This is a genomic window from Pseudarthrobacter sp. CC4, from assembly GCF_048957775.1.
GTDB lineage: Bacteria > Actinomycetota > Actinomycetes > Actinomycetales > Micrococcaceae > Arthrobacter.
Map to the genome: position 1 here is coordinate 57672 of NZ_JARCCZ010000019.1, position 57671 is coordinate 115342.

Below are 57671 nucleotides of genomic sequence, written 5' to 3' on the forward strand. Positions count from 1 at the left end.
TCCGGCCCCTCAGTTGGTACATGGACGATCGGGTTTCATGGTCTTCTGAATTGTCCGCTGCTGCGCGTTGGACGGGGAGTTCTTGTTTCACGTGTGTTCTCCTCGGAGGAGTGGAGTCGTCGTTGACTCGCACTGTGTCGGGTGAAAGGCCAGCCGGCTGGTCCTGCTGTTGTGAACTGGCGGGTGGCGTCAAGCGGGTTCCCCGTCAGTTCCTAGATTCTGATCGACGAACTCCACCTGAACTGTGTCAGGATGATGCATCCTGGGCAGACAAAACCTCAGCCGAGCGCCAGATCGAACCCTTTGGCTTCGTATGCTTCGATCTTGCGGTAAAGCGTGGATCTGCCGATCCCCAGCAGCACAGCGGCCCGCACCCGGTTACCGGAAGCCTCAGCGAGTGCGGCCCTGATCTGCTGGAGTTCCGCCTCTTCCAAGCGGGTGAGCGGCACGGTGCCCAGTCCGCGCAGCTGAACCGCGTTGAGATCCGACAGGTGCAGTTCGCCGCGCAGGGAACGCGTGGCAGCAGATTCAACCAGATCGCGGAGCTGCCGCACGTTGCCCGGCCAGTCCGCGGCTACCAGCGCATCCCGCAGCTTCGGTGACATCCGGACTTCCCTTCCCAGTGCCTTCCTGAGCAAGTGCGACGCCAGACCTACGACGTCCTCGCGCCTGTCACGAAGAGGTGGCATACCTACCTCAATGCCCCTAAGCGCAGAAAGTAACGGCAAGAGATCATCGCTGACGGCGCCGGCGGTCAAGATAAGTTGAGGTTGCTCCAGGACCTTGAGCAAGGCGGCCACGTCCTCCAGAACATGCAAGGGACACTTGTCCACGCGGTGGAGGATGACCGCCGCCCCCTGTTCCAAGGCCGAATCGACGTCGTCAATGGTGACCGCCCCGCGCTGCCGCTGAGCGAAGTCGAATAGGCGGGTCTCCCGTGACAGGCGCTTGGCCATGGCTTCCGCCAACGTGCGCTTGCCGCTGCCTTGCTCGCCGATTATGTAGGCAGGCATCCGCCGGCTCACGGCTGCGGCCGCGGCGCCAAGGGACCTCTTGAATGCACGGCTGGTTCCAATCATCCCGTCAAACTGTGCTTGGGGTTCACGTACAGCTGACGCCGCCCGCGTACTCGGGTTGGCGGAGGGCAGCTGGACACGCACTACGGACGCTCCGCCGGAACCTGGCTCGCGGAATTCCATGGGACGGATGTGAAGCTGCACCTCGCTGCCAGTGCTGACATTCAAGCGATGCTGTGATAGGCCGTTCCGCTGCTCTGCTTCCCGTGCCAGGGACGCGAGTACAGCGAAATCGCTTGGGTCCAGCATGCTTAGGGCACTCCTACTGGCGATCGTGGTGCGCTCGTCCATGGCTACCACCGCATCGGCCCCTCGCTTCCGGATCTCCTTGAGGTATTCGGACATCAGCGCCTGCTCCCGTGCCGCCAGCCTTTCTGCCAACCTCCTGGTGATGTCTGCGGCCGCTCCGTGGACGGTCAACAGAACGGAACCGGGATCCGTGCTGCGGGCCAGATTCTCGGGCAACATCAGGCCCAGGACACCCCGAACGGATCGACGTATCGGGTCACGGATTGGAGCGGACGTGCAGTAACTGTTCTGGAGCGCCTCATGGAAGTGTTCGGCGCCCCAGACCTGTACTGCTTCGCCCTCCTCAAGAGCAGTTCCGTCGGAGTTGGTTCCAACCAGGTCCTCCGCCATCCGCGCTCCCAGGCTCGGGAACAACCGCTCCGCTTTCCGACGTTCGGTGGCATCGCCGCGGAAGACAGCCAATGTGCCTTCGGCGTCAGTGAGCACTACCAGTCCCCCGGAGTCGCTGCACAGACGTTCGAGTTCGGTCAAGACGGGTTCCGCGGCAGCGAGCAGCTGCTCGTCAGCCTGGTGGGTCGCCGTCTGCAGAAAGGGTGAGGCGGCGGTCACATTGCAGGCCAGGCTCCGCTGCCATGATCGGGCAATAACGGGTCGCAGACTGCTCAGGTCCGTAGCCTCGGGCGCGGCCAGGAAGCGATCCCTGAGCGACTGGATCTCCGCATTGGAGCTCCCGCCCACGCGCAATGAAGAAGTCGCATGGAGCCATGAAACGTCTTTCGAAGCCATGCCAGTGCCTGCTTTCTCAATGGTGTACTGGACTGATGTCAGTGCTGCAGTAGGTGCTCCAGGTGCGCCGGAAGTTTCCGCGCTTGCTGGCGTCCGAACAGCTGGAAGTACCACTTCCCGAGGGTTTGTTTACCGGTCGTACCGCTCGCCTTCCATCCGCCAAAGGTCTGTGGTCCCGGCCACCACCCGGTGGTGGCGTGGCCAGGGACGTTCACGTCCACGCAGCCAGCCTCGATACGGTCAAGAAACTCCCTTGCTTCGCTCTCGTCCCCGGTATAGAGCCCGGCGGTCAGACCCATCTCTGTGTCATTAGCGGCAGTCAGGGCCGCTTCGAAAGTTGGCAGCTTGCTGATGGTCAGGAAGGGCAGAAAATGCTCCACAGTGGCTAACCGGTGTGTGGCCGGCACTCCGGAGACCACGGTGGCCGGAACAAAGTAGCCGCCGTCGTGGGCCTTGCCGGTTTCTATATGGAACTCCTCTCTGCGGGCGGATGTCAGCAGTTGGTCATACCGTTCCACTGCTTCGGCAGAAACAACGGGACCCGCGAATACATCTGCGTCAATGGGGTCCCCGGCCTTCAGGTCCCTGACCCTCTCCGCGACGAGTTTCGCCAGCCTGTCGTGGGCGGCGGGCGTAACCAACACCCGGGACAATGCGCTGCACTTTTGTCCACTGAGGTCAAAGGCCGAGAAGACAATGCCGTCGGCTGCCTGTTCGAGATCAGCCGTATCAGTGACGATCACCGGATTCTTGCCGCCCATTTCAGCGATTACCGGGCGGGGATACGGCCCGGAAGCGAAATCGCCCAGGATGGACCTGCCCACAGCGACGGAACCAGTGAAGCAGATGCCATCGATGTCCGAGGCGACCAAAACCCGGCCTGGACCGTCGCCTCCGTGGACCACGTTCACCAGTCCCTCCGGAAGCCCCATTGCCTCGCAGAGTTCATAAACGGCATGCCCGGACCATGGACCATCATGCGATGTCTTGACGACCACTCCGTTGCCCGCGATGAGTGCGGCGATGGCAGGACCTGCGGCCTGGACAATCGGGTAGTTGAACGGTGTGATCACGCCGAAAACACCGTAGGGCCGAAGCACGGAATCATTCGATAGACCCCTCGGGTCGTCCGTTCGTTGATCCTCAAAAGCTCCTGGAGCCGACGCGTATTCGGTGTACTGGCGGACAATTTCAAGAACTTCCGCCCCTTCAGCCCGGGCACCGGCATAGGGTTTGCCTATCTCGAGGGCCACACGGACCGCCCACTCCTCGAGACGCTCCTCAATGAAGGGAATTGCCCGGCGCACCCGTTCAATGCGCTCCGAAGGTGGAACCCGGGACCAGTCACGCTGGGCCGCACGGCTCGCCTGGACGGCCCGCTCCACGAGTTCAGCGGGCGCGTCGTGACAGGCACTGACCACCGCACTGGGATTGCTGGGGTCTTCCCGTTGCAGGAGCGCGCCTTCGAAATATTCCTGGCCCGCGATGACGTGGGGAACAGTTGTATGGCGGGTGCGCCGTTGTTCCGCCACCCGGGCTGCGAAGGCCTGCTGTTCGTCAATGGTCATCGCCAAGTAACTCCTCTGTGAATTGTTTGCGCCGGAGGTGGCGCGATGGTTCTGTCGAGATTACGCAGCAGGGAAGGGGACTACTGTCCCAAGGTGGGACATCTGTTCAAACCGCCGTGTATCCCGCATCGACCATTACGGCGGAACCGGTCACCTTTCGTGATTCGTCCGAAACCAGGAACACCGCAACGTCAGCTACTTCCTCCGGGCTGATCAGGCCGAGCGGCTGGTATGCCCGCTGGGCTTGTTCATCCGTGAGAAACCCCTCATCGAAAAAGCCGGCCACCATCGGCGTAAGGACACCGCCTGGGCACAGGCAGTTGGCCCTGTTATTGTCCTTGGCATATTCGACGGCCACGGATTTGGTGAGCATCAGGACCGCTCCTTTTGAGGCGGAATAAGCCGCGATATCCGGTTCAGCCACCAACGAGTTGACCGAGCCCCAATTGACGATTGATCCGCCGCCGGCCCGCTGCAGGGCGGGGATGGCATATTTGCAGCCGTAAAACACGCCCTTCAGGTTGATATCGATGATCCGGTCGAGCACATCGTCATCGGTCTCAAGCACGGATGCCGCTCGCAAATATCCGGCGCAGTTCAGCAGGGCATGGAGGGCCCCGTAGGTCTGTTCGGCCGTGGCAACCAGCCGTTCCACCTCTGCTGCCTTGCTCACGTCACAGCGTCGTATCGTAATCTGCCCGCTCTCGGTTGAGAGCCGCTCCAGCGCGGCTTCATCAATGTCCGCCGCGATGACACTGGCCCCTTCCCCTACCAGCGCCCGTACGGTCGCTAAACCCTGCCCAGAAGCTGCACCGGTCACAACTGCCGTCTTGCCTTCGAGTCGCACACCCACTGTTGACCCCTAATCCGGCGTGGCAGGTGCCGCGCTCCTGACTAATGTTTGCCCCGACCATGAGTCGAAAAATGTCTCTTTCTGACACAAATCCCGTCAAGAGGCGGCAGTAGCGTCTTCCACAGCGTGAAGCACTTCACCCCATCCATCACGAAGGAGACACTCATGGGCCGTGTTCAAGGCAAAGTAACCATCATCACCGGCGGCGCTAGAGGGCAGGGCGAATCCCACGCGCGCCTTTTCGCGCAAGAGGGTGCATCGGTGCTTGTCACCGACATGTTGGATGAAACCGGCGAGGCAGTTGCCAGCGAACTCAGGGATTCCGGGCACGATGTGCACTACATGCATCTGAACGTTGCCTCCGAAGACGAATGGAAAACCGTCATCGCAGCGGCAGAAGAACGCTGGGGGCGCATCGACATCCTAGTCAACAACGCGGGAATCGTCGGCACAATGAAGCCCGTTGAAGAAGAGGGCCTTGAGGGTTGGTCCCTCACCACCGCCATCAACCAGCAAGGCGTCTTTCTTGGCCTCAAGCATGGTGCACCCGCGATCGAGCGAAGCGGCGGCGGCGCAATCGTCAACACGTGCTCCATCAACGGCACCGTCGGCAACCCCGGCGGCTTCTCCTACCAGGCTTCGAAAGGGGCCGTAAAGATGATGACGCGCGCCGCGGCGATGGAATATGCAGACCGTAGCGTGAGGGTCAACTCCGTTTCGCCGGGATTGGTCATGACTCCGATGGCAGTGGAAGAGGGCGAAAAGTCCAACCGCGAGTTCAGCAATGCAACGCCCATGAAACGCGCGGCCCAGCCCATCGAAGTGAGCTACGGCGTCCTGTACCTGGCCAGTGACGAAGCTAGCTACGTCACCGGCGCGGACCTCCTGATCGACGGCGGATACACCGCGCAATAAGGGTGGACAGCCAGCCGACTCAAGAACGAAGGAAACCACACACATGACACACACAAAGGAACCGGTGCACATGACTGATGTAGCCGTACCCCCGGCAGTGAAGCCGGATTCGATCGACACGTACGGATTGGTCGTGCATGAGTGGGCACGACGGTTGGCCAGGGCCCTGGCCTCCACGGACGCGGTCGCCGCTGCTGGCCTTTTCCGACCGGATGGCGTTGTCCGCGACCTTCTGGCGCTGTCTTGGGATTTCCGCAACGCGATCGGATACGAGGAGATCTTCGAGCTGTTCGCGATTCCGCCGGCGCACCGGCTCATGTCGATCGATGTAAAGCCCGGCAGTCAGTCCATCATCGTCGAAGACGGAACTCCCGGTACCGTCTCCGCTTTCCTTCAGTTCAGGAACAGCACGGGAAGGGGTCTTGGCCACGTCCGCTTAGTGCAGGAAGGCGACGGAACCTGGCTGGCAGAGAGCCTGGTCCTGGCCCTCGACGCCGTGGACAGCCACCCAGAGCGCCATCTCGACGGCCGCCCGAGTGGAAAGACCCACGGCCCGGTGCGGAACCGTCTTGGTTGGCAAGAGGGACTCGATCCCGAGTTCACGCAGCAGGAGCCGGACGTTGTCATCCTCGGTGCCGGACACAACGGACTCATGCTCGCTGCCCGCCTTCGTGCCCTGGGCATTCCTGCCCTTGTCCTAGAACGCAACGAGCGCGTTGGCGATAACTGGCGCAAGCGGTACAGTTCGCTGGCACTCCACACCCCACTTGCGTCCGATCACTTGCCTTATCTTCCGTTCCCATCAACGTGGCCTCGTTTCACTCCCAAGGACAAGTTGGGCGATTTCCTCGAGAGCTACGCGACACTCCTGGATCTGGCCGTATGGACCGGAACGACAGTAATTGCCGCGGACTTCGACCAACCGTCCCGACGGTGGACCGTCGATGTCAGCCGGCAGGGACAACATCGCAGGATCAACCCGAAACATCTGATCTTTGCCACCGGAATGAACGCTGCACCGAACATCCCGGATGTACCCGGACGGTCGGTCTTCCCAGGAACCGTCATGCATGCCGTGGATTACAAGGGCCACGCAGAATGGCGTGGTAAGCGTGCGGTGGTTGTGGGCTCCGGCGTCAGTGGGCACGACATTGCGCAGGACCTGGCCGAGCATGGCGTCGACGTCACGATGATCCAGCGGTCCGGAACGTTTGTCATGAACACCTCCACCTTCCATAAAGTGATGCACGCCAACCACGTCAGCGGGAGATACAGCATCGAGGAAGCCGACCTGGTCAACGCTTCAACTCCCTTTGGTGCACTTCCTGCCCACGGCCCGAAACATGTGGAGTTGGTCAAGGCGATGGACCGGGAACTGTTGGAAGGTTTGGTCGAGGCAGGTTTCGAGCTGAGCGACGGCCCGGATGGCCAAGGCGTTCTCGGGCTGATTTTTGGCCTCAACGGGACCGGCTATTACTACAATGCTGGTGCTTCCGAACTAATTATCGATGGAACCATCAAGCTGCTCCATGGCAGTGTGGAGGGCCTCAGCCCCAGCGGAGTCATGCTGGATGGGGCCCGCTCCCTGAATGCTGACCTCGTTGTATTCGCCACTGGCTACCAGGGTGCGCCGTCGGTGGTCCGTGAGGTCCTCGGTGATGACATCGCAGATCGAGTGGGTGAATTCGCCATGGTGGGGCCAGACCGTGAATACGGCCGCCTGTGGCGACGCACCGGAGTGGACCAGCTGTGGTTCATGGTTTCACTCGGCATCGGTGATGGCAGGTTTTACTCAAAACTGCTCGCGCTGCAGCTGGCCGCCATGGAGGCCGGCATAATGCCGGTCGCCGAGCCGAATGGCTGAGCCTGTCTCGTAGAAAACATAGGCAAAGGTAGGCCGGATCGCCCGGACCGGCCTACCTTCACAGCCATCGGCCTTCCATGGCAGGGCCGCCTCAGCGAGGCCCCTGTTGCAGGAGGTCGAACCACTCGGCGGCAGTTCCCACATCCTTGTCGCCCCTGCCGGACAGGTTTGCTATCACCACTTTGTCGGCGGCATCACTCGTGGCGCCGGTTCCGGCGGACAGCCGATGGCCCACTTTTATGGCACCGGCAAGTGCATGTGCCGACTCGATAGCAGGAATAATGCCCTCAGTGCGGCATAGCAGCCGAAAGGCTTCCATGGCCTCGGTGTCGGTGATCGCTTCGTAGCTGACCCGCCCGATGTCAGCGAGGTGCGAGTGCTCCGGCCCGACACTGGGGTAATCCAGCCCTGCGGAAATTGAATGCGATTCGATGGTCTGTCCGTCGTCGTCCTGCATCAGGTAGGACCGGGCACCGTGCAGTACGCCCGGCAGGCCGAGCGTGATCGGCGCCGCGTGGCGCCCGCTCTCTATGCCGGCTCCGCCGGCCTCAAATCCGTAAATCTTCACGGAAGGGTCGTCCAGGAAGGCATGGAAGAGGCCGATGGCGTTTGACCCGCCGCCAATGCAGGCGCAAACCGCGTCGGGCAGGCGGCCGGTCCGCTCCAATATCTGTCTGCGGGCTTCGTCACCGATAACCTCGTGAAAATACCGGACCATAGCCGGAAACGGGTGGGCACCCGCTGCCGTGCCCAACACGTAATGAGTGTTATCTGTGTTGGCCACCCAATCCCGGAGGGCTTCGTTGATGGCGTCTTTAAGCGTCTGGGAACCCGTTGCGACCGGGACGACAGTCGCTCCCAGGAGTTCCATCCTGGCCACATTCAACGCCTGACGGCGGCAGTCCTCGGCACCCATATAGACGACGCATTCGAGGCCTAGCAGGGCCGCCGCCGTTGCACTCGCCACACCGTGTTGCCCTGCGCCAGTCTCAGCGATAACACGTGTCTTGCCCATGCGTTTGGCAAGAAGCGCCTGGCCCAGCACGTTATTGATCTTATGCGAGCCGGTGTGGTTGAGGTCCTCGCGTTTGAGGAACACCCGCACGCCCCCGGCGTGTACAGAAAACCGCTTGGCTTCGGTCAGCAGCGAGGGCCGGCCTGAATAGTTCTTGTTCAGGTTATCTATCTGGGCGCGGAACTCAGGATCGGCCTTGGCCTTTTCGAAGGTCGCCTCCAGCTCGTCAAGGGCGGGGATCAGCGCCTCAGGCATCCAGCGGCCACCGTAGGTGCCGAAGTAGGGTCCCGGGGCGTAGCGGAGCGAGCCTCCTTCATCCACCGAACCCTCGCCGGAGCCGGCTGCTGGTTCAGTCATAAGTCCTACCATCCTGATCCTTCCAGTTGATATCTGGCACGATCTGTCCGTGCGGCATCCGGCCATTCTGTGCCTAGCAAAAGGTCAAGGGGAGGTCCGTCCGACGGGACCTCCCCTTGCATAATGCGCGGGTGCGCTACTTTGCGAAGCGGAATAGCTTCTTGTTCGCAAACTCCAGCATTCCAACTTTGCCAAGTTCGCGTCCGTAGCCTGATTTCTTGACGCCGCCGAAGGGAACATCGGCACCGCTGAGGTCATAGGCGCCTATGAAGACCATGCCGACGTCGAGCTGGTTGCCGATGCGCTCAGCCCGCTCAAGGTCGTCGCAAATTACCACGGAACCAAGGCCGTAAGGCGAGGAGTTCGCAAGCTTGATTGCTTCTTCGTCGCTGCTGACCTTGTAAAGCTGCGCCACGGGGCCGAAGAGTTCCTCCCTGTAGACGTCCATGGAGGGAGAGATGTTTGTAATTACCGTTGGTGTGAACACGTTGCCCTGAGGCTGGTTGTTGCCCACCAGGATTTCGGCGCCCTGATCGAGGGCGCCCTGCACCTGCTCCTTCAGGAACTTGGTTGCGGAGGCTGAGGAGAGTGGACCGAAATCGCCCCTCTCGTAAGACTGCCCGGCAATGGCAGCTTTGAACTTCTTCGAAAACTCGTCGAAGTACTTGTCCAGCACGACGATCCTCTTGGAGCCGTTGCAGGACTGGCCGGTGTTGCCCATACGGCCCATCACAGCCTTCTTCACTGCGAGGTCAACGTCGTCGGTGTCGAGCACAATGAAGACATCGGCGCCGCCGAGTTCCAGCACACACTTCTTCAGGGCACGCCCGGCCTGCTCTGCCACAATCGCACCTACCTGCTCCGAACCTGTGAGTGATACTCCCTGAAGGCGGTCGTCGGCGATGATGTCCGAGATCTGCTGGTGCGTGGCAAAGAGGTTGACGTAGGCACCCTCGGGGAAACCGGCGTCGCGGAAGAGTTCCTCAAGGGCCAGGGCCGACTCAGGGCACTGGCTCGCATGGCGGACAATCACGGTGTTGCCCAGGATGATGTTGGGAATCGCGAAGCGTGCCACCTGGTAGTAGGGGTAGTTCCACGGCATGATGCCGAGGACCACGCCCAGGCCTTGGTAGCGGAAGAAGGTCCGCAAGCCGTCGGCAACGTCAAGTTCTTCATCGGCGAGCCACTCTTCCGCGTGTTCGGCAAATGCTGCGGCGATGGCGCCGGAGAACTCTGCTTCCCCCACCGCCTGCGGAAGGGGCTTGCCCATCTCCCGGTTGATGATGGCCGCGAGCTTGTCCTTGCGTTCTACGAACAGGTCGGCCAGCCGCTTTGCCAACGCTGCCCGCTCAGCCACGGTAGTGGTGCGTGACCAGTCCTGGTAGGTGCTCTGCGCTGCGCTGAGGCCTGCCTCGACCTCTGCGTCGGTAGCCGCAGGGTATTGCGCGTGGGTGGTTCCTGTGGCCGGATCTACAACAGCGAATGCACTCATGGTGGATGCTCCTTTGTCAGAAAATTGAAAGAACGGGGTTGCCCCGTAAAACGCCGGGCGGGACCGCGCTGCAGCGCGGTCCCGCCCGGCGCGTTTAACGGGCGTCAGGTGCGGTGGTGGCTGCGTAGAAGCGCTGGCGGGCACGGCCCTCCAAGTGCTTCGCAGTCCCTTCCTGGCTGCCCGGGCGCTCCGACGTCATGGGAACTCCGACATCCCAGAAAGCACCGTTGCCGGACAGGTAGCGCGCGCGCTCCACACGGGCCACAATCACTGCGGGGCCGTTCACTTCCCTGGCCTCGGTGAGCGCCGCCTCGAATTCCTCGATGGTGGTCGTGGACCAGGCTGCACAGCCCATGCTGGCAGCGTTGGCCGCAATGTCGAAGTCCAGGATTGCTCCGTCGAGGCGACCGGACTCATTGCTGCGTTCCCGGTACTGGGTACCAAACTCGCGGCCAGGGCCGCCCTTCGACACCTGAAGCGGCCAGATGCACTGGTGCCCGCGGTTGTCGATCACGATGGTGATGATCTTCTTGTGTTCCTGCACCGCAGTGACCAGCTCGGTGGGCTGCATGAAGTAGGTGCCGTCACCGATCAGCACGTACACCTCGCCGGGGGCGTCCCCGCGGGCGATCCGATAGCCCAGGCCTGCCGGGATTTCATGGCCCATGCAGGAGTTGGCGTACTCGAAGTGGATCTCGGTGCCGTTGGACGGATCCCAGGCCTTGTGGATGCCTTCAACCACCCCGCCGGATCCCAGGATCAGGGCGTCCTGGCTGGTGGCCGTGCGATTCAGCACGTCAATTACCTGGGCCTGGCTCATGTTCTCACCGGGGAATGCCTGGAGGTCGTGCTTGCGTACCTCGAAGGTGGCCTTCCGGGCGTCCGCGATGTCGCTGCGGAAGTCCTCGGATGTGCCGTACTGACGGGCTCCGAGGCGTTCACGCAGCGCGGCAAGGGACAGTTTGGCATCGCCAATGACGGGGAATGAGCCCATCTTGTGGGCGTCGAATGAGCCAACGTTGAGGTTCACGAACTTCACGTTGGGGTTCTGGAACAGTGAGTGTGATGCAGTGATGAAGTCCTGGAGGCGTGAGCCTACAGTAATGACAACATCCGCGGCGTCGGCGATTTCGTTTGCCCCCACAGTGCCGGTCACGCCGAGGGCGCCCAGATTAAGTTCACTGATGGGGCCGCTTCCCTTGCCGGCATACGTCTCGGCCACCGGAATGCCGAACTCGGCGCTGAAGCGTGCCAGTTCCTCCTGTGCCTTCGAGTAACGGACGCCACCACCTGCAATCAGCAGGGGGCGTTCGGCGTTCGCAATGATTGCAGCAGCATCGCGATACTCGTCCTCCACAGCAGGACGACGACGGATGTGCCACACACGCGGTGTGAAGAAGGATTCCGGGAAGTCGAATTCCGCGCCCTGAATGTCCTGGGGAAGGCAAACTACTACGGCGCCGGTTTCGACGGGATCGGTGAGGACCCGCATCGCTTCAGGGAGTGTGGACAGCAGCTGGGCCGGGTGGGTGATCCGGTCGAAGTAGCGGCTGACAGGGCGGAAGCAGTCGTTGGCGGATACATCCCGTTCTACCGGGTGCTCGATCTGCTGCAGCACGGGGTCACCAAAACGGTTATTGATGATGTCCGCGGGAAACAGAAGCACCGGAAGGCGGTTGGTAGTTGCCGTGGCGGCACCTGAGACCATGTTCGTCGATCCCGGGCCGGCGGAGGCGGTACAGGCGAGGGTCGCGGCGCGGTTTGAGGCTTTCGCGAAGCCAATGGCGGCGTGGACCATCGATTGCTCGTTCTTGCCCTGGTAGTGCGGGAAGTCCACGCCATACTCGTCGATTCCCTGCGCCAGTCCAACGGAGTTGCCGTGTCCGAAGATGCCGTACATTCCGGCAACCAAGCGCCTCCGTTCACCGTCTAATTCGCTGTACTGGACCTGAAGGTATTCAACGATTGCTTGTGCGACAGTGCGGCGACGGACGGCCTTGACGTCGACCTCTGTGCCGATGTCAGCAGCGGCTGTGCTAGTCATGCGATCTCCTAAATTCGTAGGTGCGTCGGCATTTGCAACCGATTCGCCCGAACTTCAGGTTTTCACTGTGGGGAAGCAATGTTGTGTCCCAGTTTGATACGCACGCTTGCTATGGGGTACGAAAAACAGCAGCCGACGGCGGCACGCAAGTACCGCCGTCGGCTGCTGTTGTTGCCTACGTTCCCCTAGTCGAAACGGTAGGGCTCCTGCGGTCCCACCGAAGGCAGCGGTCGAGGCCGCTCGCAGGTGCTTTCAATCTCGATGTGACGGCCCTGCTCCGAGGATGCTTCAAAGGCGAGGAGGACCTCCAACACGTGGTAGGCAAAGTCGCCGCCGGTGCGGGGCTCCAGGCCCTTGCGGATGGCGAAGCCGAACTCGGCCAGGCCGATGCCCCGGTAGGCATCGTCGCGGTGTGTGATTGGAGTTTCCCGCCAGTCACCACCGCCTGGAGGGGTCATATCCAGCGCCAGGTCACCGGGCTCGCCTCGGCGCAGCACAGGTGCCCCGGAGAAGTGGTCAGGGTTTGGCGCCGCCAGCGAGCCACCTGTTCCGTAGATCTCCAAATGCGGCAGGTTGTGGTTCCAAATGTCCCAGCTGACGATCACCGTTGCGGACGCACCCGACTCGAAATCAATGGTGCCCGTGACGTGCGTCGGGGTCTTGATCTGAATGACTCCGCCCTCCTTGCCGGGACGGGGCCGGGTCTCCGATGAGCGTGGTGTTGTTGCAGAGACCCGCTTGACCGGGCCGAAGAAGTTCACAAGGTTGGTGATCAGGTACGGCCCGATGTCCAGCATGGGACCGGCTCCCGGACTGTAGAAGGGGTCGACGTTCGGGTGCCAGTGCTCATAGCCGCGGCAAGCGAAGGACGCGAAGGCGGCCACGGGTTCCCCGATCCAACCGTCATCGATGAGCTTTCGGCTGGTTTGCATGCCGGAGCCGAGGAAGGTGGTGGGTGCTGAGCCCACTTTCACCCCAGCCTCGCGGGCGGCGTCCAGGATCTGGCGTGCTTCATCCAGGGAAGTGGCAAACGGCTTTTCCGAAAGGACGTGCTTACCTGCGGCGATGGCTTGGAGGGTCACCGGCGCATGGAGCTTTGGCGGGGTGAGGTTGAGAACCAGCTCTACCTCGTTATCGGCCAGCAGCTCGTCCGGTGTGAGTGCTTTAGGGACCGAGTACTCCGCGGCCCGCGCTTTCACCGCTTCAGGGTTAACGTCGGCGAGCGCCACGATCTCTACATCCGGGTGGACGCCGATCTTGTCCAGGTATTGGTTGAGAACGTTTCCGACGCCGATGATGCCGACTCGAATGGGTTCCATGTGAATCTCCGTCATTAGTTGGTGAAACCTTCCGGGGCGAGGAAATATACCCCGCCCCGGAAGCAGTTGCGATAGCTGGCGCTAAATGGCCAGGCGGTCGTGGCGAGCCTTGGCCGTAGCCTGCTCGTCTACGGTGCCGTCGGCGATGATCACGCCATAGTGGGCAGCCGCCGCTTCCAGCGTGACCCGGGACTCGCGGTAGTCGTCGAGCACGGCAAGCACGTCGCGTTCCAGTGGATCGCCGTATCCGCCTCCTCCCGGGGTGATGGACACGACTTTCTCGCCCGCCTGCAGGTCGTATCGGCCCACCACGGGGATTTCGCGGCGTTCACCGGTGGTGAGGTCTTCTACCCAGGTGGAAGGCTCGGCGCCATCGTGACCGCCCCGGACACCCTTCGGCGGGTTGATCTTGCCCTCGATACCGTAGGTGAGGGTGACGCTCTCTGCCCGGGGTTCCATGGTGACGCGTGTGGCGAGTCCGCCGCGTTGGCGGCCTGCTCCGCCGGAGTCGGCGACCAGGGTACGTTCGTGGACCAGGATGGGATAGCGCTGCTCGTCCACTTCCACGCTGTCGTGGTAGAGGAGGGCGCCGCACACCGGACGCTGATAGGTGGGCCACCCATCAACATACGGGGTGGCAGGACCGCCGACGCCGCCCACCAGGATTTGGTTCACGTAGGCGTTGCCGTTGCGTTCGTCGATGCCGGAGATAACCGACTTGGCGGGCGCCTGCCCGGCTGCACCCTCAGCGGTTCCGTATCCGTCATCGATCTGCGAGAAAGCCGCCTGGACGATGTTCACCACGCGGTCGGCAAGGTTGGTGGTTCCCGACGAGCAGGAGTAAGGATGCTTCGGGACGCCAACAGCACAGCCGTCACGCAGCAGCACCTCCACCCTGCGGAAGGTTCCGGCGTTACTTGGCAGGTTCTCAGGGATACCGGAGAGGATGCCTGCCAGCGCGGCACCGGTGGCCGTGGCCTTCGTTAGGTTCAGGCCGTTGGGAAGGTTGTCCGGGTTGTCGCGCAGATCGATGACGATCTTGCCCTGCTTGGGCCTTACCTCGAGGGTTGCCTGCAGGTGCACTCCGTCCGGGCCCGTGCCGGGAAAAGGATCGTGGGTCGATGTGCCGAGGAGGACGTACTCCGGCAGCGTTTCAATGGCGCTGGCGGTAAGGCGCTCCGAGTAGTCGAACCAGGCGTCCACGAAGTCCACCAAGTCATCGACGCCGAATTTTTCAGCGAGTTCGTGGATGCGGCGTTCGGCGATGCGTGATGCACCGACGGATGCCAGGTAATCGCCGTACCACTGGTCAGGAACGCGGATGCGTGACCGGCACATGCGGATGATGTCGTCGATGTCCTTGTGGTCGCGCTGGACGCGGACACAAGGGAAGATCAGGGCGCCTTCCTCGTAAACGTCCCGCGCGGTAGCGAAGAATGTGGTCGGGAGCGAGTTGCCGCAGTCGGCCTGATGGGCCTTGGTGACCGCTGTGAAGAGGTGGCGGCCCTGGATGAAGATTGGCACCAGGATGACGTGGTCGGCTGCGTGGGAGTTACCCATGTAGGGGTCATTATGCAGGAACGCGTCGCCTTCACGGATGTCGTCGTGCAACTCCACCATGTCCTCGCCGAGCGGTCCTGCACCGAAGACGTGCACCGGGACACCTTCGGCTGCGGCGAGCAGTTGGTTGTCTGCCGTCAGTACCGCGCAGGAGAAGTCGCGGGCCGTATTGATGACGGATGAGCGTGCCGAGCGGAGCAGGCCGCTGGTCATTTCACGGACGATGCCGTCGAATGCATTGGCAAGCACCGAGAGCTTTACAGGATCGAATTCGCGCGTCACGGTCAGGCCTCCTTACGGGTGAGGTAGATGTTGAATCGTTCGTCGAGCGTGGCGTTCCATTCCGGCGGCACGACGATGGTGGTTGTGGGCTGGTCGATGACCGCGGGTCCCAGGATCTTGTCCCGGGGTGCAAGGGTGACACCGCGGTACCGCTGGGTGCTGAACCTTTCACCGCCGAAGATGATGTCATCGGTGCGGTGGACTTCGCTGATGCGGGTGATGTCGGACTCGTCCTTCGCATGCTCGGGCCGCGGGATTTCCACGCGGACACCCCAGGTGATGATCTCCACCCGGCTGTCCGGATCGTGTGTGCCGTTGCGGCGGTCGTGCTCTTCGTGAAAGGCCCGCTCAATGACTCCTGCGGCATCGCCGGCCGTGTCCGGCGCAGCTTCCAAATAAACACGCAGGTCCCACGCCTGGCCCGGGTAGCGGGCATCGACGAAGTAGGTGACGTTGGGCGAATCACCTACACCGTGGAAGCGCTCGGCGAAGGCGTTGGCCTTGGCCTTAAGGTCTTCCACCGCGCGGGTGGCGGACACAGAATTGAAGCTGCGGGTGTCGTTGTGCAGCGGAGAGAGGAATTCGGTGGCGATCGGAGCGCGATGTGCTCCGTAGGCGGCAAGGACGCCGGCGGTAGCGGGAATCAGGACGGTATCAGTCTCAAGGAGGACACCGATCGCGGCGGCCACCATGGCACCGGCTCCACCGCCGGCAACAATCAGTGCACCTCGGGGATCCACGCCCTGTTCCAGCGAAGCCTGGCGGATGGCCGTGGCCATGTGGTTGGCGGAGACGTCGAGGATGGCCTGTGCAGCCTGCCGGGTGTCCATGTTCAGTGGTCCAGCGATTCGGGTATCGATGGCCCGCACCGCGGCCTCGCGGTCCAGGGTGAATCCACCTTCGAAGCCATCAGCGTCAAGGTAGCCGAGCGCTACACAGGCGTCCGTAACAGTAGGTTCTTCGCCGCCGCGTCCGTAGGCAGCGGGGCCGGGTGTGCTGCGGGCACTTTGCGGACCAACGCGGAGCAAACCGCCGCCGTCGATCCAGGCGATGCTGCCGCCGCCAGCGCCAATGCTGGAGACTGCCACGGAGGACAGACCGGTAAGGTGCCCCACGAAGGGCTCACCCAGCCAGGCCTCCCTGGTGTGGCGGACAACGCCCTCTTCAACGAGGGACACGTCGAAAGTGGTGCCACCCATGTCGCAGACCACCACTGTGTCCCGCTCCGGCGCGGCCGCCGCGCCGACCAGCGGCGCCATGGACGGGCCCGAGTTGAGCAGCAGAACCGGGCGGTCCAGGACATCCACGACGTCGAGGACTGCACCTTCGGAGGTGACGACCAGCAAGTCACCGGCGAAGCCGTACTCCTGGAGGTCAGTGCGCAGCTTGCCCAGGTGATCAGCCATCAACGGCTTCAGGGATGCATCGATCGAGGCCGCGGAGGACCGGCGATATTCGCGGATGGTTGGATTGGCCTCGTTGGAGAGCGTGTAGGGAGTACCCGGCAGGATTTCCTGGATAAGTTCCGCGACGCGCTTCTCGTGAATGTCGTTGATAATCGACCAGAGGAAGGAGACAGCTACCGCTTCAATTCCCTGTTCCTTGAAAGAACGCAGGACTTTACGCACTTGCTCTTCGTCGAGCGGTACAAGGATGTCGCCTTCAGCGGAAATGCGTTCATTGATCTCGTAGGTCAGGTGGCGGGGGATGTAGGGCGGCGGGTACGCGGCTTTAGAGTCGAACGCGTCGCGGCGGCCTCCTTCCCGGAGCAGCAGGGTGTCGGCGAAGCCGTCAGTGGTCAGCAAGGCGGTCTTGGCCACCTTGCCCGTCAGTACCGCGTTGGTGGCGTGAGTGGTGCCGTAGACAATGACGTCCGCGTTGCGCAGGACGTCGTCGCCGCTCCACCCCACTGACTCGGCGGCACGGCGTACAGAGGCTTCGAAGCCTGTGAAGACGCGGTCATAGGTGGTCAGGGCTTTGCCCACTGCCATGTCACCGTTGCTGGAATCGACGACGACATCGGTGAACGTGCCGCCAGTGTCGACGGCGATGCGGAACCTAGCCTCACTTGATGGTGCTACTTTTTCACTCATAGTCTTCTTACTTTCGTAGAGCTTGCAGGGGTTAAAGCTGAGGCTTGCCAACGCGGTTGCGGAGCAGCCCTACTTTGTCGATTTCGATTTCCACCGTGTCGCCCGGCTCGAGCCAGACGGGGGGATTCCGCTTGGCACCGATGCCGTGCGGGGTACCCGTGGCTATGAGGTCCCCGGGTTCGAGCGTCAGGAAGCTCGACAGGTAGGAGACGATGCGGGCGATGGAGAAGATCTGATGCCGCGTGTTGGAACGCTGCACTTCGATGCCATTCACCCGGGTTACCAGGTCAAGCGTCTGCGGGTCTCCCACCTCATCGAGGGTGACCAGTGCCGGGCCCCATGGGGTTGAACCGTCAACGGCTTTACCGGCCAGCCACTGGGTACCGCGGTACTGGAGATCGCGTGCTGTGACATCGTTCAGTGCGGCAAGAGCCGCGACGTAGTTCAGCGCGTCCTCCTCGGAGACCTCGCTCGCCCGGCGGCCAATGACCACGGCAACTTCCCCCTCGAAATCGAGGTTATCGCTGACCCGGGCACCGCCGATTTCGTCCTCCGGGCCAACCATGGTGGACGCGAATTTTGCGAACACGTCCGGATATTCGGGAAAGGCCCGGCCGGTTTCCGCCACGTGGTCCTTGTAATTGAGACCGATGCAGAGCACCTTGGCCGGATCCGTGACCGGTGTGGTCAACCGAACCTCAGTCAATGCCCCGACCCGGGCCACCGGGTCCTGGGCGGCAAGGCTGGTCACCCCGGCCGAGATTGCAGGGATCCGGTCGCCGTAGAGCTTCAGGAACTCACGGACAGAGGTGGTTGCGCCATGAACGGCATCTGTGGAGCCTTGGAGGAGCAGTTCGAGATCATAGACCGCATCGTCAATCAGCACCCCGCCGCGGACGCCGGATTCGTGGTGGTAGGAAACAATCTTCATGGCTACTTTCCGTCTTCCGTTTTCGGGGTCCGGCCTGCAATTGCGAGCACGGCATCAGCCAGTCGTTCGGCGATGTCCCCCGCGACCTTCTCATCCATTGGGGTGGACAGGGACAGCAGGTTGGCGGGCGAACCGAGCAATCCCCGCTCGTAGGAGGCCCACCAGAGCCGGTGCTGGGTCTGTTCGTCGACCTTCTCTGCGCCGGCAGGAACCGCGCGGAGCAGAGAACCCCGGCCGCGCACCTCCCATCCGGCGTCGGCGATCCTTAGGTTCACTGCGTCACGCGTGGTGTCACCGAGGTGGTTCAGTCTCTTTACTTCCTCTTCGGTGAAGAGGCGCAAGGCGACTGCTCCGGCAGCCATGCTGACCGGATTCCCGGAGAAGGTGCCGCCGTGTGGCAGGCTGCCCGGATGGGTCGGATCCACTTCTGCCATCAGTTCAGCCCGGCCGGCCACGGCGCCGACGGGGAAGCCGCCGCCGATCAATTTTCCAGTGGTGAGCAAGTCAGGGGAGACGCCGTACTCGCCACTGAAGCCATTGAATCCGAGGCGCAGACTGATGACCTCGTCAATGATCAGGACAATCCCGTACCGCGTTGCGAGCTCACGGGCAGCGTGTACGAAATCCTCGGAAATACGGAGAAGACCGGCCCTGTTGGGCAGCAGGTCCAAGATGATTGCGGCGTATGAGTCCGGTGCGGCTTCAACTTCCTGACGCAGGACGTCGACGTCATTGAGCGGCACCGCGGTGACGTCGTTGATTACCCCACGGGTCACTCCGCGCTGGTATGCCGGTCCGCCAGGAACCAGAGCCACATCGGACGTTCCGTGGTAACCGCCCTTTGTCACGATGACGCGTTCGCGCCCAGTGCTTGCGCGGGCGATGCGGATTGCGGACATCACTGCTTCGGTGCCCGAGTTAGCAAATCGTACTTGGTCAAGATCAGGCAGGCGGGACAGCAGGAGGTCTGCCAGTTCCCACTCATAGAGGTTCGGGATTCCCCAGCTGGCGCCGGCACTGAGTGCCTTCGTAGCGGCCTCGGTGATCTCGGGGTGTGCGTTGCCATGGATCAGCGAGGTGAAGTTGTTGTTTGCATCGATCAGTTCATGGCCACGGTCATCCCAGACGCGGTAGCCCTCGCCTCGGATGGCATACGGGCTTGGGGCTCCGGTGTAATACGTTGATCGGCCGTAGCCGCCCGGCAGCAAGGGGAAGCCGCGGGGGCCCCTGCGCAGGTGTGGATCTTCCGCGGGGTGACCCTCCGCGACCTTTTCCAGGTGGTTTTTGGTTCCCAATTGGTTTTTCTCCAGTCTTTCAGTTCACAAGGTCGATGAGCGGTTGCCCGGTCAGGGCCAGCCGGACCCGTTCCACGGCTCCGTCCTGCAGTGCGCCCGTCGAGCGGTTGGAACGCCATGCGATGTGGGGAGTCAGGATGGTGTTGGGTGCTGAGCGGAGCGGGTGCCCGTCACGCAGCGGCTCTTCAGCAAAGGTGTCGATACCGGCACCGGCAATGTGTCCCGAGGTCAGCGCTTCGGCGAGTGCTGCTTCATCGATGAGGCCGCCGCGAGAGACGTTGACTACTACCGCGCCCTTGCGCATCCGTGCCAGGACATCCTCGGAAAGGAGGTTTCCCGTCTCCGCGGTCAGCGGGAGGTGCAACGAGACGACGTCGGAGTTCTCCAGGATGTCATCCAGCCCGGTCAGCTCCACGAAGCTGTCCGTCACGAACGGATCGTAGGCCCGTACACGGGCGCCCACGGCCTGGTACATCCGGGCAACATGCTGGCCGATACGCCCCATTCCAAGCACACCGACCTCGAGGTCGGACAGAACCGGCGTGTCGTATCCGATGGTCCCGGCCCAGCCGAGATCTCGGATCGACGCATCGCCTGCAGGCAGCCTGCGTGCCAAGGCCAGGCCCATTGCGAAAGCGTGTGAAGCCACTTCCTCCGAAGCTGTCCCCGGGACGATCGAAACCGGAATGCCGGCCTCGGTGGCAGCAGCAACATCGATGTTGTCGTAGCCGATTCCGTACCTGATGACTGCCCGGCATTTGGACATCACAGGGAAGTCCGCAGCAGTGAGCTTGGCGTAGGGGGTGATCATGACAATGTCAGCTTCGGGAAGCCCTTCACGGAAGGCATCGGCGTCAGCCGCGGCGTTGAGTGCGTAACCGAACTCCACCGCGAGGGCGTGCTCGCGGTCCAAATTTGGGAAATGGTGAGGGGCCACAAGAATGGTTCCCTGGGCATCGCGCGTCATAGTCTGTCGTCCTGTTCGTGTCGTACCCTCGTTCGCTGCCGAACACTCCATGGGACGAGTGCCGGTGTCGGGTGATTTCAAGTACAACGCGATATCAGAGCCTCTATCCGTGCCAGATCGAGACACAAGCGCGGGACACCTGTCCCGCGAGTCAGAGTTGTAGGCAGCACGCAGGACCCGGCCATCAAGGATGGCCGGGTCCGTTATTTCTGCCTGGTGGAATCAGAGGTCGATGCCCCGACTGCGGAAGTAGTCCATGCGCCTATACAGGGTGGAGCGGCCGATCTGCAGAGTTTCCGCTGCGAGGCTGCGATTGCCTTTCGCCTCTTGCAGGGCGGTGCGCAATTCGCTGAGTTCGGCGTCTTCCAGCCGGGAAAGCCGCCCCTTGGTCAAGACGCGGTGGAAGCCCTGCGACAGGTCGTCGACCGTCACTTCGGCACCTTCTGACCGCTCCACCGCGTTGGAGACGACGGACCGGAGCTGGTCTATGTTCCGCGGCCAGTCGGCTTGTGTGAGCGTTGAGACTAGCCGACGGGAAAGCCTGCGCTCCCCCAGTTCCTCCGCAATGGCAGTGGCGAGTTGCGGGATGTCTTCCCGTCTGTTCCGCAGCGGCGCTACTGGGACCTCAAGGGCGTCAAAAGACTCGGAGAGCAGCAGGGTGGCATCTGTTGGCCGTGCAATGGTGAAGATCAATTTGGTGGCCGAATTCCCCCTGAGATTGCGGGCGATCTCGCTGGCTTCATTCTGGGAAAGCTCATCGGCGTGCTCAATAATGAGCGTCGCAGGCAGTTCTGTAGCCACCCTGTGGAGCACGTCCCTGAATTGAAGGTTCTTGAGAGCGCCACTGCGTGCATCAATCGCCATGTGCCCTCCGCGCAGCGATGCGATGGCACTGGCCAAGCGGTGTTTCCCGCTGCCAAGTTCACCGATCATCATCACGGACCTGCCCTCGTCCACCGCCTTGCGGGCCAGGTTAAGGGTGCGCTTGAACTCGGTGCTGGTCCCATCCAGGTGCTTCATCAGTCGCTCAGCGGTTCCCTGCGGTGAAGACTCCCGTTGCGGGGGTATGACTGCAGCAGTGACGGCCCGCTCATTGTTTGGAGCATGGGGCCGCACGACAACGATTGCGCCGACATTCGCAGCGGACAGGGTTACGGGGGAAACTTCCAGAGTGGATAGTCCAGGCCCTTGGAGCATCACCTCACAGTTCAGTCCGCGACCGGAAGACATTACCGCCGTGGCGTAGCCGGATATGATCGAGAAGTCGCTGTCTTGCAGAGAAGTCGTTGCAGTGGTGTTCTGGAGGGAGTTCTTCCCATCAAGTGCTATCACCGCGCGGTTGCCCCTTCGGCGCGAGATTTTCAAGTACTCATTCAGAAGCGCCCGCTCCCTGGAAGACGTCCGAACTTCTATATCGCGCTCGATCCGCGAGGCTACGCCCTCAAGCATCAGCAGCGTAGAGGAGGGTTCCAAGGTAGAGACGCGGTTGGCGGGGAGTGTCAGGCCAACGACTGCTCGCACGCGGTTGTGGAACGGGTCCCGAACCAGCGAAGCAAAGCACCAGTTCCCTCGCATGTCTTCGCGGAAATGTTCCTCCGGGGCCAGCCAGACGCCGCGGCCTTCCTCCAGCGCCAAGCCTTCACCGTTGCTGCCGCAACTTTCTTCCAGAAGCGAATATCCGGCCGGGAATCCATCGTCGCGAAGGAAATCGGCCTTGACGAGTACGCCGTTAGGTGCCGTCAGGTTGACATACCCACCCAAGTCGGCAGCCACTTCGTCCAGCTTCTGCAAATGTGGGCCGGCCGCTTGGATTGTATATTCGTCCACCCGGCCTTCGTCAAAGAAGCCTCGATCGGCTACGGCGTCGACTCCAGCGGCCCTGCTGCGGTACCAAGAGCGCGCCACGATCGGCCGGATTCCACGGAGATCCGTATGAGGCTGCATGAGGAAAAGTTCTCGAAGGCGATTTGTTTCGCGCAATGAGTTATGCGGCCAAGGGGACAGCATTTCAGCGGCCATGGAAGAACTGTCTTTCTGGAGAAAATGAGGCGGACTAGGAGGCAGCGGCAGTCCCGCGGCGGTGGGAGGCGGCACGCCTTGAAAACCAACTGCGGGACCGGGGACGGAAGGCCTGCTGCGCCTGCCAAGCATCGTCCTGTTGCGCGTTAGTTTCCAGAGCTTGGGCGCTGATATGCGCGGCAATCATGCCCGAAAGGCCGCTTCCAAAGAGGTTGCAGTGCTGGCTTGTCCCCCGGCTTGTTTTTTCGGTGACCATTTCCGCTCTTCCTGCTCAAAATAGCATCTTTGAAAACGCCAAAGCGGGTGCTTCTTCGCGCCACTTCAAGCATACCTAACTAATGATCGTTAGCCAAGGGTTTTTGTCCCGTTAATTGCTTGTTAGGGTCGAGCTATGAGTGGTAGATCGTATGTGGCTGCACGGGACGCTTTTTCAGACCGCCTGGAGGAGTGGGGCTGGGCTGGGCAGTCGGCTTCGCGGCGGCATATTCTGGAAGCTTTCCTTGAGCTGGCCATAGCAAACGGGTTCAACTCAGTCTCGATGCGGACCATCGCGAATGCCGTCAACATCAAACCCCCGAGCCTTTACTCACACTTTCCGAATGGCAGGGATGAGATCGTCGCAGAGTCGCTCAGGTGGCACTTCCATCGCTTCGGTGTCGCACTGCTGGAAGCGGTTGGGCAGGCCGCATCAGCTGAGGACTTCTGGGATGCCATGGTCAGGCTCCATTTCACCCGTCAGGTGCGACTCCCGGAGAGCAATCTCTGGGATCTGCTGGTTGCCACGGACAGAGCGGCACACATACTTCCAGCCGAACTCCGCACCCAGGTCGATGACTGGGTTCGGATGCACCAAAACATGTACGCGGCCGCCGCCACGGATATGGGGTATCCCGAGGCGGAAGATCGAGTCAAAGTTGTCATGACGTTGCTTGAAGGTGCGACGCGCTGGGCATCACCAGACTGCGACGACGAAGAGTTGGATAACCTGACCGACCGGGCGGTCCTGCTCTCGCGAGCCATTCTCAAGCTGGATCTCCATACTCCAGCGCGACCGCTATCAGCTGCGCGGTCGGACTATTGACTGGTCTTGTCCCTTGGAGCGGAACCTATGAGCTCCCGAGAGGCTGCTGTTGCCGTGTATGCGAGTAGGCTCCAACTGCGGGCAGGCAAGATGTGAATGTACTGGTATTCTCTTCTCCACAACTGTCAGAGTAGGCCCGCGAGACCAACATGTATGCAGAGGCGTCGGGTGGCAGTGGAACCCCTACCGATCCAGTTTCACGAGGTCGTAACCGTCGTGCGCATGAATGAGCCTCCGCTCGCCCAGGGGGTCCAGGAGCCATACGAAGTCCCCGTCGAGAGAAAATTCATCAACAATTCCCATCTGCACGAACTTCCCGTTGAAACTTACTTCCACCATGTCACGTTGCTCTACGAGGTCCCAACGCGTCCTAAAAATTCTCGTCATAGATTTTGCACCATTCTTTTATGAAACTGCCTGATGGAATCATGTCGCCGTGTCTGAATAACTTGTGCACTGAGCGAGTCTTGTACCGATGGATCTGCGCTGTCATGTTCCGTGGTATCCAATGATTGTCCGGATTGCTTAGAGCATCGTCTGTGAATACACCAAGCGACCGTGTCAGCTTGAGACACGTTGTCGCACCGCAGAGTCAGCGCGGCCCATGGAGCTCAACGGAACTTGGGAGAACGCTCACACCGGAGCCTACTCAGGACCTCTGGAATAAAGGCGTCTAGCGTCGGGAGCCCGAGTCCCGGCCCTCGACCCGAGCTCGAACTTTCCAATGGGCTCGCTGCGCTGCGAGGTTCTGGATGCCTGGGCTGAGATCCTCAAAGTCACAGACGCGACACCGCGAACTGTGTTGCGGCAGAGCATCTTAGCGAGCTATCCACAATGGCAACAGCACCGGCGTCTTCGACGATGCCGGGCTATCGACGCTTGCAACGTTCATCATGACATCGTCCTCGAACATCTCAGCCCCCTGGCGAGTAACGCTGTCCTCCAGCCGTCGCGCGGTGGTGCGCATTATTCCGATCGCTGTCAATGCCTGTGGACAAGAACCCCGTCCGATTTGAGAAATGCTTGGTTTTCGGATTGGTCATTCACAATCCACAGCACTCCCCCACTCTCCGAGATTTCTTCTACTAGACCTTGGGCGACGATCCTCGCATTCCTCATGATGTTTACTCGTTCACCTTGTTGCAGTTCTCGCCAATCCGAAAGCACAGCGTGGTTTCTCTGTCTCCTGCAAGCTTCTCGAGCCTTCATTACTTTCACCTTGATCTGTAAATAGGAATTGTTTGTGCAGCAAGCTTGGCAGGATCAACGTCGTCAATAGCCTGAATCGCGAAAACGGCTAGTCGGACTTGCCCAGACGGCAAGGACTTGTGGCGGTACGCGCCGTCATCCCTACGCAGCCTGCTCATAAAATCTGAGTGTCAAGCTCAATAGCGGGTGAAGTAGCCATGCCCCCGCAGCATTACTTTGTTCCACGTCCTCGCTGCACCGTGTCAGGCCATCGTGGCCATGGTGTCAGGCCAAATGCCATCGATGGTATGACGGACAACTGAAACCAGTGAGTCGTTGGAAGCAGGTAGCCAATGCCCATTGGGCTCCATCGACTCCGAGCGCTGCTTACACTGTCCCGACTCGCCCTCGAAGGCCACCTGAGGGTTGCATTGCTCATTCACACGTAGCCCCCACTCGAGGTGCCGACCGTGTGCAAGCTTCCGGTTCATCATTCTGATCAACTCACCATGCTTTGAGAACTAAAGGGTCTCCTCCAGCATGGGACCGGGGGCAAGGAACATAACGTGTCACTTTGAGACAGCTGCCGATACCTGAGCGGGCCTTAGCGTGTCTTCCTATCCGTCAACGAAGCCGCCGAGGACCATTGAAAGCGGCCAAAAAAGTTTGCGTCTCCCCTTTGATACCGCCCCGCACGCCGAGATTCGGCAACAGCAGGTGCTTGAGGATCTATGGCTTCGTCACTGGCCCCCGCCACCGTCGACACGTTCGGTCTGCCGGGGCGCCAGGGGATTTAGAGACCCTGCTCTCACATCTACCTAATACGGAAAAGACTCTTGACCAGCCTCAAGGCTCAAGGCATGATCTACGAGCATTCGCATTTTACGAAGGGTGTTCGCATATGTCAAATAGCTCCAGGACCTCCAGCACAGTGGCGATGGCACTACGCGTGCTCAAGCTGCTGAGTGAGAACCCGGATGGTATTGGCGTAAGCGACGTAGCCCGAAGAATGGGAATTGGGCGCAGCACAGCGCACATGCTCCTCGCCACGCTCGTCGAACAAGAGTTCGCCCTTCAGAATGAGGAGAGCCAGTACGTTTTGGGCATTACGGCTTTTGAGGTCGGGGCAGCTGTACCGGACGCTGCCCGCTTCGGAGGTGAGCTGCTTGGGCCCATGCGCGAGCTTGCAGATCTTTCCGGCGAGGCAGTATCACTTGCAATTCCGTGGAACCGGGATGCGATTATCGTCCAGCGCTTCGAGACCAATCACGTCCTAAGGCTGGACATCAAGGTCGGGACTCGCATGCCACTCATAAGTTGCGCGTCCGGAAAAATCATGTTGGCTTCCCTCTCCGATGCAGAGATCGACAATCTCTACCCGGAGGATGACCTGCCCTCCGTCACGCAACACAGCATCCGTTCCAAAGACCTCCTGAAATCCGTGACCCTTCCTACCGTGAGGAGGCAACGATACGCGGTGACCGAAGGCGAATACGCAGAAGGAATTGACGGTGTCGCTGCCGGAGTGGCCGATTCCACGGGTTCCTTGGTAGCGGCACTGAGCGTGGCGGGACCGAGCAGCCGATTCTCAACAGACAAATGGGTGAGCAGTTTACTGCAGGCCGCAGATGACATGACAGCACTTCTTGCAGCCCGCCGCCGCACCCAGCAGTGAACACGTATCTAACGAAAACGACAAAGGATCAAAAACTTATGGAATATATCGCTGGGATCGACGTCGGAGGCACATTTACCGATGTGGTCCTCCACGATGCAGAGACGGGAAGACTGCGGATCGCCAAGGTCTTCTCCACACCCGGGGATCAGGCAGAGGGGCTCGTGTCTGGACTCAACCAACTGGACGTACCGCTCGAACGCCTAGGTGCAGTGGTCCACGGAACAACTGTTGCCACCAATGCTGTCCTGGAGCGCAAGGGTGACCGCTGCGCCCTTGTAACGACCCGCGGATTCCGGGACGTACTTGAGCTTCGCCGCCGCGACCGGCCCACGACTTACGGGCTGACTACTGGCTATACCCCGATCGTGCCTAGAAGCCGGTCCTTCGAAATCGATGAACGCATCGATTCGAAAGGCCGTGTTCACACTGCCCTTGACGAGGACGAAGTACATGACCTGGCCGGACGGCTGAGAACGGCAAACATAGAAAGCGTAGCCGTTTGTCTTCTTAACGGCTACGTCAATCCCACTCATGAACAACGAATTGTCGAACTCCTGACGAAACTACTCCCGGACGTGGCTGTCAGTGCGTCCTATGAGCTTTGCCCCGAGGCCGGCGAATTCGAACGGGCCAACACCACGGCTGTCAACGCATATGTGAGCGCCACGATGAGCCGATACCTGGACAGCGTTCAGAAGCGTTTGAACTCCCAGGGCTTCAGCCAAGAAGTTCAGGTCATGCAGTCGAACGGCGGGCTGGCACCCGCCAGCCGGGCGGGGCATTTAGGCGCGCGAACCCTACTGTCCGGACCAGCCGCGGGCACCGTTGCCGCGGCAGCCTTCGGGGCCGCATCAGGCCTTGCCAACGTCATTTCCTGCGATATGGGCGGTACCAGCTTTGACGTGGCGCTCATCCCTGACGGCAGCCCGGCCATCACTTCCGAGAAGTACATCGACTACGGCATTCCTATCAAACTGCCGATGATCGATATCACCACCATTGCCGCCGGCGGAGGGTCAATCGCTTCCGTCGACCGAGGAGGCATACTGCAGGTCGGCCCTGAGAGTGCAGGATCTGACCCTGGACCTGCCTGCTACGGCCGTGGAGGTAGTCGCCCCACAGTTACTGACGCCAACGTCGTCCTCGGCAGAATCGCCCCTAAACAGCAGTTGGGGACACAAGAGGGCTTCGAGATTGACCTTAACGCCGCACAAAAAGCTATCCGCAAGGTAATCGCCGAACCTCTCGGACTGACGGTTGACGAAGCTGCGCTGGCCGTCATCCGCATCGCCAACGAAAAGATGGCCGCCGCTATTCGAAGCGTCAGCGTTGACAAGGGTTACGACCCACGCAATTTCGCACTCGTTGGTTTCGGCGGCGCCGGCCCAATGCACATTGTCGAACTTGCCCGGACTGTCGGCGCCACCTCAGTTCTGGTCCCTCCTCACCCAGGGGCCCTGAGCGCCTACGGCTGCCTGATCGCGGATGCAAAGTACGACTACGTAACCGCACTTAATGCCACCGTCGAAGGCAGCAGCTTTGCCGGCACAGTGCAGGAAATACTCGCCGAACACCGGCTCGCGGGTGATGCACTGCTGACCAAGGACGGCTTCGGCAGCACGGCCATTACAGTCGAACACTTCGCTGAAATGAGCTTCAGCAAGCAGAGGTACACGCTGCGGATTCCCCTCGGAGACATAGAGAGCAACTGGACAGCCAATTGCCTCATCCAGGCGTTCCTCGATCAGCACGCCACTACGTATGGGGGAAGGCACCCATCACGGGATATCAAACTGATAAACCTCCGTACCGTCGCCACCGGCAAACGGTCACTGCAAATGGGGTCAGCTCTACCCGCAAGTACCGGCCACGCGCTGGCAAAACGAACCATAACGTTCGACAGCATGACAGTCATGGTCGACGTGCTCTCCCGGGACACATTGACCGTGGGCCAGACTCTGGAAGGACCTCTAGTGATTGAACAAACAGATACAACCATCATCCTGCCGCCAGGCACAACGTCGGTGGTCCAGAACGATAGCTCTCTTCTCGTGGAGGTGGCCCGATGAGGCCCGAAGTGGATGCCCTGTCGTTGGCCGTGATCCGCGGCCGACTCGAGCAAATCGCAGACGAAATGGACACCGTCTTTGAACGCATGGCGTTCTCGCCGGTCATCTCGGACGCATGGGACCGGGCCGACGGAATCTATTCAGCGGTTGACGGATCGATGATCGTGCAGGGCGTCCGCGGTCTGCCCATCTTCGTCGGCACCATGCAATACACGGTGGCCAGCGTCTTGTCCGCGATCAAGGATCCGAAGCCCGGGGACATGTACTTGGTGAATGACCCCTTCGCCGGCGGCACTCACATCATGGACACCAAGATGGTGCGGCCTTTCTATTACGGAGGCAAATTATTCGCGATGCTGGCAAACACAGGCCACTGGACAGACCTTGGCGGACGCGTCCCCGGAGGCTTCGCAGCAGAAGCGAGCGACTGTTACCAGGAGGGCCTGCGCATCCCGCCTGTGCGTCTATTCACTGACGAGGCACTGAACTCGGATATCCTCGCAATCCTGCAAACTAATTCCCGGTTGCCGGACGATGTCCTGGGCGATGTCCAGGCACAGGCGACGGCGTTGCGAGCAGGAGATTCACGATTGACCGAGCTCCTTGATGAATACGGTGCCGACCTTGTCTCCGCGGTGATCGATACACTGCGCGAACGTTCCTCAATTCAAATGCGTAGCTATATCAAGGACATCCCTGATGGCACGTACCAGTTCACCGAGGACATGGACAACGACGGCATCGCGGACAAGGCCTTGAGCATCGCAGTTGAGCTGACGGTCTCCGGCGAGGAAATGACGGTCGACTTCAGCAAATCCTCACCCCCTTGCGAAGGGCCGATGAACTCCGTCTACGCGGCGACTGTGTCCAGCGCCATTGTTGCGATCAAACACGTCTTCCCCGACGTGCCCATCAACTCCGGGATCTTTGAACCCCTGACTTTCGTAATCCCCGAAAGCGTCTTCCTGAATGCCAAGGTGCCCCGGCCCGTCGCTGGATGCGCCGCGGAAACAAGCCAGCGGATCATCACGGCGGTCATGGGCGCGTTGGCCGGTGCGCTTCCGGACGGAGTACCCGCCGGCTCCTCGGCTACCTCCAACAACTTGTCCATTGGCGGTGTTGACGAGGAAGGAGACCCCTTTGTCATGTACATCTTCCTCGGCGGCGGCTACGGGGGCCACAAAGCTGGAGATGGGCTTTCAAACGGCTGCTCGCTCATGAGCATTGGTTTGATCCAGTCAGTCGAAACACTGGAACAGCGCTATCCCATTCTCGTCCGCCAGTACTCGCTCCGTGAGAACTCATTCGGTGATGGCGAATTCCGAGGCGGACTAGGTGTGCATTTCGAGTTCGAGTACACCGGTGATCGAGGACGCGCGAGCCTCCTGGGAGACCAATCGAAAACCGCTCCAATTGGTCGCGCTGGTGGAGGTCCGGGGGCGGCGTCGGCACCCTGGTTCCGCCTCCGCGGCGAAAAAGTCATCCTGCCCATGATCAGCAAGGGAGAGAACATCCCACTCACGCGGGGTGACCTCATCTGCATGCTTACCCCTGGAGGGGGCGGCTACGGCAACCCTTCAGCCCGCTCCGACAAAGCCCTAAGGGCCGATGTCGAGTCAGGCTACGTCCGGGCAGCGTCCTCCGCCCTGTGACACATAACCACCTCAAAGCATCAACAGCTTCGGCACCATCATCTGGAGGCATCATGGAAAACATTGGACAAGCAACGCACAAACGGACAAAATCTCTGCGGCGTGCCATCATGGGAAGCCTGGTTGGCACGTCCCTGGAATGGTACGACTTCTTCCTCTACGGGACGGCCGCCGCCCTCGTCTTCGGCGACGTATTTTTCCCGTCGTATGACCCTCTTACCGGAACGCTCTTATCATTCATAACATTCGCCGTGGGCTTTGCTGCCCGCCCCGTTGGCGCAGTGATAGCTGGTCACTTCGGCGACAAGATCGGACGCAAAAAAGTTCTGCTGGCCACCATCATGGTGATGGGAGTGTCAACTATCGGTATCGGACTCCTCCCAAGCTATGCGACCGCAGGAGTGATCGCTCCGATTCTGCTGGTCACGATTAGGCTCATTCAAGGTCTTGCACTTGGAGGTGAATGGGCTGGCGGGGCACTGATGATCGCCGAACGCGCACCCAAGGAACGGCGAGGCTTCCTAACAAGCTTCGTACAGGTCGGTGCGTCCATCGGCAACCTTTTGAGCACCGGAATCCTGCTGCTGATGTCCGCAGCCCTCGAACGTGACGAATTCGTTTCTTGGGGCTGGCGGGTACCGTTCCTGCTGTCGGCAGTAGTAGTTGTCGTCGGCATCTATATTCGCTTGAAAGTCACGGAGACACCTGCCTTTGATGCCTTGAAGGAAAGCGGCACCGTCAGCAAGTCCCCCGTGCTCGAGCTGTTGCGGCGTCAGCCCCTCGACGTCCTTCGCGTGATTGGGATCCGGGCCGGCGCGGACATTATGTTCTACCTGCTCATTACCTTCCTCCTGACCTACATTTCGAAAACCCTGGGCTTGCCCGCTACGGTTGGCCTCACCGCGGCGATGCTCGGAGCGGGCATGCAACTCCTGACGTACCCGGCCTTCGCCGCGCTAAGCGATCGCTTCGGTCGCAAACCCGTGACCATCTTCGGCGCTGTCGGGGCGATCATCTGGATGGTCGTCGCCTTCTTCCCGCTGGTCGATACCAAATCCGTCGGCTTGATCATCCTTGCCGTGCTGGTCGGTCTCGTCTTCCACTCTGCCATGTACGGCGTCCAGGCAGTGTGGATCTGCGAGCTATTTGACGCCAAACACCGTTACAGCGGCGCTTCGCTGGGATATCAGCTCGCCGGCATCGTTGGCGGCAGCCTGGCACCTACCATCGCGATCGGTCTTCTGCAGATCTTCGGTTCCACAACTGCCATCATCGTCTACGTCTGCATCGCTCTGGCCATTGTCGCGATGACGGCTGCCTTCACCCGGGAAACCCGGGGAGTGAGGATGCATGACCACGAGGAACAGCAAGCTGCGGAAACATCTGTCCGCGCCTAGTGTCCGGCCGCCGGCCACACCAAATGAATTAGGAAGACTTATGACCAGCACAAGCACGCTGAAGGCACTCGAGGATGAGTGGATGGATACGTATCACCAGCGAAATGCCCGATCGAAGGCGGCGAATGAGTCCGCACAGAGTTTTATTGCCAAAGGTCAGCGAACACGGTTCAACTCAGGAATGCCGTATCCCGTCTACATTCAGCAAGGATCGGGTTCCCATTTCACCGACGTAGATGGCAATGACATCCTGGACTGCAACGCTGGGTGGAACGCAAGCTTTGTTGGACGGTCCCACCCGATCGTGACCGCCGCAGTGCACGACGCAATGAACCAACTGGGGGCGCCTGGAGGCGCAATGCACCCCTCCCCCATTCGGGATGAATTCGCGCAACAGTTGTGCGAACGCGTCCCGGGTGCGGAACGGGTCGTCTTCGCCCCCTCCGGCTCGGAAGCGAATACTTACGCCCTACGTCTCGCCCGGTCCTTTACAGGACGCCAGACCGTCATCAGGGTAGCTGGTGGCTTCCATGGCCAACACGACGCCCTCCTCGGCGAACAATCATCAAAAGCGGGTATCTCACCAACTGCACACAACAACATCATCACCGTGCCGTTCAATGATCTCGCAGCCGTCAACGAGGCCCTGGACCTCCATTCGGGGTCAGTCGCGGCAGTAATCGCTGAGCCCATGATGACAATCCCCGGCGCTGTGCACCAGAGAAACGGGTTCCTCAAAGGCCTCCGCTCGGCCACACAGCGCCACGGAACTCTCTTCATCCTTGACGAGGTCATCACTGGATGTCGGTTCGCTGTCGGCGGCGCAAGTGAGTACTACGGCTTTGAAGCGCCGGACCTGATCGTCATGGGCAAAATGCTTGGGGGCGGCCTGCCTGTCGCCGTAGTCACCGGGCGGGCCGATATTCTTGAGCAACCGATTAGCGCATCAAACACGCATGCTCAGAATCCTGTTGCCCTTGCCGCAGCCGTAGCTACGATGCGAATAACAACCAGGGAGGTATTCGCAGAAGCGGCATCTAAGGGCGAAAAGCTGCGCGACGCCCTACAAGGCCTCTCGGCAAGGCTTGCACTTCCGCTGGCAGTCACTGGTGACGGCCCGTGCGTGGGCCTCCACTTTACCAGTGAAGAAGTCATGGATTTCGCGTCAGCCCAACGTGCAGACCATCGGTTGTGGCGCCTAATGTGCTTGGGACTGGCCAACACTGGGCTCGGCCTTACCAGCAGGACCTTTGGTCCGAATGCTGTCTGGACTGATGAAGATCTCGAATTTGCCGTCCAAGGCTTCACCTCGACGCTCACTGCAATTTCGAGAGCACAGAAAGATACATTGCAGGAGGCCAGCGTATGACACCTCCAATAAAGAGGGCGGAAGTGTTGAGCGTTGACGTACCGAGCCCCCGCGGTCACTTTTCGCACGCCGTAATCGCCGGAAATCTTGTGCACGTCTCCGGCCTGCTCGGCTTTGACGCCTCAGGACAGCTCCCGGAACCGGGGGACATCGAAGCCCAGACAGCGAGAATATTGGACTCACTCGAGTCGATCCTTCTTGCAGCAGGTTCTTCTCCAGCCTTCCTGGTAAAGCTCACTGTCTACGTCACCGACATCAGCGAACGTTCCGCAGTGAACAGGCTGCGGGCTGATCGCTGGCCCGACACAAAACCGGCCAGCACCCTTGTCGAAGTCAGTGACTTGGCCGCCGAAGGCGCCGTCATCGAAATCGATGCCGTCGCCGTACGCTGACCCGCAGTCCCTGGCCTACACAAGCAGGCCAGGGACTGCCCCAACGCCCCAGCTGAAGAGAAATGACACAATGCCAACGTCCACCAAACACTTGCCAGACATTTTCGATCGAGCCAAGAAGGTCATGCCAGGCGGCAACACTCGTTCGACCGTGTTCGTCCCCCCTCGTCCACCGTATGCCGTCGAAGGTTCCGGCGCCTTTGTCACCGATGAAACCGGACGATCGGTCATCGACTGCAACAACAACTACACATCCTTGATTCATGGGCATGCCCATGAATCAGTCCTTGACGTCGCCCTTGATGCCGCGAAAAAGGGAACCGCATTCGGCCTGCCGACCAGGTACGAAGTCGACATGGCTGAGTGTCTTGCGGAACGAACCGGTATCCAGCAGTGGCGCTTCTGCAACTCGGGAACTGAAGCGGTTCTCATGATGCTTCGCGCAGCGCGAGCCCACACAGGTCGCGACATTATCATCCGCTTCGAGGGCAGTTACCACGGCACCGGCGATGAAGTTGTGGACCAAGAATCATTAGGCGTGCCGGCTTCGACACGACAATCTGTTCTTGTGCTCCCCCAAAACGACCTCCAAGCCCTTTCGGATGTACTCCAAAACCACAGCCACAGAACTGCAGCGGTTCTTATCGACCTGATGCCTAACCGCGCGGGGCTGCAACCAGCAACCCATGAATTCGTTCAGGCGCTGAGGGCACTCACACGGCACTACGATGTGCTGTTGGCGGTAGACGAAGTGATCAGTCTTCGTCTTAGCTGGGGAGGGTTTCATAAACATTATGGGGTAGAGCCGGATTTGATCTCGGTAGGGAAGATCATCGGAGGCGGTTTTCCCGCCGGAGCGATCGGCGGAAGCCCCGGCATTCTCAAGACGTTCAGCCCAACAACGAGTGGCAACGTCATGTGGGGTGGCACATTCACCGCCAACCCCGTGACTATGGCAGCTGGCCTCACCGCCCTTCGCCTATATGACGAAAAAGCAGTATTAGATCTGAACATCCGAGGCGACCACTTACGCCGTCAACTGAAATCCGCGGGAATTCCGGTCAACGGCTTCGGATCACTGATGCGCATAGTCACCCCAAACATCGAATCCCTATGGTGGAATCTCTACGATAAGGGCGTCCTGGCTGGCTCCAATGGACTCCTTGCCCTCTCAACAGCAATGACCGATGACCACATCCAACAAGTCGCAGAAGCCGTCATCGGTAGTACCACTGACCTATCCGTGAAATGAAGGTGATTCAAAATGAGCGATCTGGTGAATTGAGTGGCAAGCCGCCAACTTGACGAACCGACTTGCTGCTTTTGACGTTTTTCCAATCCTTGGTCGTTGAGGCGGGCATACTCGACGGAGCCATCTCCATCCCTGTCCCGGTAATCACGGATCCATTCCATCGCTCGGTCGGCGTGGGGCTGCAGCGCGGTGATGATTTCCGAACCGAAACCTCAACGGCTCACCTCACCAAGTAGCCTGTCTGGCAGCGGCTTGGATGGCGTTCGACGCCGTCGACCGGGAAAGGCAGCTGACCTCCGGGATCGTGCGGCTCGGCTGAAACGGCAATTCAACGAACAGTTCTGGCTGCCAGACAAAGGCTACTATGCCGTTGAATAGGACCGCGACAAGCGACCCGTCGATGCCTGCGCCTCCAACATGGGCCACTGCCTGACGACAGTATCGTCGACAAAGACAAAGCACCACTGGTCGTGGAGCGACTAATGTCCCCCCGATGTTTAGCGGTTGGGGGGTGCGTACCCTGGCATCCGACATGGGCGCTTACAACCCGGCCAAGTACCACATTGGGGTGGTATGGCCCCATTACAACGCGATCATCCAAGTCCGTCTGATGCTCTACGGATTCGTGACGGAGGCGCAGCGGATCTCGACGGCACTGCTGGAGGCCGCGGAGTTTTCGGCGGGAGGCCTTCCAGAATTGTTCTGCGGCTTCAGCCGCGACCAGTTTTCCTCGCCCGTGCCCTATCCCACGGCGTGTTCGCCACAGGCGTGGGCGGCCACGACACCCGTACAGCTGGTGACAACATTAATGCGATATGACCCCCGACGTTTCCTCCGGCGGCGTCTGGATGGACCGTGTCCTCCCGGAGTCCTACGGCGACCTGCACATCACGAACGCCCCTATGGGGCCGGCCGTATCACTATCGATATCTCCTGCTCGGCAGTATCAATTCAGGACTGTCCGAGGGAATGGTGTTCCATCGAGGATACCTAACGTGGGTGGGTGAGCTAATGGAACAGGCCGCACCGCAGTCAGAGAACTAATTGGCGCATAAGGTTTCCACCTACATGTCGAGGCGTGTGCTGCCAGAAGACGGCGGAAACCCGGGCGCCGCAAATTCACGCATTCCGTGTCCCCATTTGGCACAAAGCGACTTGATCAGCGGCAAACATACTTAGTTGATGCTGCTGTTGCTTACTCCAGCGTGAGGCAAACCACTCGACGCTACGCAAACGGAATCAAGGAGGGAATAGTTGTTGGATAGCCATTACTCGCTCGCTTTTCTTCTCACGGGTCGAGACGGTAACGGCGCTCGGAGCGCTCTTCCGGATGCTCCGATTATCTCGGATCAAGACGAGTCTCTAGTTCCGTGGTCAAGAAATCTGAGAGCGCGCATTGCTACTGCACTGCACCGGGCAGCATGGGCTTTTGAGTCGGCCGATGTCAAACGTTGAAGTCACTCATCACTGAACCCCACCCACGGCGGCTTGAGAGTATCAGACGCATACGATCAGGGTACGTCCGATAGAACGATCAAGGTCGGATACTTGCACGCCTGGCCGGGTGTTCCTCCTGTTAGGGCACACCCAATTTTGACGAAACGGAACCATTGTGGGTCACCGCTACGATGAAGCAGGTTGAGGCGAGGAAGTCCATGCCCCGCAGCTCAAAGAAGGGCGACGAGCTTCCATTCAGAGAGTGGGGAGAGCCGGAAGGCTGCTTCGTCACGGTTGGACCGGCGCAGGCCTGTCAGTCTGAAAGTGTAGTGGTTGTCCTTGGCGTGCTGTATCCAAATGTCCTCCCACAGCCTGTCGCTGCTGGCACCCACCTTGATCTGGTACTTCTACCTCCCGGCTTGACCGCTGGCCGGCAGAGCATGGACGTTGTCTTTTACGACCCGCTGTCTTCTAGTTGGGACGAAGACGAGGTACCCCTCGCCGCGAAGTATCGAAGGAAGTCCATGGGCGATGGTTACGCAAATCGCATCCAGGCCCAGAACGCTGTTGCCCGCGATCTGACGTTGCTTCGCTTAGGAAAACCCGGGTAGTCGATTGCTCTCGACTGCCAACATACTGGCAGCGATTGACCCTCCCGCAGGACAAAGTTAGAACGGCGGACCATTACTCGCCGATGATCGACCCCGCCAAGCCCTCAATCGACAGCCCCACACCTCTGGCATCCAAGGTTTTCAGCGTGAGTACAGCTCACGTCTGGTCATGTCGAAACCGGACCTCGACCTTATGAACATTCGTGATCAAGATTTGCGAAGAGTGTGCAGGCTGCTTCGAGCCGTCCCGCAAGAGTCAGCGCTTCTGTTCAATCCGCTGCGGCAACAGGAAGCGGGACCGGATACGTCGAACTGCCCGCCGTCCTGCCCTGCCGGTAGCGGCTGACGCCGGGGCCGTAGTTGTCAAGGACGAGCTAAAGGCACTGCGGCGCCAACTGGCAACTACGAAAAGGATCTACCAACGCCGCGTCGAGATTCTCCAGTCCAAGCTCCGCTCCCAGTCCTGTGAGATCGACCGCCTCGAGGCAGAGAACTCCGAGCAGCGTCAAAGCAACAATGTTCTCCAGCTCGAAGTAGCCCGGCTGAAGCGCGCCCAGAGAACCAACGTGCAGGACCTCGCGCATCTCGCAGCATGGCTGGTCTCGCTTGCGAACGCAAAAGGTGTCGCCCTGGACCCAGCAACGCTGGACATCCTTAACCGCCGCGGATGGCATCCATCCAAGCGCCAGGCGGGAGCGGCGCGGACATGACGATGTCCATCGCACGCCTCTCGGCACAGTCGGGTCTGCGCTATCTGTTCAAGACCACGATGATGGATGACCTCACTACCACTCCCCCGGACGCCACCACCTACTACGTGAAGGCCGGGACGCCTGAAGGCCGGTGGATCGGCAGCGGACTACACGGCATCAACAGAGGTCCCGGCGACGTCGTCGCCGAAACAGACGCGAAAGCAGTCTTCGACTTAGCCGTACATCCGGACACCAACGCACCACTGGGCCGCCCCCACAGCCAACCCACCGCCGTCGACAACAAAACCGGCCCACCAGCGGTGAGGCACGCCGTCGTTGGTTTCGACCTAACCTTCAGCGTGCCAAAGTCAGTGTCAGTCCTCTGGGCACTCAGCCCTCGCAGCACGCAAGAGCTGATCCTCCGCGTGCACCACGAAGCAGTTGAAGCAACACTTGCCTGGTTGGAAGAGCAAGTCATCCACACCCGCGCCGGACGAAACGGCGTGGCCCACGTCGGCACACAGGGAGCCATCGCCGCTGCTTTCGATCATTGGGAATCCCGCACCGGCGACCCTCAACTCCACACCCACCTGGTCATCGCCAACCGCATTCAGCGCATCACCGACGGCGCCTGGGTGACCCTCGACTCGCGCACCCTGTACAAGGCTGCCGTCGCTGCCAGCGAACACTACAACGGTCTCCTATTCGACGCTCTCCACTGCCACCTTGGCAGCGACACGGACATCCGCATCCCCGTCATCAACACGGGCAATCCCAGCCAGCAACTCACCGGGATCGATGAGGACCTCATCCGCGAGTTTTCCAACCGGTCCCGGCTGATCAACGTGGAAACAGACCGCCTCGTCGCGGAGTGGACAAAGGAACACGGCCATCCGCCAACCACGGCAACGGTCATCAAGCTGCGGCAGCAAGCGACCCTGGCCACACGCGTTCCCAAGCCCGAGCTCCCTACCCCCCTGCACGAGCTATCCAGAGAATGGAAGGCACGCGCAACCGCCAAAGGATTCCAACCGGACGATGTTATTGCGGCAACGATCAACCGTTCCAGAATTACGCCATTTGGCTTCACTGATTTGAACCCTGACTGGATCACCACCATCGCCACCCTGACCCGTGAGCGGGTCGCTCACAAACGCTCAACCTGGAACCGCTGGAATCTATTGGCGGAAGCCGAACGCGTCTGTGCCCAGGTGCGTTGCCGCACGGCGGCGGACAGGAGCACGCTCATGGACGCCATCGCCACCGCAGCCGAGCAGCAATCCGTGCCTCTGAATGATTACAGGTACACCGTCCCGGCCCACGCCGAGGCAGACGTCCAGCACGGGCCACGAAGCGTCTTCGACTTTCACGGGTCACGCCTCTACACCGATACGTCCACGCTCGCTTGCGAGGACGCGATCATGGAAGCAAGGGACGACGACGGCGGCCCGGCACTCCGCGCCAACCTCATCATGGATCTCCTTGACCAAGTCCAACAGCCAGAGAGCCGAGTGCTTCACTCCGATCAGCGAGCCGCCGTTGCCGACGTCGTCCTGAGCGGCAACCGCCTCGATGCCATCGTGGGGCCAGCGGGCACGGGAAAGACGACAACGTTAGGTGCAGTGAAGGCAGTATGGGAATCGAAGTATGGCACCGGCAGCGTCGTCGGGCTCGCCCCGGCAGCTGCCAGCGCCGAAGTGCTCGGCCGCGAACTCGCTATGGCAACGGAGAACGTCACCAAGTGGCTGCACGAATCGAACGGCCAGGGGGCTAGTTCAAGGGCGGAGCGGTTCTTCGACGTCCAATCACAACTGACCACGGCTCCTGCCAGCGAGCGCCGCAGCATCGCGTTAGCGCAGGAGGCTGCACGGCTCGCTGCCGTCCAGCAACGATGGCGCTTTCATGCAAATCAGCTCATCATCATCGATGAGGCTTCCATGGTCTCGACGTTGCAACTCGCCGCGCTCGTACACCAGGCGCAGGAAACCGGCGCGAAGATCCTCCTTGTGGGAGACCCGGGACAGCTGGACGCCATCGACGCCGGCGGTGTACTTGGCTGGCTGGACCGGCAGGGTAAGGCAACACGGCTGAGCACGATCTGGAGATTCCATGAGGAGTGGGAGCGCACAGCATCGCTGAAGCTTCGGAAGGGTGACTACGCAGCTATATCCGGCTACGCACACCATGGGCGGATCCGGCACGGCACCTACCTGGATATGGCTGACCAGGCCTACCTCGCCTGGCAGTCAGATACTCGGGCAGGAAAGTCATCCATCCTTATTGCCGCCGACAATGAAACGGTCGGCATGCTCAATGAACGGGCGCAGGCGGATCGAGTGGCCCAGGGAGAGGTGGATCCAGAGCAGACGGTGCTGCTCAGCGATGGCCTACGGGCGGGCTCCGGTGACACAGTCATCGCCCGTGGGAATAACCGAAAGCTAGTCGACAGCGACGGTAATTTCGTAAGGAACGGGACGCTGTTCGATGTCGAACAGATCAGTCGTCGCGACAGCTCGGTGCTGGCACGTCGGCGGGGCACAGGCGCAAGTGTCCTACTCCCCGGAGCCTATCTGGAGGCGTCCGTCGAGCTGGGCTATGCCACCACAGCACACCGTTCCCAAGGCATCACGGTGGACACCGGCCACACGGTAGTCACACAGGGCCGGCTCACTCGCGAGCTGCTGTATGTGAGCATGACCCGTGGCCGTTCCGGCAACTTTGCCTACGTCAGCGAAGGTGACGACGCCGACCATCCTGCCGTCGATCCATCACTGCAGCTCTCCTGGCAGGGCATCCTTGGCGAGGTGCTGGCGGCTGAGGGCGCCGAACGGACTGCCCACGAGATTCGTGACACGGAGCGTAGGAAGGCGGACAGCCTTGAGCGGCTTTACGCGGAGTATGACTACCTCGCGCAGATCGCGGCAGGACTGGACCTTAGACAGCAGTTGGACGAACATGCCCCTGGCGGCTCACAGGAATTCCAACAATCTCCGTCGTGGGGCGCAGCTGTCGCGGCATGGCGGAAAGCCACAGCCGTCAGCCGGCAGGGTACCGAGCGCATACTGAGCCAGTTCTGCCAGGAAACTAGCAGTGCCAACGATCGCTGCGCTGTCCTCAGCGTGCGTTTACGCCGGTTCATGAAAGGAAGGACGACGGCCGTTGAGGAGCCTCTGGTTGAAAAGCTCGCCATTTCGCGGTCTGACTTAGCAGCGATGATTCAGCAGGTCAGGGAACGTATTTCCCAAAGGACGGAGACCGTGAGCGTGGCAGCGCTGACAGCCGATCCTGAGTGGAAACGTGCTTTGCTCGAAGCCGTCGGAAATAGCACCAGTGGCGAAACCTGGCAGCTGGTCCGTGACGTTGCCGTCTTTCGCGACAGGTGGGCGCTGCCGGACTCTCCCCTCCCACTGGGCCCGTCTCCGGCGGATTACAAATGCGAACAACGGGCCCAGCGTGAACGAATCGATGCAGCAATCAACAGTGCTCGTCGCGGTGCCACCGCTCAGCTAAATGACTCGCCTGTGCATTCAGCCGTTTCTCAGCAAGTCGTCCTTACAAGTGCCGGCTGGCAGCTCTAATCTGGTAGGGAGGCAATGCGAATGGTCGTCAATCCCGCGGTAAGACCCAAGGTGGCGACAACCGGGCTAGTGATATCCAGCGCGGTTGTCTTCATAGTCTTTGCCCTCTCATTCATAGACTTGGCCGCCACGGAACTTCCTCTCGTCTTGAAGGTCATCGTTGGCAGCTTGTTGTTGGCAACTGTTCTAGTGCTTGCGCTGTTATGGGGGAAAAGATCCGCCCGTCGGCGGACCTGGCTGGCTACCGCAGCAACCAGATGGCGATCCTTTGACAACGCTAAGCTGGCCAACGGAACCACGACAGAGGTGACCCTCCTCAGCGTCGACGCGGTGCAACCCACCGGCTCATGGGTCACCATCATGTGGAACCGCTTCAACCACGTTCAGCGTGCCTGGATAGAAGCACTACCCGAACCACTATGGCCAGGATCCGTCCTGCTCATCACCCCCGACCCCACTCAAGTAATGCCCAGCACACCATGGCCGGAAACGTACTTCATTCGAGCCGCCGACTGCTTAGCTTGGGCACCCGCCGAAGGCCGGAGCCCCTAAGCGGCATCTACTGTTACGACGCTCCGGCAATACAAAGATTCGAATGTATGTTCTAAAATTACTTCATGATCAAGTCCGGCTCCCCTGAAGATGTCGAGCGAATGATGATTCGCATGGACGCCGAAGCAAGCCGGCCGATAGACGACCCGGCACCCATCCGGGATTTCCCGAAGTATGGGCGTCCGCTTGTGTACGTCAGCGGAATTTACGGCAAGGCCGTTGGGTGGACCCACAAGTACGGCCTCATCGAGTGGCTGGATACTTACGGCAAATACCACATGGGTTGGGCGCATTCCTCAAGCATCAGGCGTGTAAAGCCTGATGAGTGGAAGGGCAGTAGTGCGTTGTAGTCGGCAGCCATCCCGGCCACGATCAGGCAATCATCGGGTAGCGCCGTGCGTGTCGAAGAAACGCAAGGCTCGCGGTCATGCCTAGGGTCGTTGGCATGGAAAGAGATCCCTCAGGGGAGCTGAGAGGACAGACGTCGATCAACGATCTTCTCGACAAGCCGGTCGGCGCCGCACCGGTCCAGCTCGCGCTGCCGATCCTCGTGCAGGTGAAGCCTGGACAATTCCGCCGGCTGTCTTAGAGCGGCGCCCGAAGGCGGTCTGAACGTACAAGCGGAGCATAGACAAGGTGATGGCCTGGTCCAAATGCGGATCAGGCCACCCACTTCCAGCAGCACTCGGCTACATGCTTATGTCAGCCCGCTCCGGCCCGCCTAAAGGGGGCGCGGCCACCGGTCCTTTCGTAGCGATGCTGTAAGCAGGCTGGGCAGCTTCGGGTGCCGCTTGAAGACCCGCATCTGCAGCAGCTTCCGGACCCGCTGCCGCGCGCGGTGAGCGCTGGTAGGCCGCCTTGCCGAACCGAAGGTCAGGACCGATCGTCTCAGCAACAATCCGGCGGGCTTCCCGCCGCTCGCCGTCCTTTTCGAAGGCACGGAACTCGAGTTCACCCGACACCGTAACAGGGTCACCCTTCTTCAAGGAGTTCGAAGCATTCTCTGCGAGCGCGCGGAACGCCGAGACGTTGTGGAAGACAGGCTCTCCATCCTGCCAGGACCCGTCGGCTCCCTGAATCCGCTGGTTCACAGCAACCCGCAGTTTGGCGTGCGCTACCCCGGACTCACCGTAGGTAAGCTCAGGGTCCGCGACGAGGTTTCCGGCAATGTTGACCGGAATCTTGGTACTCATATCTTCTGCCCTTTCTTTCGCAGACGGGTTTCTCCCGTCCAACACTTCGCGGCCGCCCTACGGGCCGGAAATCTCCAACCCTCGGGATGGTCCGCCTGGCTGCTGCAGGCCTACGTACGAATCCTTGCCTTGCACCTCGGGCGAGACTTCAGCAGTGGGAACCTTCCCGCCAAAACCAGGCGGATTCGTGGATTCGAGGATGTCCTTGCTTGCCGCCGTGACGCGGCCTAAGACTGACTTCGCAATATCCACCCGGGAGGCGGGTTGCTTCGGAGAAGAGCTGCGCACAGCGGCTGAATGCTCCGCCTCAATCACTGCATCAGCCCAGCCGGACAGATAACTTGCAGACTGCGGACCCCGGTCGATTCCATGAGCCTTGAGGATCGTGTACGCAACAGACTCGGCCTCGACCTCGGCAAGGCCCCGGTGGTCCAAGCTGCTCCCGTAAAGCTTGCCTACGTGGTCGTCCGGACCATGCAGCAGAACATGCCCAAGCTCATGCGCAAGCACGGCAGTGCGTTCCTCAGGGTTCAGCCACCCACCGACTTGAACCTGGCGCTGTGCGAAGTCAGTGAAGCCGCTCGTCAGACCGAACTGCGCATCGGTCACCTGGATCGAGAAGCCGTGCGTGCGGATAACCCGGGCCAGCGACTCCCATAGGTGTGCCGCTTCGAAGGTCGGTGCATCACTCGGCCAGGGAACCAGCAGCGGAGCCCCCTGGGTCTGCGAAACGTCGAAGACTGCCTGGCCGCGCCAACCCGTGATGAGGGTCTTCTTCCCCCCGTCGATAGCACCCCTGGGAAGTTTGCCGCCCAGAGGAATGCGCTGGCGCGTACCGTCGGGCAGCAACATCTGCTGCACACGTGCAGTCCGCGGTGCAATGACCCACAAGGCATGCTCGCCCCGAAGGACAGTGCGGCCGTGTCGTTCCCATTCCTTGTACCCTGCGACGAGCGTCGGCTCGTCCGTACCCCGCTGCGCCATCTGCATCATGAGCAAGGCGACGTTGCCACCTGAGTACCGCCACAAATTGGCTGAGGCATCGAGCAGAACCTGCCAACGTGAAGGTGACTCGACTGCCTCCTCCAGGATCGAGTGCAGGCCATCCATCAATGAGGCGATTCGCTCCTCGGGCGCCATACGGCGAGCGCCGACGCTGGCTTTTGGAGAGCTGTGGTCGGGCAAAATGCTAGATGGAACTTCAGGTGTAGCGGCCACGACAGCCACCCTTCATGCTTCTTGGACCGCAGCATTGCTGCGCAGACACCCGTTCATGGTGAAGCACCTCAAGAGCGACATGACTCAGAAGTCAGCGACCAGTTGATGAGCAGCCTTCCGCCACTCAACAAAGTCAGGGTCATCACCAGACAGGATTCGGGGCGCAGGCTCCTTGTGTGCCTGCAGCCCTACGCACCCGGCAGTCCTGGTGTGCATCCGCAGGCGTTCGACGGCGTGCGGGAGCCTTTCGTGAAAGGCAAGCGGGCCGAAGCCCGGCTCATCTTGGGTGTAGGAGGCAAGCTCGGCGCGGTGAAGCGCATACAACTCAGCCACAATCTCGGGGTGACGCCACCAGCAGTCAGGAATGACCGACGTCGTCAGCTGATAAGTCGCGACAAGCCATCGCACCCATGAGAAAAGGGCGCCCCAAACTTCCTGGGACTGCTCCGGAGTCATTTCCCGCCAACGGCGGGTCACGCTCTTGGAAGCCGCTGAAGCACCAAAAGCGGATCGAAACAACTGTGCGGTGATCTCGTCGTCCCCGAAGGAGCCAGCAGACGGAACATCGAACTCCTCGGTCTCGTCATGGCTGCGCATCCGGCGCCCCTTTTGTCTTTTGCTGACGCTCCCTGTGCCCGTCCGCCAAGATGCGCTCCATCTCGGCCTTCAAGCGGCGCAGCTCCCCCGCGTCCTTACGCTTGTGCCACTCGAGTAAGTCGAGCAGGATCGGTCGAGTCCGCCGCCCAAGCATCAGCGCGGTGCCAGCGGGCAGGCGTCGAATCTCGTCCAGAGCAATCACAGGACTTTCCCGTATCTGCTCCCCGTCCTGCCGGCCAGCGGCAGACCAGGACCGCGTGGTGAGGGTGAGGCTCCTCTCCCCCAGCAACCCGGCGAGCGAACGCAGGTCCCGTTCGTCAGATCCGCCTCCAAAGATCACTTTAATGATCGCCGAGTCCCAGATGGTCGATGCCTCATCGATGGACCAGCCCGAACGGGCCTGGGACAACGACTGCAAAACGACGAGCGTTGAGATCCCGATACCGCCGCCGTCGGACAGCGCCACAGGCAGCCCGGGCCATGGTGCCAGGTTGGCGATCTCGTCGAGGATCAGGGAAAGAGGCGGATCCAGCCGGCCCCCAGGGGAGACGAACGCCATTTCCCGTGCTGCATTATCAATGTCATCGATCAATGCTGATAGGTACGGTCCTGCAGCAGCTGCACCGGCTCGTGTGCCAATCAGATAGAGAGTCCCCCGGTCCCGTATGAAGGCCTTGGGATCGAACTCTTCCGACTCGTCCTGCGGATTCAGTGCGGCGAGCACTTTGGGCGACGACAGCGGCGCTACCGCCGCCGAAACCCCAATCCACGAATTGGACGTGTTCCGCGGGTCATCTTCCAGGATGCCCATCAGGTCGGCCTGCCAGCCAAGCGCCGCCCCCGGCTGACTCAGCACCTCCAGCGCTTCCCGCGCCAGTACAGGGCTGGAGGACCAGCGTCGGAAAGCCGTCACTCCCTCGCCGCACAGCGCCGCTGCATGCAGTAGGCACTGAAGAACTATCAGCGAGCGCTTCTGCCACGCTGCGTTCTCGCCCTTCATCTCGGTGTCCGCGGTGATGACCAACGCCCGCCGGGTAGCAATATCAGGATCCTCACACCCACGTACGGGCGACCAACGAAGCGATGATGGAAGTCCTGACATGCCCTGGGGATCAAAAACGGTGACGGGTCGGCCTCCAGAGCCCCGTGCCTTCATCGTCACAACGAGATTGTCCGCGCGCGTTGAAGTCGTGACTACAGCTCCCGGCGCATCGAGGATGGCGTTGATGACGACATAAAGCCCCTTCCCGGATCGCGGAGCACCTTGAATCACCATTGACTCTTCCGTGGAGACATGTATGGTGACACCGCGGGAGCGGCCTAGCGTCCACGACACGTCCTGCACCGAGGGGTTTGCAAGTCCTGGACGCGTGAACTTTCCTCTTCTCCGCACGGCCCGCGCCCCAAAGTCGTGGAGAATCTCGGCGCGGCGGGCAACGCCGTCGCGGTTCAGGATGTCTTGGCGCAGCCAGCCGCCCGATTGCTTCCATCGCCGCCAAAGGACCAACGCGCCGACGGCGAGCGCAGCAACCAGCAGTAGAGCCGGGGCCAGAACCCACCAGACGCTGCCTGTGCCGAGCACACAATCAGCCCGGCGAACTACTATCCATTCCATTCTGTTGGCGATGAGTCCGACGGCGGCCGCAGGGTTGAAGGGCGACGGCGGCATGGTGCCGCACTGCCAAGAGCCGGCCACGTGCGCTGCTGCCTGCACCAACGCACAGAGACTTATGTAGGCTGCCGCGCCGACAAGGCCAGCGGTGACTAAGGGATTGTCACTTGCCGAGCGCGTGCTCACTGGCCGTCTCACAGCATCCTGTCGTCTGTCCCGAAAACGGCGAGCTCGTCAGTGGTCACGCGGTTGGCAACGATGAAGGAGCGGTTGCCCACCTTCCAGAGCCCGACGCCCTTCGGAAGGTTCTCAACATGCTCGCACTCCGCTTCTGTCAGGCCGAGCGCTTCCTTGGTCAGGCGCATCGCGTCGTGCTTCTGCCGGTAGATGACTCTGGTGTCAGCCTCAGTCAGCAGGCCCAGTGCTTTCTGTCTGTGCCCACTGGTGCTGTCACCGATCTCGTTGAGGTCGGCGACCTTGTGCATGATGAGCAGGTTTGCGATCCCGTAGGTTCTGGCGAGTCGCCACTGCTCGCTCATCTTCGCCAACATGTACGGATCTGCGAGCATCCGCCACCCCTCGTCGTACACCACAAGCCGCTTCCCGCCGTCAGGGTTGGTGATGGCAGCTTCCAACCACGTGGCGCCGCAGGCTGCGGCCAGCGAAAGCGCTTGCTCTGATGCTCCGATCAGGGCTGAGGTATCCATCACCATCATGGGCGCGTCAGCGTCGAAGGCCACAGTCGAGGGCGCATCGAACATTCCTTCGAGATCACCGGACACGGTACGTCGCAGGGAATGGCTGACGGCGGTCGCTCCGTCTGTACCGACCAGGGCGGTCATCTCCGTCGACGGCTTGAGGAGGTGGTCCAGCACCATGGGCAGGGTCGGGTTTGAGTTCTCAGCCATAGTTTCCATCAGGGCGATGTCCAGGGCTGTGTGCTCCACGGGGCGAAGGGGCGTGCCCTGCCGCATCAGCGAGACCAAGGCCCCAAGGAGATACCGACGCCGTTGCCTCACCACCGCTTGCCACTGAGCCTCCGTCAGGGCACTGGAGCGGGGACCGGCGTCGAGGGGATTCACCCTTGCAGGGCGGCCAGGGCCAATGGAAATGACCTTGCCGCCAACAGCCTCCGCTACTGCAACCCACTCGCCCTTGGGATCAGACGCGACGGCTGCCTTTCGCCCTAGGGTGATTGACCGAGTCACCAGTGACTTCCCGCACATCGACTTACCGGTGCCGACCGTCCCAATCACAACGATGGACGGACCGCTGATGATCCCCTTGTCGTAGAGGATCCAGGGATCGTAGGAGAAGGCCCCGGACCCGAAAACGTCGGTGCCGATGTAGGTTCCCTCGTGCCCCAGACCTGACTCTGTAAGGAACGGGTAGGCGGCGGCAAACGTCATGGTCGATGCACGGTGGGGCGCCGGGCGTAACCGATGAGGACCCCGCATGGAGTTCGGCTCGTTACTCCCCCAGTCACCAGCAAGGCGCAACCCCTGCGAGTCGCGCCGCGTGTCCCCTATCACGGCACTCGCCCACCCTTCAGCGCGTGGTGCGGGTCGGCGTCGTGGTTTCCTTTCCGTCCGCTTCTTTCCCGACGGTAGGTACTCGAAGCTTTTCAATGTGTGTTTCAACGCAGTCCCCTTCCAAGCGGCAGGCCACCGGCGACAAACGCGGCCCATTGCTGTCCGTAGAGAAGCCGCAGCTCAACAAATGCTCCTGCGGCAGCGGACTCAAGTTCCTGGCGATGCCGGGCCAAGTCCTCCAGCGAGGTCGCTGTGACGGTGATGTAGGCCGCCGGGCGGACGTCGCCATGGCCGGCAACGATCTCTTCCTCCCTCTGGATGACTTCTTCTTCCTCCGCCTTTTGCTCCCGCGTGAGAGGCCTGTCGAAGCGGGCGTTGATGCGGCGGCGGGTCTCGTGCGCTTCCTGCGCCGAGCGGATGTCACGGAGGGCTTCGGTTGTTGGCACTGCCCGTATGACCTCCGTGAACGTGTGGCGGAATTCGCCCACATAGATCAGCGGATGCAGGAAGCCCGGAAAGACTTTCTGGCGCGGCCATTCAGCGATCCAGAAAGTCTGATGGAATCCGGTGTCGGTCCGCAGGAAGGTCCAGTGTTCCTCAACGGCCATCGGGCCCTGGCGGTGGAGGGAATCCATGTCCTTACTTGTCGGCTCGTCCGCCGGCGGGGCTGCCGCCACCGGCGCTTTGGGGGCGGGCAAAGCAGCGGGATCGAAGGCCCCACGGATGATGCTTAGCAGTCCGGGTTCACGAACCCACTCTTCTACCTTCACGCTGTGGGTACCGAGCGACGTTTTCATCGCCTCGACTTCCAGCCGCAGGACGTGTTCCAGGCCAACCAGTCCCCCACCCGACTCCTTGATCCGTCGTCGAGCCTTGCTCGTGTCCAGGACAACCGCCACGAGCAGTTCGTGGCTCATGGTTGATCCGGCTGCGCCGAGCAAGTCCTCATACGCGCGTTGTCCCCACGCAGCGTTCTCGCCAGCCTGTGCCGGCACGGCGTTGTCTTTGTAAAACTCCCAGAGCGCCGACGACGGATAGGGCACTGTGTAATCTTGGACCGCGATCCTGGCCACGCCTGGCCGTTGGGCCATGCCGGCTTGTACACGTGACCAGGCTTGGACCGCCCAGGCTTTATCGTCTGCGTCTAGGAGTGCAAACGACCTCGTGCTGCAGCGCAACACCGCGATCGCCTCCCGGCCCGCGCGGTCAACGATGAAGCACTCACCACCGGCCGCTGTTCTGATCTCCAGATTGCCGACGCCGCCCGGGAGAGCGAGCCGACCAGCCAATCGCGGAGCTGCGGGCTTTGCAAGGAACAGGGTTTGTCCTGCCGCTGCCCGGTAGAAGAACACAACAAGCTGTTTCGCCCATACCGGATAAGGGATGCGGGAATACTGCAGGAGCCCGAGCAGCATAAGCCCAAGCCAGAGGGGTCCGGAAGAAAAAAGGCCAACCGGCCCACTACTCGCAGAAGCAACGACGGCAACTGCCCCGCCCCCTGCAACTATCAGCAACTGGTACCACTTGAGGCCAAGGAAGAACCCGCGGCGCTCGTATCTCGGGAATTTGACGGCCTCAAGGGCACGAGAATCTTCAGACATGTGGGTTTCCTCCGTTCGGAGGGTTGATTCTTGGTGCTTGGGGTGTGGGAGGCGTATCCCTCGAAGGGGCAGGTGCGCTTGCGTTGGGATGCGCTCGCGATCCGGCGTCTCCGGGCGGGGTTTGCCGCGCAGGTGCTGGGGCAGTGCCGCTTGCTCTATGGGGTTCTGTGCGCACTAAGTCCTGCTGCGACCCCGGTGGGTGCACGCTGTTAGGCGCTCCGATCGATTGCCCGGTTCTCAGGGCCAACTGGCCTCCGTCACCCTTGGGTGAGGGCACCCCGGAGGGAACAGCGGGTGTCAACGCTTGTGTCGGGAAGATGCTACGGCTCGAGCTGATTGGCCGGGTCATGGCGGATCGATTTACTAGGCCCGCAAGCGTCAGGCGACCACCTGTCTGCCGACTGATCTGGCGAGCCGCAATGCTGCTGCTCCGGGAGAGGACGTGGCCGCCACCGGCCGTTTGGGCTGCTGCCGCGAGTTCCCCGCCTGCGAAACTAACCAAGCGCAGGGCCATCAAAGGTGCGCCGCAGGCAAGTGCCATGCCCACCGCGCCGGCTGCCAATCCGGCAAAGGACTTGGACTCTGCAAAGAGCTTCACTGCAACGGCCAAGACCGTTCCGGCTAAGGGTTTCGCCAACACCAAAGCAATGACCACCTCGCACCAGCGGCGTGCCCAGGACTTTGTCTTGTCCCAGGGCAGCAGCATAAGGGCAACCGGCGCAACAGCTGCCAACACGACGAGTGCAAAGGAGCGGAAGATCATCGAGCACATCAGGATGAAGGCAAGGATCCACACGACAATAACTGCCATCACAGTGACGACGACGGCTCCAGCTGGGCCTCCTGTCGTCCCAGGTGCAAGGGAGACCAAGTTCCATTCCCGACCACTTCCTTCTGGTGCCCGTTCAAATCCAAAAAGCCTCATGAACACGAGGTATGGGTCCGAACCAATCGATTCGAGCAGCGCGGCGGAGGCTAAGTCACTCGCGCGCGTCAGCTGCCGGACCAGATACACAGCAGCCCCGACGAGCGGTATGGCGGCAGCGCCGCCGAGCATCGCGCGGCCAATGCGTCTCGGCTGCTGACTGACCAGGCCCGATAGGACCTGGAGGATCATCACGACGACGAGCGGTGTCATCATGACGACCACCCACCAGCTCGTCAGGCCTTCGATGGAGAGCCACTGGGAGTCGTCGATGTCCGACACTGAGAAGGCGCCGGTAATGAAGGCCCAGAGCCAGGACGCCATGTTCTGGAGGATGTTGGCGAAGAGAGACGTGACTGCGCCCATGGCGTTATCGTTCGTTTGTGACACCAAGCCGCAGCCGGGCGGCCACCATCCATTGAGGTCGCACTCAACAGGCATGAGCTAAAACCCGAGAGGAAAGGCCGTCTGAGACCAGAGGATGTAGCCGTTGATGCCGCCGAGAATGGCAGCCACCGGACCGGTCCAAAGCAGGATCACGCCGCCGCCCGAGGCAAGGCGTGACGACTGGCTAAGTTTGCCGGCCAAAAGCATCGCGGCACCGATGATTGCCACGATGGCGATGATGATGAAGGCGCCCACGAGGATGCCCCCGCCGATCTGTTTAAGCGATTCCAGGAAGGGAAAGCTCGCGTTCGGGGTGATCCCCGGGTCCACCGCTGCAAAGTACATGATGCTCCGTCCGTCTTGTTCCATGGAGTGAGCAGATGAGCTCAAGGGTTCATGGAACCAGCGGGAGGAAGCGACATGACCTCTTTCCATAACTATTGGCAGAGCCTTTGTCACGACATCAGGGCGGAGCAGTAATAACGTCCCACAACACATCGTTTTGAGACTCCTCCTGTGGCTCTCCGGCTTCCCGTGCGGAGTTTGCCGATAAATGGCGGCGTTTTGTGATCGTTCTTTGTCGCATCACTGCGCCGCCAGCTGTCTTGAATCTCTAGGGTTTGGAGGCACTTCGGTTATGAGACACGTGGACCCGGATGTGGCGACCGGTTCAGGTGTTCGTGAGGGCATCCCTCTACGGGATGCGCGCGCGACGAGGTGGCGCCTTCGATGATTCGACTGCCCCGGCATGACTTGCGTTCGCTGACCCAGTGGGTAGGCTCGCGGCATGTCACAAGGTGGGTCAGGCTCAGCAAGCCCGGACCGCGCTTCGCGTCGAAGGAGAGGTCGATCAGCAGTTCCGCATGACAGTTGCTAATTACCGGAGTATTCTTCCTGCTCTGGGCGACAATCTTTCTCACGTGGGCGCCCGTTGACACTCTCCGCCTGGTAACTTTCATCATCTTCGTGCCGATCGGTCGGCACTCGAGGCACGGACCCCAGTCTCACTGGACATTACTGTCAGACCCCGGAACTAGGCTGTAATCAACTACTGACGGGAATGGGCAGCCTTTGGAACTTGATCAGCTACTGGATTCGGCGTATCAGCGGACAGCTGACCTATTTGAGCGGATGCCCAAGGTGGAGTACAAAACCTCCCTCGACTTGGAGAATCTTCCTGTAAACGCGAAGACCTGGCACCGTTTGGATGATTTGGTGGCCGTTTTCTTTGATCTGAAGTCCTCAACCAATTTGGAAAAGGGCCGCCGCCCCGCCAGCACGGCCAGCATTTACGACGCTGGAGTGGGCGGTGTGGTCAAGATTCTGGAAGCGTTCGACGCGGATTTTGTCGATATCCAAGGAGATGGCGGATTCGGGCTCTTCTGGGGGGAATCGCGCTACGAGCGGGCTATGTGTGCAGGTATTTCCATTCGCACCTTCAGCACAGACTTCACGCAAAAGCTGGAGCACAAGTGGCCGGAGGCACCGTCTACTGGGTTCAAAGTTGGCGTCGCAAGTGGCTCCATCTTGGTGAAAAAGGTGGGTTTGCCGCGGCACCTAGACCTGCAAGAGCCCGTTTGGGCGGGCAGACCGGTCAACTATGCGGCAAAAGCGGCGCAGCAAACTGATCCAGAGCACATCCTGGTTACTGGAAGCGTGTGGGACGAGATAGAGAACAATGACTTCCTCGCGTTCTCGTGCGGCTGCTCAGATGGCAAGCCGGATGCAGTAGCGCCAAGTCTTCTATGGGAGGAACGAACTCTCGACAAAATTCCGGACGACGAGCGGTTTGGCCAGGCGTTGAATAGTGGCTGGTGCGCGATTCATGGTGAAGAGTTCTGCACCGCAATTCTTGCTGGCGAAACAAAGAGAGCGGGCGTTATGGAGAAAGCACTCCATAGCCGAAACCTGCTGGCTTCTGGCTCGGTTGAAAAAAACGAGGCCAGCAAGCGACGCAGGCGAGCACGAGAAGAGTTCAGGACGGAGTTCATGCAGGAACGTTTTCGACAGCTCCGGTCCTTGCTCGACGAGCTGTCACGCTGACATTCATACGTACCCAACGACCTCCCTCCGAGCAGGTCAGTCGTAGGTAGGGCCAGGATTGAGTCACATACGTGGAGAGAACACGTTAAATCGAGCGTGCAAAAGGATGCGTGAGATCTCTCAACAACGGATTGGTTACTGAGACAGTCGAAAGCGCTGCTGGTTGCGCATAAGTTGCAGCGATGGATGGCCGTTTTGTCAGTAGCGCTCTTGGTCAGATCGCAGTAGAGGTGATCACGCGATTACTCAACTTCGGCCCAGGCCACGATGGCTCTCCGCTGAACAAACGAGCTAGCCGAAGTTTTCGTCAATCCACTCGTCCATGGGTGAAATGATGGCGTTGCCCTTTCGGACCTTGCCAAGCCCCGTTTAGCTTGAAGTCAGCAGTTTGGCGTTGTGCTCGTTGAGGTTTCCAGCGAACCAGTCTCCCACCCAAATCGGGTCTGCGTAGGCTCTTCCGGCTTTGTTGGCCAAGTGGGCGGCACGGTTCACCACATCTCCCATGTAGATCACGTCATTGATGCCGCTGCCGCTGTAGCCGGCCTTGATCATGAGTGCTCGCCCGTAATCGACTCCAATGCCCAGCTTCGGGGGTGTGAGGGCCTTCTTGCTGAGCTTGGCGTTGAGCAACTTCTTCAGGGTGTTTGCAGTGCAAACAATGTTGAAAAGATCATCGATGTTGCTTTGCAGCGGAGTGCTGTACACCGCCCAGACGCAGTCACCCACGATGTTAACTTCCCTGACCAGAGGGGAGCTGTTCAGAACGGCGACCATCTCAGAAATGAACGATCTGTAGATCTTTGCAAGCGCCGGCCTCTCGTGTTTTTCGGTGAGACCGGAGGAGTCGCGTATGTCGACGAATATCGCGGTGCATTTACCGTAGACGCCGTTGGTGTAGGTCAGTCTGTCGCGGTCCGGAAAGTTGTCCTTTTCTTCGAACTGCCCTGTCGGCTGATCCAAAATTTCATCGATCCGCGCGGCGCTGGAGGTGTATGAGTAGTACTTATACTTTCCGTCCACAGTTACCATCCTGTCGCAGCTATGACGGCGACAGAAGCCACGACACCAACCGCGACCAGTTCTGCAATGATGGCGCGGTTGACGTACTTGAACTTGGTTGTGGCTATATGCGCGTTCTCGTGGATCTGGGCGGCTACTTGGCGCGTGAGCCGCGTGGGGTCGCTCGTGAGCAGGGACAACACCTGCAGATACGTTGGCCTGTCCTTCATGTAGTGTCCGGCGATGTCACCGAAGAACAAGAGGTTCACGGCGTCTTCGTCTGCTTCCTCCCCGTTCGGTAGTCGGCCACGGGTCCGAGGGAAGAGCGCCGCGCAGGCGAAGCCTGCAGAGGACACCAAAGCAAGGGCACACAAGCTCACAGCCAGAGTCAGCGCACAGGTCCACTTATCTTCGTCCTTGACGAGGTTGAACAGAGCCGCGACGGTAGCTCCGACAAAGGCGAGGGTTACACCTGTCTTCGTATCTGCATGTCTTATCCACTCATTGGTAACGGACAGTGCCTTCCAAGCCTGGTCAGGTTGGGGTTCCGCAACCGCAGGAACGTCCGGCTCTCCCTTGGGTCCCCACGTGGTGCGCCTCATTTGGATTCCATTTCACTAGCAGCGGCCTTTGTCTCACTGGAACGTACCTTACGGTCTGCACGGCGGAGTCATCATCTTCACGCCTGCAGAGCAAAGGTCCTGGACACGTTGAAGGAGTCCAAGATCTACCAGCCAACACCGTCCTGGTAGCCGGTACCCTACTAAACCGGGCTCTGACGTGCAGCGTTGCGGATTCCCAGTTCAGGGTGTCCCCTCTACCCCGCCCAAAAAACTGCCCGGTGAAGGCGCCCTAAACGCTACACGTTCGCGCCGCGAAGGAAGGCAGAAAGCTTCTGAATTATCCCCATCGCCGCAGCCTAACAGCCCCAGAAGTCAAGCAGCAGCGAAATACAGCGGCCTTCAATCTTCGTCCACCGAAGCGAGCCCCTCGGGGCGGGGACCAAATCGACCGCTGGCATCGGCATACACATCCATGCCGACGATCTGCTGCTTGAACTGGTTGAACTTCCAGTCCTCACCAAATGCCTTGATTAGATCCATATCCGGTTCCATCAGCCGAAGCGCCAGCAACCGCACAACAAGAAGCGCAATCTTTCCAGCAACATACGTGTGCTCGGCTGGAGGCATCGGGCCCCGCTCAGGGTGCTTGACGTCGTTGTAGTTGTTCGCAATCGCCCTTGCAAGAGCCAAACGAGACGCGGCTACGTCAAACCAATCGAGGTTGACCGCAGCTAGGGCACGGAAGACGTACGTTGCAGTAGTCGGGTATGAGCGTTTTCCTCTTGTTGACCAAGACTCTCGCTCGCCTTCGACCTCTCCAATGAGGTGACCTGCGGCCTCCAAACTCACGGAGGCGTTGACGATGTGGTCCTCGACGTAGGACTCAGGCCGTCTAAGCGTTCCGGCGCCGGGGTGAATAACGCGCTCCCACTGGTCGAAGCCCTCCAACCAGCGTTGCAGACCCTCCACACCGACGTCGGAGGCAGTGGCCAGCGGGTGCTTCATCTCCCCAGGAAGGGGCCGCCAATAGTCGGAGACAGTATCCTCGGAGACCATCTCGAAGAATGGCACGTCGACGACTTTGCCGGTGAGAACCTTGGCATTGAATCGCTCGTCCCGTATCTCATGGTGGCGGAATACGGCCGCTTGTCCGTACATGAGCGTCAACAGCGCCGCGATCTTGCGCTGTTCGGCGAAGTGCTCAGCACAGGGCCTCGACGTTTCGAACTTCGTGGTCAGACATACCCATTCACGCACACGAAAACCGGGCTTCTCGTCGTCCACGGCCCAGTTAGTGCTCAATTCGAACGTCACATCGCCGTGCTGCCAAACCAGCGGGGGCGGAGACTGCACCTCAACATTGATCTTTTGCGCCCGGTTCTTTTCGTCCGCCACCAAGGAGTAGGACGTAGCTCCCATATCCGTCCACTCAGTCAGGCCATCTATCCGCGAGCGGAGCTCTGTGACTTCAAGCGCGTCGTCAAAGTCGCCGTCACGATCCTTGTAGACGACCTCTTGCGGCGTGATCCTCACCGTCGAAAATCCCTGCCCGCCCATATTGAGCGACGATCCGGAGGTCCGGCAGCCATAGAGAGTGAACCGACCACGGTCGGTAAGTAACTGGAGGTTGGACGGCGGCCGACCGTCGCGTACCCAACCCTTCACGGCTGCGAACTGAGGTGTGTTGTTGACGAACGGGACCAGTAGGCTGACGCCCTTCAATTCCCCAAAAGACAGCATCCCGGTTACGTAGGGCGTGTCCTCGACGTTGTCGATAACGAGACCCGGAGCAGTGTCCCCCATCGTGAATCGCTTGTTGTTCAACTCGGTTTCCCCCAATTAGAGCCATTGCTTGGATTTTAGCGGGGACCGCCGACAACACGAGCTAATGCATATATTTTCACTTTCCGTTGGAGGAAACGGTAGAGGGGGAGCCGACCCCGGAGGAGCTTTCACAATCACGGCCCCTGACTGCCGACTGAAGGGCCCGAAAAGTTACAAGTGTCGTGTATTTAGTATCGGCTGGCCGATGTCGGCCGCGACCTCCACATGGAAGCGGCGCACCGCACTGTCGAAAACGACCGCTGCGCCAGCAAGGGTTGAACCTCCTGGAAGCCCGGGCTGCACCGAGGACGACAAAGGCAATCGAAACAGCTGCCATGAACGTGGTTCTGCCCTGAAATCGAGCTGGTTTGAGTTGCCCGTTCGTATATGTTCGGTTCAGGCGGTCAAATAACAAGTCTCAGCGATAGGCGGGACGTCGCAGGTTAGCGACGTATTAATGGCACTAGAAGAGTTCTTTAGCGCTCCAACAGATCGAAATAGGCAGGACCAGGATTCCAATTCACTGGATGCAACAACGTCCCTACCGCCGGGTTCAGGGCACTCCACATCATGCCGTCGCCCGCGTAGATGCCGACGTGGCCCCAGTTGTCAGGTCCCTGGGGATTTTGAACGACCAGATCTCCTGGTTGAGGGTTCTCTGTTCGGACACCCACACGCCACTGTTCTACTCGCGGCAGCTCGATTCCGGCCTGCCTGTAAATCCACTGCACGTAGCCAGAGCAGTCCCAGGCTTTAAAGGCGGTCCCGCCCCACACATACCTTCCGCCCAAACCTTCCTTCGTGAACCTCAGAATGTCTTGGCGCAGCTGGCTCAAGTTAGGGGAAGATGCCCCAGGCCACAGCGCTCGCGAGGAATCTGAACAGGAGGCAGGAGCGGTGCCGCCCTCAAGCGCAGCAACAATTGCCGTGGCCGCCGGCTCCCAACGCGCATACAGTTCGGGAAAAGCAGACACCTGGACTGCTTGAGCCGCCAGACCTTTGTCCATTCCCTGCCAACCGGGAATGTCCAGGAGTCCTCGAGGACTGCCGCGGTTCGGTCCCGACGGCCCACCGTAGAAGGCGCGCGCGTTATAGGAGGGATCCATTAGCTGCGCAACTGTCCCCCAGCCCGCCGCCGGACGCTGTTGTGCTGAACCGATCGAGTCGTGGTCACGTCCAACGCCGTCGTTCGGGAACTGCAGGGAAGCAGGCACGCTGGGGTTCGCGAGCATGCGCAGACTCGACTCCTGCAGCGCCATCATGATGGCGATGATCCGCCCAGAGCGCGGTATTCCAAGCTGCTTGCCGACCGCGATGTAAGTCCGTGCAACGCTCTCCTGACGAGGCGTCAGCTCGTAGAGCAAGAGCCCAGCGTTCCGCACTTCCAGGCCAGCACCACCCGCGTTAGGCGCAGCGGCCCCCTCGGATCCCGCTGGTGTACAGGCAACTGCCGATTGGCGACCCAGACCAGTGAGCGCCGCCACGCCTCCGGCAAATGCCATGGCGCCAACAAGCAGGGCGAGGGAAGCGGCCGCCGATATGAC

At 60.6% G+C, this 57671-nt stretch carries 43 protein-coding genes and 1 pseudogene (1 of these 44 only partly in view); 17 read left to right on the forward strand and 27 right to left on the reverse strand.

Going from position 1 to position 57671, the window contains the following annotated elements; all coding sequences use genetic code 11:
• The 4 genes from PV768_RS14080 to PV768_RS14095 form a co-directional block, all read right to left on the reverse strand.
• Positions 1 to 91 carry the beginning of an APC family permease gene (locus PV768_RS14080; RefSeq protein ID WP_421093321.1) on the reverse strand. 1382 nt of this gene lie to the left of the window's left edge, so only the first 91 of its 1473 coding nucleotides appear in the window; its start codon is at positions 89 to 91; its stop codon lies beyond the left edge, outside the window.
• A 187-nt stretch (positions 92 to 278) separates the two neighbouring features.
• On the reverse strand, positions 279 to 2111 hold the full coding sequence (locus tag PV768_RS14085) for a sigma-54-dependent Fis family transcriptional regulator (protein ID WP_421093322.1): 1833 nt from the start codon (positions 2109 to 2111) through the stop codon (positions 279 to 281).
• A 38-nt stretch (positions 2112 to 2149) separates the two neighbouring features.
• Positions 2150 to 3679: an aldehyde dehydrogenase family protein gene (locus PV768_RS14090; RefSeq protein WP_421093323.1), complete on the reverse strand. Its 1530-nt coding sequence runs from the start codon at positions 3677 to 3679 to the stop codon at positions 2150 to 2152.
• A 106-nt stretch (positions 3680 to 3785) separates the two neighbouring features.
• The gene (locus PV768_RS14095) at positions 3786 to 4532 is read right to left on the reverse strand and encodes an SDR family NAD(P)-dependent oxidoreductase (RefSeq protein WP_104997735.1); all 747 of its coding nucleotides are present in this window, start codon (positions 4530 to 4532) and stop codon (positions 3786 to 3788) included.
• Between the two features lie 126 nt (positions 4533 to 4658).
• On the opposite strand from PV768_RS14095, the gene PV768_RS14100 reads away from it, so the two are divergent.
• A complete protein-coding gene (locus tag PV768_RS14100) occupies positions 4659 to 5447 on the forward strand; it encodes an SDR family NAD(P)-dependent oxidoreductase (protein ID WP_234005557.1) in 789 nt (262 codons plus the stop codon).
• 97 nt (positions 5448 to 5544) lie between these two features.
• Positions 5545 to 7311 (forward strand): flavin-containing monooxygenase, encoded by a 1767-nt coding sequence (locus tag PV768_RS14105; protein WP_421093324.1) that lies wholly within the window; start codon positions 5545 to 5547, stop codon positions 7309 to 7311.
• A gap of 91 nt (positions 7312 to 7402) precedes the next feature.
• On the opposite strand, the gene trpB is transcribed toward PV768_RS14105, so the two are convergent.
• The 10 genes from trpB to PV768_RS14155 form a co-directional block, all read right to left on the reverse strand.
• Positions 7403 to 8683, reverse strand: coding sequence for a tryptophan synthase subunit beta (gene trpB / locus PV768_RS14110; protein WP_421093325.1), 1281 nt, complete (start codon positions 8681 to 8683; stop codon positions 7403 to 7405).
• A gap of 136 nt (positions 8684 to 8819) precedes the next feature.
• Entirely contained in the window at positions 8820 to 10175 is a 1356-nt protein-coding gene (locus tag PV768_RS14115; protein WP_104997731.1) for an aldehyde dehydrogenase family protein, read from the reverse strand.
• Between the two features lie 94 nt (positions 10176 to 10269).
• Positions 10270 to 12219, reverse strand: a complete 1950-nt coding sequence (gene iolD, locus PV768_RS14120; protein WP_104997730.1) for a 3D-(3,5/4)-trihydroxycyclohexane-1,2-dione acylhydrolase (decyclizing) — start codon at positions 12217 to 12219, stop codon at positions 10270 to 10272.
• Between the two features lie 185 nt (positions 12220 to 12404).
• Positions 12405 to 13538: a Gfo/Idh/MocA family protein gene (locus PV768_RS14125; protein WP_199775366.1), complete on the reverse strand. Its 1134-nt coding sequence runs from the start codon at positions 13536 to 13538 to the stop codon at positions 12405 to 12407.
• An 81-nt stretch (positions 13539 to 13619) separates the two neighbouring features.
• Entirely contained in the window at positions 13620 to 15380 is a 1761-nt protein-coding gene (locus PV768_RS14130; protein ID WP_104997728.1) for a hydantoinase B/oxoprolinase family protein, read from the reverse strand.
• Between the two features lie 2 nt (positions 15381 to 15382).
• On the reverse strand, positions 15383 to 17473 hold the full coding sequence (locus PV768_RS14135) for a hydantoinase/oxoprolinase family protein (protein WP_421093326.1): 2091 nt from the start codon (positions 17471 to 17473) through the stop codon (positions 15383 to 15385).
• A gap of 31 nt (positions 17474 to 17504) precedes the next feature.
• The gene (locus PV768_RS14140; protein ID WP_104997726.1) at positions 17505 to 18404 is read right to left on the reverse strand and encodes a fumarylacetoacetate hydrolase family protein; all 900 of its coding nucleotides are present in this window, start codon (positions 18402 to 18404) and stop codon (positions 17505 to 17507) included.
• 2 nt (positions 18405 to 18406) lie between these two features.
• Positions 18407 to 19699 carry an aspartate aminotransferase family protein gene (locus PV768_RS14145; RefSeq protein WP_421093327.1) on the reverse strand — a complete coding sequence of 431 codons (1293 nt, stop codon included), beginning with the start codon at positions 19697 to 19699 and terminating at the stop codon, positions 18407 to 18409.
• Between the two features lie 19 nt (positions 19700 to 19718).
• Positions 19719 to 20666 carry a C-terminal binding protein gene (locus tag PV768_RS14150; protein ID WP_421093328.1) on the reverse strand — a complete coding sequence of 316 codons (948 nt, stop codon included), beginning with the start codon at positions 20664 to 20666 and terminating at the stop codon, positions 19719 to 19721.
• Positions 20667 to 20888: 222 nt separating this feature from the next.
• Positions 20889 to 22685 carry a sigma-54-dependent Fis family transcriptional regulator gene (locus PV768_RS14155; protein WP_421093329.1) on the reverse strand — a complete coding sequence of 599 codons (1797 nt, stop codon included), beginning with the start codon at positions 22683 to 22685 and terminating at the stop codon, positions 20889 to 20891.
• 391 nt (positions 22686 to 23076) lie between these two features.
• On the opposite strand from PV768_RS14155, the gene PV768_RS14160 reads away from it, so the two are divergent.
• Positions 23077 to 23766 carry a TetR/AcrR family transcriptional regulator gene (locus tag PV768_RS14160; protein WP_421093330.1) on the forward strand — a complete coding sequence of 230 codons (690 nt, stop codon included), beginning with the start codon at positions 23077 to 23079 and terminating at the stop codon, positions 23764 to 23766.
• 183 nt (positions 23767 to 23949) lie between these two features.
• Here PV768_RS14160 and PV768_RS14165 read toward each other — a convergent pair whose 3' ends face one another.
• Entirely contained in the window at positions 23950 to 24153 is a 204-nt protein-coding gene (locus PV768_RS14165; protein WP_421093331.1) for a hypothetical protein, read from the reverse strand.
• 1750 nt (positions 24154 to 25903) lie between these two features.
• Between PV768_RS14165 and PV768_RS14170 the strand changes: the two genes are divergently transcribed.
• The 13 genes and pseudogenes from PV768_RS14170 to PV768_RS14230 all read left to right on the forward strand — a co-directional run bounded on the left by PV768_RS14170 (position 25904) and on the right by PV768_RS14230 (position 42222).
• Positions 25904 to 26629, forward strand: coding sequence for an IclR family transcriptional regulator (locus PV768_RS14170; protein WP_421093332.1), 726 nt, complete (start codon positions 25904 to 25906; stop codon positions 26627 to 26629).
• A 38-nt stretch (positions 26630 to 26667) separates the two neighbouring features.
• Positions 26668 to 28701: a hydantoinase/oxoprolinase family protein gene (locus PV768_RS14175; protein ID WP_421093333.1), complete on the forward strand. Its 2034-nt coding sequence runs from the start codon at positions 26668 to 26670 to the stop codon at positions 28699 to 28701.
• A complete protein-coding gene (locus PV768_RS14180; protein ID WP_421093334.1) occupies positions 28698 to 30353 on the forward strand; it encodes a hydantoinase B/oxoprolinase family protein in 1656 nt (551 codons plus the stop codon). Before PV768_RS14175 ends, PV768_RS14180 begins: the two co-directional genes overlap by 4 nt.
• Positions 30354 to 30406: 53 nt before the next feature.
• On the forward strand, positions 30407 to 31750 hold the full coding sequence (locus PV768_RS14185) for an MFS transporter (protein ID WP_421093335.1): 1344 nt from the start codon (positions 30407 to 30409) through the stop codon (positions 31748 to 31750).
• Positions 31751 to 31790: 40 nt separating this feature from the next.
• Positions 31791 to 33119: an aspartate aminotransferase family protein gene (locus PV768_RS14190; RefSeq protein WP_421093336.1), complete on the forward strand. Its 1329-nt coding sequence runs from the start codon at positions 31791 to 31793 to the stop codon at positions 33117 to 33119.
• Positions 33116 to 33511 carry a RidA family protein gene (locus PV768_RS14195; RefSeq protein WP_421093337.1) on the forward strand — a complete coding sequence of 132 codons (396 nt, stop codon included), beginning with the start codon at positions 33116 to 33118 and terminating at the stop codon, positions 33509 to 33511. The genes PV768_RS14190 and PV768_RS14195 overlap by 4 nt, the downstream gene beginning before the upstream one ends.
• A 70-nt stretch (positions 33512 to 33581) precedes the next feature.
• The gene (locus tag PV768_RS14200; protein WP_421093338.1) at positions 33582 to 34763 is read left to right on the forward strand and encodes an aspartate aminotransferase family protein; all 1182 of its coding nucleotides are present in this window, start codon (positions 33582 to 33584) and stop codon (positions 34761 to 34763) included.
• Between the two features lie 235 nt (positions 34764 to 34998).
• Positions 34999 to 35807, forward strand: a pseudogene (locus PV768_RS14205) (amylo-alpha-1,6-glucosidase); the annotation flags it as partial.
• Between the two features lie 1207 nt (positions 35808 to 37014).
• Positions 37015 to 37521 carry a hypothetical protein gene (locus PV768_RS14210; protein ID WP_421093339.1) on the forward strand — a complete coding sequence of 169 codons (507 nt, stop codon included), beginning with the start codon at positions 37015 to 37017 and terminating at the stop codon, positions 37519 to 37521.
• Positions 37518 to 41081, forward strand: a complete 3564-nt coding sequence (mobF, locus tag PV768_RS14215) for a MobF family relaxase (protein WP_421093340.1) — start codon at positions 37518 to 37520, stop codon at positions 41079 to 41081. Before PV768_RS14210 ends, mobF begins: the two co-directional genes overlap by 4 nt.
• A 21-nt stretch (positions 41082 to 41102) precedes the next feature.
• Positions 41103 to 41633, forward strand: a complete 531-nt coding sequence (locus PV768_RS14220) for a hypothetical protein (protein ID WP_421093341.1) — start codon at positions 41103 to 41105, stop codon at positions 41631 to 41633.
• A 65-nt stretch (positions 41634 to 41698) separates the two neighbouring features.
• Complete coding sequence (locus tag PV768_RS14225) at positions 41699 to 41983, forward strand: hypothetical protein (RefSeq protein WP_421093342.1); 285 nt, start codon at positions 41699 to 41701, stop codon at positions 41981 to 41983.
• Between the two features lie 95 nt (positions 41984 to 42078).
• The gene (locus PV768_RS14230; RefSeq protein WP_421093343.1) at positions 42079 to 42222 is read left to right on the forward strand and encodes a hypothetical protein; all 144 of its coding nucleotides are present in this window, start codon (positions 42079 to 42081) and stop codon (positions 42220 to 42222) included.
• Positions 42223 to 42322: 100 nt separating this feature from the next.
• Here PV768_RS14230 and PV768_RS14235 read toward each other — a convergent pair whose 3' ends face one another.
• From PV768_RS14235 to PV768_RS14270, 8 genes are all read right to left on the reverse strand, one after another.
• Positions 42323 to 42826: a single-stranded DNA-binding protein gene (locus tag PV768_RS14235; RefSeq protein WP_421093344.1), complete on the reverse strand. Its 504-nt coding sequence runs from the start codon at positions 42824 to 42826 to the stop codon at positions 42323 to 42325.
• 57 nt (positions 42827 to 42883) lie between these two features.
• On the reverse strand, positions 42884 to 44044 hold the full coding sequence (locus PV768_RS14240; protein ID WP_421093345.1) for an ArdC-like ssDNA-binding domain-containing protein: 1161 nt from the start codon (positions 44042 to 44044) through the stop codon (positions 42884 to 42886).
• 84 nt (positions 44045 to 44128) lie between these two features.
• Positions 44129 to 44641 carry a hypothetical protein gene (locus PV768_RS14245; RefSeq protein WP_421093346.1) on the reverse strand — a complete coding sequence of 171 codons (513 nt, stop codon included), beginning with the start codon at positions 44639 to 44641 and terminating at the stop codon, positions 44129 to 44131.
• The gene (locus PV768_RS14250) at positions 44628 to 46355 is read right to left on the reverse strand and encodes a type IV secretory system conjugative DNA transfer family protein (RefSeq protein ID WP_421093365.1); all 1728 of its coding nucleotides are present in this window, start codon (positions 46353 to 46355) and stop codon (positions 44628 to 44630) included. The genes PV768_RS14245 and PV768_RS14250 overlap by 14 nt, the downstream gene beginning before the upstream one ends.
• A gap of 92 nt (positions 46356 to 46447) precedes the next feature.
• The gene (locus tag PV768_RS14255; RefSeq protein ID WP_421093347.1) at positions 46448 to 47662 is read right to left on the reverse strand and encodes an ATP-binding protein; all 1215 of its coding nucleotides are present in this window, start codon (positions 47660 to 47662) and stop codon (positions 46448 to 46450) included.
• 227 nt (positions 47663 to 47889) lie between these two features.
• Positions 47890 to 49386 (reverse strand): SCO6880 family protein, encoded by a 1497-nt coding sequence (locus PV768_RS14260; protein WP_421093348.1) that lies wholly within the window; start codon positions 49384 to 49386, stop codon positions 47890 to 47892.
• Positions 49379 to 50677, reverse strand: coding sequence for a type IV secretion system protein (locus PV768_RS14265; protein ID WP_421093349.1), 1299 nt, complete (start codon positions 50675 to 50677; stop codon positions 49379 to 49381). The genes PV768_RS14260 and PV768_RS14265 overlap by 8 nt, the downstream gene beginning before the upstream one ends.
• Before the next feature lie 78 nt (positions 50678 to 50755).
• Entirely contained in the window at positions 50756 to 51067 is a 312-nt protein-coding gene (locus PV768_RS14270) for a hypothetical protein (protein WP_421093350.1), read from the reverse strand.
• A gap of 702 nt (positions 51068 to 51769) precedes the next feature.
• On the opposite strand from PV768_RS14270, the gene PV768_RS14275 reads away from it, so the two are divergent.
• Entirely contained in the window at positions 51770 to 52741 is a 972-nt protein-coding gene (locus tag PV768_RS14275; RefSeq protein WP_421093351.1) for a hypothetical protein, read from the forward strand.
• Positions 52742 to 53110: 369 nt separating this feature from the next.
• On the opposite strand, the gene PV768_RS14280 is transcribed toward PV768_RS14275, so the two are convergent.
• The 4 genes from PV768_RS14280 to PV768_RS14295 all read right to left on the reverse strand — a co-directional run bounded on the left by PV768_RS14280 (position 53111) and on the right by PV768_RS14295 (position 57491).
• Positions 53111 to 53761, reverse strand: coding sequence for an adenylate/guanylate cyclase domain-containing protein (locus tag PV768_RS14280; RefSeq protein ID WP_421093352.1), 651 nt, complete (start codon positions 53759 to 53761; stop codon positions 53111 to 53113).
• Between the two features lie 2 nt (positions 53762 to 53763).
• Positions 53764 to 54342, reverse strand: coding sequence for a Pycsar system effector family protein (locus tag PV768_RS14285; RefSeq protein WP_104997623.1), 579 nt, complete (start codon positions 54340 to 54342; stop codon positions 53764 to 53766).
• A 360-nt stretch (positions 54343 to 54702) separates the two neighbouring features.
• Entirely contained in the window at positions 54703 to 56127 is a 1425-nt protein-coding gene (locus tag PV768_RS14290) for a hypothetical protein (RefSeq protein WP_421093353.1), read from the reverse strand.
• 476 nt (positions 56128 to 56603) lie between these two features.
• Entirely contained in the window at positions 56604 to 57491 is an 888-nt protein-coding gene (locus tag PV768_RS14295) for a C40 family peptidase (protein WP_158677203.1), read from the reverse strand.
• Positions 57492 to 57671 lie beyond the last annotated feature (180 nt).

What these genes read in the sequence shown, in the direction of transcription:
- PV768_RS14185 (WP_421093335.1), top strand. Translation starts at nt 30,407, where the DNA reads ATGGAAAACATTGGACAAGCAACGCACAAACGGACAAAATCTCTGCGG.
- PV768_RS14085 (WP_421093322.1), bottom strand. Translation starts at nt 2,111, where the DNA reads ATGGCTTCGAAAGACGTTTCATGGCTCCATGCGACTTCTTCATTGCGC.
- PV768_RS14200 (WP_421093338.1), top strand. Translation starts at nt 33,582, where the DNA reads ATGCCAACGTCCACCAAACACTTGCCAGACATTTTCGATCGAGCCAAG.
- PV768_RS14090 (WP_421093323.1), bottom strand. Translation starts at nt 3,679, where the DNA reads ATGACCATTGACGAACAGCAGGCCTTCGCAGCCCGGGTGGCGGAACAA.
- mobF (WP_421093340.1), top strand. Translation starts at nt 37,518, where the DNA reads ATGACGATGTCCATCGCACGCCTCTCGGCACAGTCGGGTCTGCGCTAT.
- PV768_RS14225 (WP_421093342.1), top strand. Translation starts at nt 41,699, where the DNA reads ATGATCAAGTCCGGCTCCCCTGAAGATGTCGAGCGAATGATGATTCGC.
- PV768_RS14260 (WP_421093348.1), bottom strand. Translation starts at nt 49,386, where the DNA reads ATGTCTGAAGATTCTCGTGCCCTTGAGGCCGTCAAATTCCCGAGATAC.
- PV768_RS14165 (WP_421093331.1), bottom strand. Translation starts at nt 24,153, where the DNA reads ATGACGAGAATTTTTAGGACGCGTTGGGACCTCGTAGAGCAACGTGAC.
- PV768_RS14180 (WP_421093334.1), top strand. Translation starts at nt 28,698, where the DNA reads ATGAGGCCCGAAGTGGATGCCCTGTCGTTGGCCGTGATCCGCGGCCGA.
- PV768_RS14175 (WP_421093333.1), top strand. Translation starts at nt 26,668, where the DNA reads ATGGAATATATCGCTGGGATCGACGTCGGAGGCACATTTACCGATGTG.
- PV768_RS14255 (WP_421093347.1), bottom strand. Translation starts at nt 47,662, where the DNA reads ATGACGTTTGCCGCCGCCTACCCGTTCCTTACAGAGTCAGGTCTGGGG.
- PV768_RS14135 (WP_421093326.1), bottom strand. Translation starts at nt 17,473, where the DNA reads ATGAGTGAAAAAGTAGCACCATCAAGTGAGGCTAGGTTCCGCATCGCC.
- PV768_RS14235 (WP_421093344.1), bottom strand. Translation starts at nt 42,826, where the DNA reads ATGAGTACCAAGATTCCGGTCAACATTGCCGGAAACCTCGTCGCGGAC.
- PV768_RS14115 (WP_104997731.1), bottom strand. Translation starts at nt 10,175, where the DNA reads ATGAGTGCATTCGCTGTTGTAGATCCGGCCACAGGAACCACCCACGCG.
- PV768_RS14150 (WP_421093328.1), bottom strand. Translation starts at nt 20,666, where the DNA reads ATGACGCGCGATGCCCAGGGAACCATTCTTGTGGCCCCTCACCATTTC.
- PV768_RS14230 (WP_421093343.1), top strand. Translation starts at nt 42,079, where the DNA reads ATGGAAAGAGATCCCTCAGGGGAGCTGAGAGGACAGACGTCGATCAAC.
- PV768_RS14160 (WP_421093330.1), top strand. Translation starts at nt 23,077, where the DNA reads ATGAGTGGTAGATCGTATGTGGCTGCACGGGACGCTTTTTCAGACCGC.
- PV768_RS14265 (WP_421093349.1), bottom strand. Translation starts at nt 50,677, where the DNA reads ATGGGCGCAGTCACGTCTCTCTTCGCCAACATCCTCCAGAACATGGCG.
- PV768_RS14195 (WP_421093337.1), top strand. Translation starts at nt 33,116, where the DNA reads ATGACACCTCCAATAAAGAGGGCGGAAGTGTTGAGCGTTGACGTACCG.
- iolD (WP_104997730.1), bottom strand. Translation starts at nt 12,219, where the DNA reads ATGACTAGCACAGCCGCTGCTGACATCGGCACAGAGGTCGACGTCAAG.
- PV768_RS14140 (WP_104997726.1), bottom strand. Translation starts at nt 18,404, where the DNA reads ATGAAGATTGTTTCCTACCACCACGAATCCGGCGTCCGCGGCGGGGTG.
- PV768_RS14285 (WP_104997623.1), bottom strand. Translation starts at nt 54,342, where the DNA reads ATGAGGCGCACCACGTGGGGACCCAAGGGAGAGCCGGACGTTCCTGCG.
- PV768_RS14190 (WP_421093336.1), top strand. Translation starts at nt 31,791, where the DNA reads ATGACCAGCACAAGCACGCTGAAGGCACTCGAGGATGAGTGGATGGAT.
- PV768_RS14155 (WP_421093329.1), bottom strand. Translation starts at nt 22,685, where the DNA reads ATGGCCGCTGAAATGCTGTCCCCTTGGCCGCATAACTCATTGCGCGAA.
- trpB (WP_421093325.1), bottom strand. Translation starts at nt 8,683, where the DNA reads ATGACTGAACCAGCAGCCGGCTCCGGCGAGGGTTCGGTGGATGAAGGA.
- PV768_RS14125 (WP_199775366.1), bottom strand. Translation starts at nt 13,538, where the DNA reads ATGGAACCCATTCGAGTCGGCATCATCGGCGTCGGAAACGTTCTCAAC.
- PV768_RS14270 (WP_421093350.1), bottom strand. Translation starts at nt 51,067, where the DNA reads ATGGAACAAGACGGACGGAGCATCATGTACTTTGCAGCGGTGGACCCG.
- PV768_RS14245 (WP_421093346.1), bottom strand. Translation starts at nt 44,641, where the DNA reads ATGCGCAGCCATGACGAGACCGAGGAGTTCGATGTTCCGTCTGCTGGC.
- PV768_RS14220 (WP_421093341.1), top strand. Translation starts at nt 41,103, where the DNA reads ATGGTCGTCAATCCCGCGGTAAGACCCAAGGTGGCGACAACCGGGCTA.